The sequence below is a fragment of the Cytobacillus citreus genome, from assembly GCF_018343665.1.
Lineage (GTDB): Bacteria > Bacillota > Bacilli > Bacillales > Cytobacillaceae > Cytobacillus > Cytobacillus citreus.
On record NZ_JAGYPM010000005.1, the window covers coordinates 173,015 to 230,685 of the forward strand.

59 protein-coding genes (2 of these 59 running past the window's edge) are annotated in these 57,671 nt (G+C 35.9%); 15 read left to right on the forward strand and 44 right to left on the reverse strand.

Annotated elements, in window-relative coordinates:
* On the forward strand, positions 1-1,699 hold the 3' portion of the coding sequence (locus KHA94_RS21190) for an LTA synthase family protein (protein ID WP_213104113.1). It extends 155 nt beyond the left edge of the window; 1,699 of the gene's 1,854 nt are visible here — the last part of the coding sequence; its start codon lies beyond the left edge, outside the window; it ends in the stop codon at positions 1,697-1,699.
* 680 nt (positions 1,700-2,379) lie between these two features.
* Here KHA94_RS21190 and KHA94_RS21195 read toward each other — a convergent pair.
* On the reverse strand, positions 2,380-3,312 hold the full coding sequence (locus KHA94_RS21195) for a nuclease-related domain-containing protein (RefSeq protein WP_213104114.1): 933 nt from the start codon (positions 3,310-3,312) through the stop codon (positions 2,380-2,382).
* 303 nt (positions 3,313-3,615) lie between these two features.
* Here KHA94_RS21195 and KHA94_RS21200 point away from each other — a divergent pair, with 303 nt between their 5' ends.
* The gene (locus KHA94_RS21200) at positions 3,616-4,524 is read left to right on the forward strand and encodes a cation diffusion facilitator family transporter (protein WP_213104115.1); all 909 of its coding nucleotides are present in this window, start codon (positions 3,616-3,618) and stop codon (positions 4,522-4,524) included.
* On the opposite strand, the gene KHA94_RS21205 is transcribed toward KHA94_RS21200, so the two are convergent.
* The 7 genes from KHA94_RS21205 to KHA94_RS21235 all read right to left on the reverse strand — a co-directional run bounded on the left by KHA94_RS21205 (position 4,521) and on the right by KHA94_RS21235 (position 9,249).
* Positions 4,521-4,814: an ArsR/SmtB family transcription factor gene (locus KHA94_RS21205; RefSeq protein ID WP_213104193.1), complete on the reverse strand. Its 294-nt coding sequence runs from the start codon at positions 4,812-4,814 to the stop codon at positions 4,521-4,523. The two genes, KHA94_RS21200 and KHA94_RS21205, sit on opposite strands and share 4 nt — an antisense overlap.
* 105 nt (positions 4,815-4,919) lie before the next feature.
* A complete protein-coding gene (locus KHA94_RS21210; RefSeq protein ID WP_213104116.1) occupies positions 4,920-5,603 on the reverse strand; it encodes a hypothetical protein in 684 nt (227 codons plus the stop codon).
* On the reverse strand, positions 5,600-6,343 hold the full coding sequence (locus KHA94_RS21215) for a hypothetical protein (protein ID WP_213104117.1): 744 nt from the start codon (positions 6,341-6,343) through the stop codon (positions 5,600-5,602). Before KHA94_RS21215 ends, KHA94_RS21210 begins: the two co-directional genes overlap by 4 nt.
* Positions 6,321-7,223 (reverse strand): ATP-binding cassette domain-containing protein, encoded by a 903-nt coding sequence (locus KHA94_RS21220; protein WP_213104118.1) that lies wholly within the window; start codon positions 7,221-7,223, stop codon positions 6,321-6,323. Before KHA94_RS21220 ends, KHA94_RS21215 begins: the two co-directional genes overlap by 23 nt.
* The gene (locus KHA94_RS21225; protein WP_338030850.1) at positions 7,223-7,603 is read right to left on the reverse strand and encodes a GntR family transcriptional regulator; all 381 of its coding nucleotides are present in this window, start codon (positions 7,601-7,603) and stop codon (positions 7,223-7,225) included. The genes KHA94_RS21220 and KHA94_RS21225 overlap by 1 nt, the downstream gene beginning before the upstream one ends.
* Positions 7,604-8,097: 494 nt before the next feature.
* Positions 8,098-8,616, reverse strand: a complete 519-nt coding sequence (locus KHA94_RS21230) for a methylated-DNA--[protein]-cysteine S-methyltransferase (RefSeq protein WP_213104119.1) — start codon at positions 8,614-8,616, stop codon at positions 8,098-8,100.
* Positions 8,617-9,249: a bifunctional transcriptional activator/DNA repair enzyme AdaA gene (locus KHA94_RS21235; RefSeq protein WP_213104120.1), complete on the reverse strand. Its 633-nt coding sequence runs from the start codon at positions 9,247-9,249 to the stop codon at positions 8,617-8,619.
* Positions 9,250-9,506: 257 nt separating this feature from the next.
* Between KHA94_RS21235 and KHA94_RS21240 the strand changes: the two genes are divergently transcribed.
* The gene (locus tag KHA94_RS21240) at positions 9,507-10,418 is read left to right on the forward strand and encodes a DNA-3-methyladenine glycosylase 2 (RefSeq protein ID WP_213104121.1); all 912 of its coding nucleotides are present in this window, start codon (positions 9,507-9,509) and stop codon (positions 10,416-10,418) included.
* 153 nt (positions 10,419-10,571) lie between these two features.
* Positions 10,572-12,845 carry an RNA polymerase recycling motor HelD gene (gene helD, locus KHA94_RS21245; RefSeq protein WP_213104122.1) on the forward strand — a complete coding sequence of 758 codons (2,274 nt, stop codon included), beginning with the start codon at positions 10,572-10,574 and terminating at the stop codon, positions 12,843-12,845.
* 119 nt (positions 12,846-12,964) lie between these two features.
* Here helD and KHA94_RS21250 read toward each other — a convergent pair whose 3' ends face one another.
* The 13 genes from KHA94_RS21250 to KHA94_RS21310 all read right to left on the reverse strand — a co-directional run bounded on the left by KHA94_RS21250 (position 12,965) and on the right by KHA94_RS21310 (position 24,709).
* The gene (locus tag KHA94_RS21250) at positions 12,965-13,351 is read right to left on the reverse strand and encodes a VOC family protein (RefSeq protein WP_213104123.1); all 387 of its coding nucleotides are present in this window, start codon (positions 13,349-13,351) and stop codon (positions 12,965-12,967) included.
* Between the two features lie 29 nt (positions 13,352-13,380).
* Positions 13,381-13,827 carry an SRPBCC family protein gene (locus KHA94_RS21255; RefSeq protein WP_213104124.1) on the reverse strand — a complete coding sequence of 149 codons (447 nt, stop codon included), beginning with the start codon at positions 13,825-13,827 and terminating at the stop codon, positions 13,381-13,383.
* Positions 13,828-13,840: 13 nt separating this feature from the next.
* A complete protein-coding gene (locus tag KHA94_RS21260) occupies positions 13,841-14,197 on the reverse strand; it encodes a VOC family protein (protein WP_213104125.1) in 357 nt (118 codons plus the stop codon).
* Between the two features lie 66 nt (positions 14,198-14,263).
* On the reverse strand, positions 14,264-15,028 hold the full coding sequence (locus tag KHA94_RS21265; RefSeq protein ID WP_213104126.1) for a helix-turn-helix transcriptional regulator: 765 nt from the start codon (positions 15,026-15,028) through the stop codon (positions 14,264-14,266).
* 24 nt (positions 15,029-15,052) lie between these two features.
* Complete coding sequence (gene fosM, locus KHA94_RS21270; RefSeq protein ID WP_213104127.1) at positions 15,053-15,472, reverse strand: FosM family fosfomycin resistance protein; 420 nt, start codon at positions 15,470-15,472, stop codon at positions 15,053-15,055.
* A gap of 127 nt (positions 15,473-15,599) precedes the next feature.
* Entirely contained in the window at positions 15,600-16,337 is a 738-nt protein-coding gene (locus KHA94_RS21275; protein ID WP_213104128.1) for a vWA domain-containing protein, read from the reverse strand.
* An 82-nt stretch (positions 16,338-16,419) separates the two neighbouring features.
* A complete protein-coding gene (locus KHA94_RS21280; protein ID WP_213104129.1) occupies positions 16,420-17,157 on the reverse strand; it encodes a GNAT family N-acetyltransferase in 738 nt (245 codons plus the stop codon).
* 136 nt (positions 17,158-17,293) lie between these two features.
* Positions 17,294-18,394 (reverse strand): ABC transporter permease, encoded by a 1,101-nt coding sequence (locus tag KHA94_RS21285; RefSeq protein WP_213104130.1) that lies wholly within the window; start codon positions 18,392-18,394, stop codon positions 17,294-17,296.
* Complete coding sequence (locus KHA94_RS21290) at positions 18,394-19,668, reverse strand: ABC transporter permease (protein ID WP_213104131.1); 1,275 nt, start codon at positions 19,666-19,668, stop codon at positions 18,394-18,396. Before KHA94_RS21290 ends, KHA94_RS21285 begins: the two co-directional genes overlap by 1 nt.
* Before the next feature lie 12 nt (positions 19,669-19,680).
* Positions 19,681-20,613, reverse strand: coding sequence for an ABC transporter ATP-binding protein (locus tag KHA94_RS21295; RefSeq protein ID WP_213104132.1), 933 nt, complete (start codon positions 20,611-20,613; stop codon positions 19,681-19,683).
* Between the two features lie 762 nt (positions 20,614-21,375).
* Positions 21,376-22,011 carry a response regulator transcription factor gene (locus KHA94_RS21300; RefSeq protein WP_213104133.1) on the reverse strand — a complete coding sequence of 212 codons (636 nt, stop codon included), beginning with the start codon at positions 22,009-22,011 and terminating at the stop codon, positions 21,376-21,378.
* The gene (locus KHA94_RS21305) at positions 22,012-22,899 is read right to left on the reverse strand and encodes a sensor histidine kinase (protein WP_213104134.1); all 888 of its coding nucleotides are present in this window, start codon (positions 22,897-22,899) and stop codon (positions 22,012-22,014) included.
* Between the two features lie 400 nt (positions 22,900-23,299).
* Complete coding sequence (locus KHA94_RS21310) at positions 23,300-24,709, reverse strand: YfcC family protein (RefSeq protein ID WP_213104135.1); 1,410 nt, start codon at positions 24,707-24,709, stop codon at positions 23,300-23,302.
* 110 nt (positions 24,710-24,819) lie between these two features.
* On the opposite strand from KHA94_RS21310, the gene KHA94_RS21315 reads away from it, so the two are divergent.
* Genes KHA94_RS21315 through menC form a run of 3 tightly spaced genes read left to right on the forward strand, consistent with a single transcriptional unit; the run spans position 24,820 to position 27,907 of the window.
* Complete coding sequence (locus tag KHA94_RS21315; protein ID WP_213104136.1) at positions 24,820-25,617, forward strand: MurR/RpiR family transcriptional regulator; 798 nt, start codon at positions 24,820-24,822, stop codon at positions 25,615-25,617.
* 12 nt (positions 25,618-25,629) lie between these two features.
* Positions 25,630-26,760 (forward strand): M20 peptidase aminoacylase family protein, encoded by a 1,131-nt coding sequence (locus KHA94_RS21320; protein ID WP_213104137.1) that lies wholly within the window; start codon positions 25,630-25,632, stop codon positions 26,758-26,760.
* 1 nt (position 26,761) lies between these two features.
* Positions 26,762-27,907, forward strand: coding sequence for an o-succinylbenzoate synthase (gene menC / locus KHA94_RS21325; protein WP_213104138.1), 1,146 nt, complete (start codon positions 26,762-26,764; stop codon positions 27,905-27,907).
* 46 nt (positions 27,908-27,953) lie between these two features.
* On the opposite strand, the gene KHA94_RS21330 is transcribed toward menC, so the two are convergent.
* From KHA94_RS21330 to KHA94_RS21340, 3 genes are all read right to left on the reverse strand, one after another.
* Positions 27,954-28,268 (reverse strand): DMT family transporter, encoded by a 315-nt coding sequence (locus KHA94_RS21330; RefSeq protein WP_213104139.1) that lies wholly within the window; start codon positions 28,266-28,268, stop codon positions 27,954-27,956.
* A 1-nt stretch (position 28,269) separates the two neighbouring features.
* The gene (locus KHA94_RS21335; RefSeq protein WP_213104140.1) at positions 28,270-28,608 is read right to left on the reverse strand and encodes a DMT family transporter; all 339 of its coding nucleotides are present in this window, start codon (positions 28,606-28,608) and stop codon (positions 28,270-28,272) included.
* A 124-nt stretch (positions 28,609-28,732) separates the two neighbouring features.
* Positions 28,733-29,311 (reverse strand): TetR/AcrR family transcriptional regulator, encoded by a 579-nt coding sequence (locus KHA94_RS21340; protein ID WP_213104195.1) that lies wholly within the window; start codon positions 29,309-29,311, stop codon positions 28,733-28,735.
* A gap of 404 nt (positions 29,312-29,715) precedes the next feature.
* Between KHA94_RS21340 and KHA94_RS21345 the strand changes: the two genes are divergently transcribed.
* Both KHA94_RS21345 and KHA94_RS21350 read left to right on the forward strand, forming a co-directional pair.
* A complete protein-coding gene (locus KHA94_RS21345) occupies positions 29,716-31,098 on the forward strand; it encodes a sugar phosphate nucleotidyltransferase (protein WP_213104141.1) in 1,383 nt (460 codons plus the stop codon).
* A gap of 32 nt (positions 31,099-31,130) precedes the next feature.
* Positions 31,131-32,249: a glycosyltransferase gene (locus KHA94_RS21350; RefSeq protein WP_213104142.1), complete on the forward strand. Its 1,119-nt coding sequence runs from the start codon at positions 31,131-31,133 to the stop codon at positions 32,247-32,249.
* A gap of 42 nt (positions 32,250-32,291) precedes the next feature.
* Here the strand turns inward: KHA94_RS21350 and KHA94_RS21355 are convergent, their stop codons facing one another.
* Both KHA94_RS21355 and KHA94_RS21360 read right to left on the reverse strand, forming a co-directional pair.
* Positions 32,292-33,485 carry a glycosyltransferase family 4 protein gene (locus KHA94_RS21355; RefSeq protein ID WP_213104143.1) on the reverse strand — a complete coding sequence of 398 codons (1,194 nt, stop codon included), beginning with the start codon at positions 33,483-33,485 and terminating at the stop codon, positions 32,292-32,294.
* Positions 33,486-33,503: 18 nt separating this feature from the next.
* Positions 33,504-34,601, reverse strand: coding sequence for a glycosyltransferase family 4 protein (locus KHA94_RS21360; RefSeq protein WP_213104144.1), 1,098 nt, complete (start codon positions 34,599-34,601; stop codon positions 33,504-33,506).
* A 207-nt stretch (positions 34,602-34,808) separates the two neighbouring features.
* Here KHA94_RS21360 and KHA94_RS21365 point away from each other — a divergent pair, with 207 nt between their 5' ends.
* Positions 34,809-35,510, forward strand: a complete 702-nt coding sequence (locus KHA94_RS21365) for a glycosyltransferase family 2 protein (RefSeq protein ID WP_213104145.1) — start codon at positions 34,809-34,811, stop codon at positions 35,508-35,510.
* Positions 35,511-35,570: 60 nt separating this feature from the next.
* On the opposite strand, the gene KHA94_RS21370 is transcribed toward KHA94_RS21365, so the two are convergent.
* Complete coding sequence (locus KHA94_RS21370) at positions 35,571-36,248, reverse strand: hypothetical protein (RefSeq protein ID WP_213104146.1); 678 nt, start codon at positions 36,246-36,248, stop codon at positions 35,571-35,573.
* A gap of 217 nt (positions 36,249-36,465) precedes the next feature.
* Here KHA94_RS21370 and KHA94_RS21375 point away from each other — a divergent pair, with 217 nt between their 5' ends.
* A complete protein-coding gene (locus KHA94_RS21375) occupies positions 36,466-36,762 on the forward strand; it encodes a hypothetical protein (RefSeq protein ID WP_213104147.1) in 297 nt (98 codons plus the stop codon).
* Positions 36,763-36,936: 174 nt separating this feature from the next.
* Here KHA94_RS21375 and KHA94_RS21380 read toward each other — a convergent pair whose 3' ends face one another.
* Positions 36,937-37,311, reverse strand: a complete 375-nt coding sequence (locus KHA94_RS21380; protein WP_213104148.1) for a hypothetical protein — start codon at positions 37,309-37,311, stop codon at positions 36,937-36,939.
* A gap of 255 nt (positions 37,312-37,566) precedes the next feature.
* Here KHA94_RS21380 and KHA94_RS21385 point away from each other — a divergent pair, with 255 nt between their 5' ends.
* Entirely contained in the window at positions 37,567-38,838 is a 1,272-nt protein-coding gene (locus KHA94_RS21385) for a UDP-glucose dehydrogenase family protein (protein ID WP_213104149.1), read from the forward strand.
* Positions 38,839-39,673: 835 nt separating this feature from the next.
* Here the strand turns inward: KHA94_RS21385 and KHA94_RS21390 are convergent.
* The 14 genes from KHA94_RS21390 to rfbA form a co-directional block, all read right to left on the reverse strand.
* On the reverse strand, positions 39,674-40,465 hold the full coding sequence (locus KHA94_RS21390; protein ID WP_213104150.1) for a YheC/YheD family protein: 792 nt from the start codon (positions 40,463-40,465) through the stop codon (positions 39,674-39,676).
* 285 nt (positions 40,466-40,750) lie between these two features.
* Positions 40,751-41,212, reverse strand: coding sequence for a CotY/CotZ family spore coat protein (locus KHA94_RS21395; protein ID WP_213104151.1), 462 nt, complete (start codon positions 41,210-41,212; stop codon positions 40,751-40,753).
* Between the two features lie 87 nt (positions 41,213-41,299).
* The gene (locus tag KHA94_RS21400) at positions 41,300-42,316 is read right to left on the reverse strand and encodes a YheC/YheD family protein (RefSeq protein WP_213104152.1); all 1,017 of its coding nucleotides are present in this window, start codon (positions 42,314-42,316) and stop codon (positions 41,300-41,302) included.
* A gap of 12 nt (positions 42,317-42,328) precedes the next feature.
* Positions 42,329-43,552 (reverse strand): ATP-grasp domain-containing protein, encoded by a 1,224-nt coding sequence (locus KHA94_RS21405; protein WP_213104153.1) that lies wholly within the window; start codon positions 43,550-43,552, stop codon positions 42,329-42,331.
* A gap of 348 nt (positions 43,553-43,900) precedes the next feature.
* Complete coding sequence (locus KHA94_RS21410; protein ID WP_213104154.1) at positions 43,901-45,118, reverse strand: glycosyltransferase family 2 protein; 1,218 nt, start codon at positions 45,116-45,118, stop codon at positions 43,901-43,903.
* Positions 45,119-45,205: 87 nt separating this feature from the next.
* Positions 45,206-46,429: a glycosyltransferase family 2 protein gene (locus KHA94_RS21415; RefSeq protein WP_213104155.1), complete on the reverse strand. Its 1,224-nt coding sequence runs from the start codon at positions 46,427-46,429 to the stop codon at positions 45,206-45,208.
* 87 nt (positions 46,430-46,516) lie between these two features.
* Positions 46,517-47,734, reverse strand: coding sequence for a glycosyltransferase (locus KHA94_RS26570; protein ID WP_213104156.1), 1,218 nt, complete (start codon positions 47,732-47,734; stop codon positions 46,517-46,519).
* A gap of 21 nt (positions 47,735-47,755) precedes the next feature.
* Entirely contained in the window at positions 47,756-48,679 is a 924-nt protein-coding gene (locus KHA94_RS21425) for a UDP-3-O-(3-hydroxymyristoyl)glucosamine N-acyltransferase (RefSeq protein WP_213104157.1), read from the reverse strand.
* 49 nt (positions 48,680-48,728) lie between these two features.
* A complete protein-coding gene (locus KHA94_RS21430) occupies positions 48,729-49,544 on the reverse strand; it encodes a beta-keto acid cleavage family enzyme (protein ID WP_213104158.1) in 816 nt (271 codons plus the stop codon).
* A 49-nt stretch (positions 49,545-49,593) separates the two neighbouring features.
* Complete coding sequence (locus tag KHA94_RS21435; protein ID WP_213104159.1) at positions 49,594-50,250, reverse strand: PIG-L deacetylase family protein; 657 nt, start codon at positions 50,248-50,250, stop codon at positions 49,594-49,596.
* Positions 50,251-50,389: 139 nt separating this feature from the next.
* Positions 50,390-51,310, reverse strand: a complete 921-nt coding sequence (locus KHA94_RS21440) for a hypothetical protein (RefSeq protein ID WP_213104160.1) — start codon at positions 51,308-51,310, stop codon at positions 50,390-50,392.
* Positions 51,311-51,339: 29 nt separating this feature from the next.
* A complete protein-coding gene (locus KHA94_RS21445) occupies positions 51,340-52,596 on the reverse strand; it encodes an alginate lyase family protein (RefSeq protein ID WP_213104161.1) in 1,257 nt (418 codons plus the stop codon).
* A 98-nt stretch (positions 52,597-52,694) separates the two neighbouring features.
* On the reverse strand, positions 52,695-53,387 hold the full coding sequence (locus KHA94_RS21450; RefSeq protein WP_213104162.1) for a putative nucleotide-diphospho-sugar transferase: 693 nt from the start codon (positions 53,385-53,387) through the stop codon (positions 52,695-52,697).
* Positions 53,371-54,291, reverse strand: coding sequence for a glucose-1-phosphate thymidylyltransferase RfbA (rfbA, locus tag KHA94_RS21455; protein ID WP_213104163.1), 921 nt, complete (start codon positions 54,289-54,291; stop codon positions 53,371-53,373). Before rfbA ends, KHA94_RS21450 begins: the two co-directional genes overlap by 17 nt.
* 290 nt (positions 54,292-54,581) lie before the next feature.
* On the opposite strand from rfbA, the gene KHA94_RS21460 reads away from it, so the two are divergent.
* The 3 genes from KHA94_RS21460 (at position 54,582) to KHA94_RS21470 (ending at position 57,132) form a co-directional block, all read left to right on the forward strand.
* Entirely contained in the window at positions 54,582-55,490 is a 909-nt protein-coding gene (locus KHA94_RS21460; RefSeq protein WP_213104164.1) for an NAD-dependent epimerase/dehydratase family protein, read from the forward strand.
* A gap of 96 nt (positions 55,491-55,586) precedes the next feature.
* Positions 55,587-56,288 (forward strand): glycosyltransferase, encoded by a 702-nt coding sequence (locus KHA94_RS21465; protein ID WP_213104165.1) that lies wholly within the window; start codon positions 55,587-55,589, stop codon positions 56,286-56,288.
* Positions 56,289-56,478: 190 nt separating this feature from the next.
* Positions 56,479-57,132, forward strand: a complete 654-nt coding sequence (locus KHA94_RS21470; RefSeq protein ID WP_213104166.1) for a CotY/CotZ family spore coat protein — start codon at positions 56,479-56,481, stop codon at positions 57,130-57,132.
* Positions 57,133-57,241: 109 nt separating this feature from the next.
* Here KHA94_RS21470 and KHA94_RS21475 read toward each other — a convergent pair whose 3' ends face one another.
* Both KHA94_RS21475 and KHA94_RS21480 read right to left on the reverse strand, forming a co-directional pair.
* Positions 57,242-57,613 carry a hypothetical protein gene (locus tag KHA94_RS21475; RefSeq protein ID WP_213104167.1) on the reverse strand — a complete coding sequence of 124 codons (372 nt, stop codon included), beginning with the start codon at positions 57,611-57,613 and terminating at the stop codon, positions 57,242-57,244.
* Between the two features lie 12 nt (positions 57,614-57,625).
* Positions 57,626-57,671: the 3' portion of a ParM/StbA family protein gene (locus KHA94_RS21480; RefSeq protein WP_213104168.1), read on the reverse strand. The gene runs 1,145 nt beyond the window's last position; 46 of the gene's 1,191 nt are visible here — the last part of the coding sequence; its start codon lies beyond the right edge, outside the window — the gene reads right to left on this strand; the stop codon is at positions 57,626-57,628.

Genomic DNA, 57,671 nt, shown 5'->3' on the forward strand with positions numbered 1-57,671 from the left:
GGCCCTTTTCTTAACCATTTTTATTATTCTTTTTAAAAAACGAAAGTGGTTAGCCATTTGGCTCTATAACCTCGGCTTGTCTACTCTATTTATTGTAATTATCTATTATACACGATATTTTTCAACCGTTCCGTCCTATTACGATGTTAAACAAATATATCAGTCCAACTCAGTTGGCGGGACTGTCGCTCTTCTCGGAACTCCATATGACTATTTATTTTTCTTAGATGTTGCGGTGATTCTGCCTCTCATCTGGTATTTCAAGAAAGCAGACTCACATCGTTCATTTGCTAATGCGAAAAAATGGGCCATCGGCTTTAGCTGTGTAGGACTCATCACGACAATCATAGCCTTTTTTTATCCACTAGTAGATGTTTCTTATTTCGCAAAAAAGCATGGATATATTCAATCCCAGTTTGTCCAAATGTATGAACGCAGCATCGGCAAAGCATTTGCTGACAACGAATATTTATCAGACAAAGATTTAGCAAAATTAAAAGGAAATTCTTATGTTCCATTTACAGAACATCACACATATGGGCTCGCGAAAGATCGGCATGTTTTTGTTATTCAAGTGGAGTCCTTACAAGAATTTACGATTAATCAATCGATTGATGGACAGGAAATCACCCCGAATTTAAATGCTCTTTTAAAGGAAAGTGCATATTTCGATAATGTGTACCAGCAAATCGGAGCAGGTAATACGTCTGATGCAGAATGGCTTATGCATACATCCCTTTACCCTGAGGGAATGGACCCAACAGTGAATGTTATTGATGGCAGTGAGATCCCTTCACTAGTACGTACATTAAAAGACAATGGCTATGGTACAGCGACATACCATGCAGATGACATCACCTATTGGAGCCGGGATAAATTATACCCCGCTCTTGGCTTTGATTATATTTATACAAGTGAAGAAATTCCAAATGAGAAAGAAATCGGTTTCGGTCCAGCTGATGAGGTTCTATTTAATTTTGTTGAATCACAATTGCCAAAACATTTAAAAGAACATGACAAGATGTACTCAAACATCATTACACTTACAAATCACACACCATTTGAAATGCCTGAGGAATTTGAATATCTTGACCTGCCAGACGAGTATAAAGGAACATATGTCGGAAACTATTTGCAGTCAGTTCGATATACGGATGAACAAATTGGATTATTTATTCAACAGTTGAAAAAGCTTGGCATCTACGATGATTCTCTCGTGCTCATTTATGGGGATCATTCTGGATTACACGGAGCACCTGTTACAGAAAAGGACTATGAAATATTAAAGGAAATTTTAGGACACGATTACAATTTGCAAGATCGCTTTGTTGTGCCTGTTATTTTCACTGCTCCTGGTATTTTTCACGGAGAAACACACTCACAGCTTGGCGGTCAAATTGATTTAATGCCTACACTGCTGAACCTGCTGGGTATTGAGCACAATACCCAAATGATCGGCCACAATCTTTTTCAATACAAACATAACTTACTTGGCATGAGATACTATTTGCCTGGCGGATCTTTTATCAGTGACAATACGCTTTACACTGCGCCAAGCGCCAAGCACCCAGCTGTTTTATATAACCGAGAAACAATGAAGAAAACGAAAAACACAAAGAACATGCAAAAAAAAATCGATAACACCCTACAAATCATGCAGTATTCCGACTATATTCGGAAGGAAATGGAAAAGGAATAGAGATTTAGGTGGCCTCCAGCCGGGTTTTTAGTGGCTGGAGGTTTTTCGTATCTTGAGGTGGTCTTATGAACTCTTTATGAGACCGCTTTTTCTCTTTTTTCGACTTGAGGTGGTCTCATGAACTCTCCATGAGACCGCTTTTTCTATTTTTTCTGCTTGTGGTGGTCTCATGAGCACTCTATGAGACCGCTTTTTCTATTTTTTCTGCTTGTGGTGGTCTCATGAGCACTCTATGAGACCGCTTTTTCTATTTTTTCTGCTTGTGGTGGTCTCATGAGCACTCTATGAGACCTCTTTTTCTCTTTTTTCTGCTTGTGGTGGTCTCATGAACTCTCTATGAGACCGCTTTTTCTCTTTTTTCTGCTTGTGGTGGTCTCATGAGCACTCTATGAGACCGCTTTTTCTCTTTTCTCTGCTTGTGGTGGTCTCATGAACTCTCTATGAGACCGCTTTTTCTCTTTTTTCATCTTATGGTGGTCTCATGAACTCTCTATGAGACCGCTTTTTCTCTTTTCTCTGCTTGTCGTGGTCTCATGAACTCTCTATGAGACCTCTTTTTCTCTTTTTTCAGCTTGTGTGTGGTCTCATGAACTTCTATTTATTCCAGCTTTAGATATTCTCATAGACAACCATAAAAAACATAAATCTATCCATTTAATTTAAAAAAGCGTTCATATTCATTAGTTTATATCATTTTGATTATGAACAAAGAAAGAATATTTACCATGTCCTTTTAGTTCATACTTTTCCGAAAGAATCCTTCGAATCGATCTACTAGACTTAACGCCTCTACACCACTCAAAAATTTCGTTAGTGGTGATTTTCCTATCAGGAAAAAGCAATTTGTATTCCTCCGTGCTCCGTAAAATGGCAGAAAAAACATTTTCTTTTCCACCACACTCCTTACAAACAATAATTTCTTCGCCCTCTGTTAAACTATCCATCAATGAATAACAGTAAGCACAGGTTACTCCTCTTTCAAGCTGGTCATAGTTATATTTAGGTAAGCGAGTGTACGGAGATTCTTTTAAACAAATAGAGACTAATTGTTCTGCGAATTTTGAGTGTCTCTTTTTTAAAATGCCTTCGTTCATTATTAATTTGTTCTTAAAGCGATTAAGTTGTGATAGGAATACGATCGGAAGGTTAAATGGAGTTTGATAGAGGAAAAAATCGGGGTTAACGAAGATAAGATATGATTCGATCGGAGAACTAAATCCAAGCTCTTGAAGTAATCTTCGGAAAAGCATTTCGCTTCTTTCCAATTGAAGAATAGGATTCTTTATTTCTGACTTTGATATTGTATACCATTTATCACCTTGAATATAAAAATCACCTTCGTAATTTTTAATTTCAAACAGATACATCTTATCAGCAGTGATTAACAACGTATCAATTTGAAAAACAGAATTATTACTTTCTAGCAACAAGTCATTCAGCACAAACCATTCACTTGAGAAATTCTCTATCCAATTGTCAAACCACAGTTCCCCTTTAAGTCCCTTTTCTAAATTTAAATAAATATTCTTTTCTTTTCCTGACAATTCCATCCGTGCGTTTAAAAATCTCAAAAGCTTTAATTCTTCTGGCTCAGTACGTTGCTTAATAAGCATACTTTACATCTCCTTATTTAGTTTATGCTATAAAACTCCTCCTCCTCCTCCTTAAAAAAACCCTCCTTTTTCTTTGCAGACTCACTTTTATTATTTCAGTTTTTACAAAAAATAGTTCAAGGAAAAATGTAAATGAAGGAGTTGTGGGAAAAAAGGGGTTTTATTTCAAAAATTCCAACTACATTGTAAAGGAAAATTTATAATATCTCAATTAATTCCCCAAAAAATAGTTGAACAATTCACACGCTTATAACATAATATATATGAACATATATTCATATATTGAAATAGGAGGTTTATTTTATGGGACATCACCACCACGGTCATTCACATGGACATTCAGGGAATAAAAAAGCTTTATTATTATCCTTCATTTTAATAACCTCGTTTATGATCGTTGAGGTTATTGGAGGAATTATGACAAATAGCCTGGCACTGCTTTCAGATGCAGGCCATATGCTAAGCGATGCAGCGGCACTTGGATTAAGTTTTTTTGCTATTAAACTCGGAGAAAAAAAGGTTTCTGCTACAAAAACATACGGGTATAAGCGATTTGAAATTATTGCTGCTGCATTAAATGGGATTACGCTCATTTTGATCTCACTCTATATTTTCTATGAAGCATTCCATCGTTTTTTCAACCCGCCAGAAGTTCAAAGCGGAGGGATGCTTGTCATTTCCACAATTGGATTACTCGTAAATATCCTTGCTGCTTGGATTTTAATGAAAGGAGATAAGGATGAGAATTTAAATGTTCGCAGCGCCTTTCTTCATGTAATTGGAGACATGCTTGGTTCGGTTGGTGCTATCATCGCCGCTTTGCTTATGATCTTCTTCGGATGGGGAATTGCTGATCCAATTGCAAGTGTCATTGTAGCGATTCTGATCATTATTAGTGGATGGAGAGTAACGAAGGAATCCCTCCACATTTTAATGGAAGGTTCACCTGCTCATATTGAAATGGAAAACGTGAGAGCAGCACTAAAAAAAATACCGGGCATCCTAGAAATCCATGATATTCATGTTTGGTCCATCACATCTGGAATGCCGATGTTAAGCTGCCATATTGTGATTGGAGAAGAGAGTGTGCACGATACCATTCTCCATGATGCACAATCAATCCTCCATGATGATTTCGGCATTGACCATAGCACCATTCAAGCTGAAAAAGGAGCATTCGGCTGCCCGAATCATCATGGAAGCTGCAATTAATGATGATTCGCGTGCTCAATCGTTTGCTTTAAAATATCCATGACATGTTCGTCATCACAGGAATAAAATAGTGAAGTTCCTTCACGTCTAAACTTAACTAAACGCAAATTCTTTAAAAAGCGAAGCTGATGCGAAACAGTTGATTGAAGAAGAGATAGGCTCTCAGCAATCTCATTAACCGAATGCTCCCCATGAAATAATAAATGCAGTATACGAATTCGGGTCGGGTCTGATAGTGCTTTAAAAGTTTGCGACACAATAAAAAGGGTCTCTTCATCAAGCTCCTTCATATTATAGGGCTGTTGATCTTTTTCCAAAATGATCATCCTCCAAGGTACAGGGGGCAGATTTCTGCCCCCACTTTCATATTTAATTGGGACGAGGTTACAATAATTTTACTCCTTAACATATTGAAAATCCACATTAGTACCATTCAATTGGAGGGATTTCGGAACCTTTAAATATACTTCCATATTCCCAACCCTGCTAACATCATTAATAGCTTGTTGACCGGTAAATTGATTGATTGTAAATTCATTTCTCACAATGGAAAGATTAATAGATTGGTGCTCCGGATGTAATACACTAAACGTATCATTCTCCAGCCGGAAATTAATAGGCACAAGTTTATCTGAGAAATCATAACCGCTTACGATTAGACCGTTCGTATATACGAGAGCTTCAATTTTCCCGTCGTCACGATCTTTTCTTTCCACATAAACAGGACTAACAGGTCCAGTGATTTCTACTTTAAGAGACTGATTTGAGTAATCATAGCTTTTTTCATTAATAAGCTGCCAGCTCTTAAGCTGTTCTAGTTTCCCCTCTCCAAGAGCTGTGTAAAAACGAGTCCAATCCTGGTCTTCTTCCAAATCCCCCACTTTCTCTCGACTAGTCATAGAATCATTTGTTAGGAGCGAAGCAAAAGGAAAAGAAAGTAATAATACACCGACGTATATAATTAGTAGCCAATGGGTTATTTTTACTGTTACAAATTTTCTTTTCGAATTCAAACTTATGACAATGACCAGAATAATAAGTATGGCTGTTACCAGCAGTAAAGTCCCAAGAATAATCATCTTCTCACCTCTAACCGGTTTAGAATGCTAATGGAAGCGATGAAAAATAAAGCTGCTGTGGAGACCATTTTTACAAAAAATAGTCCAAATGAAGACTCCATTACATAAAATTCAAATACATATGCTATGAACGGGTCTCTATTCATTACCCCATCTATAAACAGCATTCCAATAAACAATACTGGAATCAATACAACAAATGCCTTGCTGATTTGTACAAGCGCTCCTATTAAATAACCAATTGCACTAACAGCGAACAAGTAGATTATGGTCGCACTAACACCAAGAAGTAAATCCTGAAATGTTAACGGAATTCCATAAATCTGTTCCTCGGAAAAAATATATTTAAAAACGAGAAGTAAATTTCTAGCCAGTATAGCCGTTATCCCGCCAATGATGCTTGCTGTCAATAAAAAAAGAATATTGGAAAGGCTGCTGCTGAGACGATTCGTCACAAACGAAAAATCATGATTTCGATATTGCCTCGTTGTAATCGTAATCGCAGTGACAAAAGCCCAAATCATCGTAAATCCAATAATTACATCTCCAGAGAAATAGCTGACTTCGAGCGCAACTTGATCATAAGAGGAATGAAATGAATTAGACCCACCCATTGAAAAGAGCATAGCCAACAGCTGAAGGAAAACAAGTGAACTCATTGCATCGATATTCGCTTTTAGCTTGAAAAAATATTGCCTTTTAACGACTTCGGTCAAATTAACGTTCTTTAAAGACATCATCGATTCCCCCTTTCGTTTGATTCGTTATATAGACACATAGATCACTAGGAGAAACAGCGGTAATCTCCAGCCCTGCTAATCTTGCACTCTGAAGTGCAGAATCTGCAAAATCATTCCTTACCACTACATAGCTCGTATTCGTGCCAATTTTATTTTCATAGACAATCTCTTTATCATTTACCCATTCTTGAATCTTCTCTGTCGGCCCTTTCAAGCCAATCGCCCACGCCTTCAACTCTTCCATGGGCAAATGCAAATGATTCCTTCCGTCCTTTAAGAGAAGAACATCCTCTAATAAATTCTCGATTTCATCTACATGATGGCTTGAAATAATAATTGTCCTTGGATGAGCAATATAGTCTTTAAGCAGTGCGCGGTAGAAGTCCTTTCTTACCGATGCATCCATTCCTGTTGTCGGTTCATCGAAAATCGTTATTGGTGAATGGGATGCTAGGCCGACAATTGCATTAAACGTACTTGTCTTCCCTTTTGAAAGTCGGTTGTGGTAACCTTTCGGATCAAAGGAAAAATAATCAAAAAGGCGCTTTGCCAATTCCATATCCCAATTTGGGTAGAAGCTGCTCGCTGCTTCTAATAATTCATAGAGCTGCAGTGCAGGTGGAAAACTCATTTGGTCATCGACAAAAATAGAATTGGCCGAGACGTTTAGACTATTAAATGGCCTCTCTGAAAATACCTTTATCTCACCTGAAGTCTCTTTAATAAATCCAGCTATTATCTTCAGTAACGTCGTTTTTCCAACTCCATTTCGACCAATTAATCCTGTGATTTTATTTTCTTCAATCGAAAACGAAAGATTATTTAAAACCTTTTTCCCAAAATACGATTTCGCTAAATCTGTGCATTCAATTACCTTCATCACTCACCCTCCTCAGATTGTGCTGATTTGATCATCTCAATTAATTCCGCTTCACTTATTTGCAATCGTTTTGCTTCTAACACTATTTCTTGGACAAGCCGCTTAAATGTATAATTTTTACGTTTATTCATAATGATTTCTTTTGCATCCGCTGTAACAAACATGCCAAGTCCCCTTTTTTTGTAGAGGATGTTTTCATCAACGAGAAGACTAAGACCTTTGGCTGCAGTTGCTGGATTGATTGTATACATCTCCGCTAATTGATATTGAGAATAAACCTTATCGTCACTGTTGAAGTGTCCATTCATGATTTCTGTTTCTATCCATTCTGCGATTTGTACATAAATAGGCTTCGTTCCTTCTGTATTAAGAATCGTCACCGCCCCCCTCTAACATAGTACATTACTGTTGTAATGTACTATACTATGAATTTCCTAAATTTTCAAGGGCTAAATGTTAAATCGTCATTGATTTATGAATATCCCTGTCTGCTCATAAGCTATACAATTGGCAACAATCACATAGTCATTGTGGAATAATGAAAGTGAATGAAAAAACACGTGGAAGTGCTGATCAAGTAAAAGAGAGAGGTTTAACTTAACAAGATTATGGGCTATTAATGATGGGAATCGATATGAATTAGCTGGGGGGTCGATTAGAATAGATAACTCCTGCGCCTTCGGTTATACACCAAGATGTTTGGCATCGAACTGTTTAAGGATATTTCTCAGTGCTGTGAATCAGATTACTTGATATTTTCTGCACCAGTAGACGTAATCTTCATCCCTTGTATTTCTTTCACGATGTTAGAAATCATAGAAAAAATCCAACATATACAAGATTAAAGGGACAAGGTTCATGTCCCCTTGTCCCTTTAATCTTCTCTTTCCAAATCCAACAGCCTTGTCTTCATTTCTAATCCACCTCGATAGCCGGTCAATGTTCCATTCTTACCTACTACACGATGACAAGGTACTGTGATTAATACTGGATTTGCTCCAATCGCTGACCCAACTGCACGAACAGCGGCTGGCTTATTTATATGGCTTGCAATCTCTGAATAGGACTTTGTCTGTCCGTAAGGTATTTCACAAAGTGCATTCCATACAGAAAGCTGGAATGCTGTCCCATGGAAATCAAATGGAATCGTAAAGGATTTCCGTTTACCCTTTAAATATTCAATGATTTCTTCTTTATAGAGTTCTACCTTCTCCCGATCTTCAATGAGAGGACTTCCCGGAAAGCGTTTCTTAGCCCATTCGGCTAGTTCTTCAAATGTTTTGCTTTGTGAGCCGACATAGCATAGCCCCTTCGATGTTGAAGCAATATAAAAATTCCAATCCCTAAACTCTAGCAAAGACCAATACAGGGCTGGCTTATTCTTTGATTCCATTTACAATCCCTCCGAATGATTCATTTTTTGATGCAACTGGCGATATCGTGCTGGTGTATATCCTGTTATCTTTTTAAACAAAGTTATAAAATAAGGCGTGTTAGACATCCCTACACAAACGGAGATATCGGTTATCGATTTTTCGGATTGAACCAAATATTCTTTGGCTGCGTTTATTCTAACCTGTTGAATATATTCAACAGGCGTAATGCCCTTAATCTTTTTAAATGTTCGATGTAAATGATAAGGGCTCCCATGAGCAATATCCGCTAATGTTTCTAGTGTTAATTTTTCAGTGAAATTCTTATCGATGTATTCGGTTATCAGCGCCACCCACTCACGATCAGGCAATCTCTCATTAGTAGGCTTACAGCGTTTACATGGGCGATAATGAGCATTGAGAGCTTGTTCTGCATTATGGAAAATTCGTACATTTTCTCTTTTTGGAACACGGGATTTGCATGATGGTTTACAAAAGATCCCTGTGGTCTTTACAGCATAAAAAAATTGATCATTATACGCAGCATTATTTTCGATAATTGCTTGCCACTTTTCATTTGTCATCAATTCTGCTTCATTCGAAACTCCATCATCATGACGATCTTGAAAGCTATCGCTGATTCGGTCTGGCATTGCCCCTCACCACCCCTTTTAAAGTACGATACTATGGATGATTTAGTAAGAAATAATATCCTCAAATGATGAAACAGTAGAGTATTTTTTCATCATACCTACACTATAACCCCGTAAATTAGAAAAAATAAGATTTTTAGAATATAAAAGCAAGATAACAAAATTTTTTATTATTATGTTGTGTTAAAGTGAAAATACACTTTTGGGGTGTTAGCATCTGCTTATTTTATAAATGCCAAAACAAGTGAGGAGATAAAATGGAGCTGCATGAAATCAATGATAAATTCATCATTCCACTGCCTGAAGCGTTCGATATGAATGCGAACTTAGGCTATTTAACAAGGGCAAAAGATGAATGTATGTATGAAATCGAGGACGGCATCATTACAAAAGTTATAGCCATTGGGGAAATTCGTTCATTAGTACGGATAAACATCATCGAAAATAAACAGATGCTTATCCAGTTTATCAATGATTCTCGACCTACCAAATCTCGGCAGCTAGAAGAGATTGTAAAATATATTAGAGAGTGGTTTGATCTAGATAACGATTTAACTTCATTTTATAACATGGCCAAAGCAGATCCATTACTTAAATTGCCTGCCCGAAAATTCTTTGGCTTGCGAATCATTGGCATTCCGGACTTATTTGAAGCTTTATGCTGGGGAGTTTTAGGGCAGCAAATCAATTTGCCGTTCGCCTACTCATTAAAGAAACAATTTGTAGAAAAATTTGGCGATTCCATCGAATGGAATGGGAAGAAATATTGGATTTTTCCAACCTGTGAACGAATTGCGCAATTAACTCCTGCAGATTTTGCGGATATTAAAATGACGGTTAAAAAGAGCGAATATCTCATTGGAATTGCTGGATTAATGGCAAGGGGAGAATTATCAAAAGAAAAATTAGCTAAAATGAACTTCAAAGATGCTGAAAAAAACTTAGTAAAGATACGCGGCATCGGCCCTTGGACAGCCAATTATGTTCTAATGCGGTGCCTTCGATTCAGTGAAGCCTTTCCAATTGATGATGTCGGTCTTATTAATGCCATTAAAACATTACGGAATATGGACCGAAAGCCAACAAAAGAGGAAATCTTAGCATTTTCGATCCCATGGAAGAATTGGGAATCCTATGCAACCTTTTATTTATGGCGAACATTGTACTAAATATGATTTAGAGGATGATATATCTAGACACATCCTCTTTTTGGTTATTTATTGCTTTTGAGAAACTTTTCTGATAATATAAATTCCTTATCACTCACGCTTCTATGTACTTCCCCATTGCGGCTGAAAAATGGAAATGGAAGGAAGATGGATGTGTCAACTCAACAACAGCACCCCGATTTTCAACAAGAAATTCAACGATTAGAATTTACGAAAAGATATTTAGATGTTGTGATTAAAACATCTGAATCAAGTAAAGATCAATTCCAAGAAAATATGCGCGAGGCATTCCATGACGTCGATTGGCTGGATTCCAGCACAAGCTATTCCGCTCTACTCACAAATGCAAGATTTTTTGAAATGTCTAAAGATGAATTAAAAAGCTTAAAAAATGCTAGAGTTAAACCTTACTTTGCCCGGATTGATTTTTTGCAGGAGAATCAAAAAGAGACGGAACAATTATACATAGGGAAAACTTCTCTATACTCGAGGGAAAATCAAGAACAAATAATTGTCGATTGGAGATCGCCGATTGCGAATCTCTATTATGAGGGCAGGCTTGGGGAGGTTCATTACGAATCCTACGAGGAAAGCTTTAACGGGTATTTAACTCTAAAAAGGCAATTTATGATCGAAAATGGTGAACTTGATGAAATTCGAGACATTGATTTAACGACAACAGATGAACTGCTCCAAGAGTCACTCTCAAAAAGCTCAAGTAATCGGCTTACAGAAATCATCTCAACCATTCAAGAAGAGCAAAATCGAATTATCCGGGCTGATTTAAACAAGCCCATCATTGTTCAAGGGGCTGCCGGAAGCGGAAAAACAACGATCGCCCTTCACAGAATTAGCTATTTCATTTATCAATACAAGGAAAACTTTGCCCCAGAACAGCTTATGATTCTAGCACCAAGCAGGCTCTTTATTGACTATATCTCCGAGGCACTGCCAGAGCTTGGGGTTGAGAGGGTCCGCCAAACAACTTATCAGGAATATGTTCAAGCATGTCTTGGCATAAAACTTAACCTCAAGCCTGATAATAAACTAGTTCGACTGCTGGAAGAGCCTGAAAGCAAGGATAGTCAGATTTCTGCTTGGATTTCATCGACTAAGGGTTCTCCCGTTTTTCATCTTATTTTATCGAACTATATTAGAAGCATTTATAAAACCTTCTATCCATCAGAAGACTTTATGGTAGATAAGTTCCGGCTATTCAGCTATAAGAAGTTTATTCATCTTTTTAAAAATGACTATAACTATCTTCCTCTTTTTAAAAGATTGGAAAAATTGAAAGCGATTCTTCAAAATGATGTGGCCAAAAAGAAACAAAACATCATCAAAAAAATTGAAACCTTTTATGATGAACGGATTGAACGTGCGCTCTATGGTGGAAAAGATCCAGAGAAACGAAGGCAATATGTTTCCGACGCACTTGATAAGAAGGCTCTGCGTCTAAACGAAATCAAAAAAGCAATTCGAACTGCGGTCCCTTCCTATATGAGACAATTTCCTAAGAAGACGCTTATCCAATATTATCATGAGCTTTTCAACGATCCCGCCATGCTTTGTCAATTTGCTGAAGGCAAGCTTACAGAGCAGGAAGCAGAGACTCTATGCCAGTATAGCCAAGCCCTTTTCTCGAAAAAGAAATATGAAAGAGAAGACCTCGCACTCATGCTCTATTTGCAGGTACACCTATTTGGCATTCCAAAAGAGATCAAAGCGAAGAATATTGTCATTGATGAAGCACAGGATTACAGCTTTATGGAGCTGATATCTCTTAAGAAAGCACTTGATACAGATATGTTTACACTTGTTGGCGACCTCGCCCAAGGGATCCATTCATATAGGGGATTAACATCTTGGAATGAAGTTTTGGAAGAAATTTTCCCGCGTGCTACCTATACCGAACTGCAAAAGAGCTATCGTACAACGGTTGAAATCATGGAAAAAGCAAATGAGCTATTGAAACTGCTTCCCTATTCTTTTCCAAAGGTAGAACCCGTTGTGAGACATGGGGAAAGACCAAGATTTATTATGAGGAAAAACGATCTTGAACTTGTTAGGCAAATCGAGGAGCAAGTTTCCCTTTTAAAACAGGAGAATTTCAAAACCTTCGCGGTTATCGGAAAAACAATGAAAGATTGCCAGCTTCTTTTTTCTCTATTTAAAGAACACTCCCAGATGCCAGTTAAGTTGCTTGAAGAACAAGAAAAGATCCCGAAGGATGAAATTGTCATCGTGCCTTCGTTTTTAGCAAAAGGGTTAGAATTCGATGCCGTTATGATCGTATCTCTGGAAGAAACATTTTCCCGCGACTCTGAACTGGATATTAAGCTTCTCTATGTAGCCATGACGAGACCATTGCACCGGCTGTACTTTTATGGGGAAAGTGAAGATGATTTTATTACTAATCAAGCTTAGATAAAAATAGCGTCTGCTCCTCTTAGCTTTTCTTAGGAGCAGGCGCTATTTTAAAGAATGTTTTTTGTTTATGCAGCTACATCCTTATTCCCAAAACAACTAATCAAATGCCTTACGAATTACCCAAGAATCGATTGAATCCTTTCAAGCTTTTCATTTTCATCCAAATACTCGAAAAAACCTACCTGGTTTCCCCACGGATCATGAAATGTCCCCCATTTTGCAGGAACACCATCTCTTTCGAATATGTTAAAGAACTCAACTTTTAATTCTTTCATTAATCTTTCTCTTTCTTTTTCGATACTATTTACACCGAGTCGGATCGGCCCGCTTCCCACTAAAGGAGTCCCTTCAGCCACTTGCAGCCAGCAACCAGGAATCAGCTCCCATTCTGCAAAGCCATCATGCGGAATGAAATCTGGCTCTCTATTTAACAGCTTTTGATACCATTTTTGACCCTTTTCAATATCACCTACTCGAATCTGGAATGTCACCTCATATACCATTTTGCTATGTCCTCCTTAAAGGATAACCATTAAAATCTATAATCGTCTTTACAGACAATTCCATATTCAAGATACATTTTCAACAAAGTCAACGCTTCTCCCCATCCTGCTGCACATCCTATACAAACAGATAAATCTTTATTGGAAGCTGTGTATCCTGTCTCTTCCAATAACAAAAGCGTTCCTTCCTTAACAGGCTTTAATTCAAATTTAACCGTGGTTTTGCCATCGCCTGGAGACCATTGAAAAACAAATAATTTATTTTGAATGGCCGTCAAAATATCTCCGCCGTCTTCGATATTCTCCTTCTTCGCACCATAATTAGACCAGCGAAAGGTTATTTTCCCTTCCCCATTTTCATTCAAGTATAAGACTGTATGATCTGTAAACCAAGCATTCCATCCTTCTGCGGTTGTGAGTGTTTGATAAACCTTTTCTGGATTGACCTTTATATATGTTTGATGATGAATTTGCATCAAAAACGACTCTCTAATTTGAGAATTCTACTATTTCAATCTGATTTCCAGCAGGGTCCTCAATAATATTGTAGCGGCCAGGCGGGCATGGTCTTGCCTCATCAAACAAAATTTTTACTCCTTTTGATTTTAAATGGCTAATATCCTTATCAAGGTCTTTTGATATTAAACCTAGCAACACATTCTGTTTCGGATTGTGATAAGCATCTTCACTTTCCTCTAACACAATTGGTATTTCATCATGCTCTAGACTGACAATTTTAGCACCATAATACTTTGAAACCTTGAAACCTAATACATTTGAATAAAAATCAACGGATTCCTGCAGCTTTGGAACACGTACGGTAAGCACACAAACTTTATTTAACATGACATCTCCTCCTTATTTAAGCTCTATTTTATCGTAGGGATTCACACATTATTTCTCTCAGATTGCTTACTTTTTGTCTCTATCAAAAAGAAGCATAGGTAAATTAATTAATATAGGCGGATCAAATGGTGTTGGATCTCTTAGGAATATATCAACTTCAGCATTTGTGTCGTCCCAAACCTCAATCGGCTGATCGAATATTCCACGTAATGATTTCTCGAGTATGAAATAATCCTTGGGATTTGCACTCCAATGTATTGCTGCAGCTAAAATGAAGTACGTACCTTTAGGAACATGATCAAATGTACATGCCCCCTCATTATGCAGTACTGTACCTATAACTGGCTTTTGGTCTGGGATAGGACGGGGAAACAGTCCTACAAATACCAAGCCTTTAAACGTTGGAGGCGTCTTAATATGACAAGTAATCAATGAAGATGAAGTCGTTATAGTTTGATAACTATTCTTATCTTTGTAGTGATTAATAAATTGATATAGAGTCTCGTATTCTAACTTGAATTTCGTTGGAGATTGCCCTACATATTGTTTAAATCTAGAGCTATAGGAGCCTATACTTTTATAACCAATACTTAACAAGGATTTAAGGATCGAGTTAGAGGGTTTTGTTAACATTTGCTTACTAGCTTCAATTCTTAATGCCGACAAAAAATGCCTAGGAGTTACGCCTGTCACTTCCTTAAAAGCTCTCAAGAAATGATAGGTACTGTAGCCATACTTAGCAGCTAGATCCTCAGATGTAATATCTGCTTCTAAATGATTTTTCATATATTCAATCGCTTCTTCGACAGCATTCAAAAGATCCTTGTCCATACACATCATCCTAAAGCGCTTTTTTTAGAAAAACTCCATATGACTCTTTTCATGTTTATAATAATCTAAGCGATCCTGCAAAGTACCCGTATGAAATTCAAATTTATGTCCATCAGGATCGGTAAAATAAATGGATTTCTTATCTTTTTCATCTCTTAGACGTCCTGAAAGAATATTAACGTTTAATTTTCTTAGTTTGTCATACATCTCATCGTAATCCTTTTCATCAATTGAAAAAGCAATATGTGTATAGGATTGAGTTATTTCGTTACGAGGAATGTCCTTTTCCACATTCAAGGCAAGCCATAAACCATTGAGATCAAAATAAGCCGTGCTCATTCCTTTAACTAACAGCCTTGCATCAAATACATTTGTATAAAATTTGATAGACTTTTCTAGATTGGAAACAGAAAATAAAAAATGATTGATACCTTTTACTGCCAAGAAAATATCCCTCTTTCCTTTTAAAATTAGATTTTGAAAAAAGCCAATGTTTATGAGTACAACCTATATCAACCAAGTTCTATGCTTTATCAGCCAAATGCTTATTTTTCGCGAATAAAGCCTGGAATTATCTATTTAACAACCTATTCCAAAAACCTTTCCTTTCCGGTTGAACAGATTGCTGTGCCACCTTTCTATCTACTAAAATCCCCTTCTCCTGCGCTTCCTTAAGCCAGCTCGGAAATTCATCTAACAGCGAATTATAAAGCTGATTGTCTGAAATTCTCTCAATGTCTTCTATATGCAGGAAGTTGGCATTGTCTACAATACGGCCTTCCATTGAATCTAGCGTCTTAAGAAAGTCAAAGTTTCCATTTCCAATTCCTACAAACTGCCAGAACACTGGATATTTTGCCGAGCTTTCAATAATGGGTTTAATCGTTTTCTTGCATCCTCCATCATTAATAAAAACGATATAGGCTGGATCTGAACTTGGGTCCTCCTCAATGTATTTTTTTAATAAGTCTTTCATAACAAGAGGTTCATCATTTCTCCCAAATTTATGAATTAAGTCATTGTTTAATATGATTCGATTTACATAACCATCGAAGTCTCTTTCCGTAACAGGCTTTAATCTTGAAAACTCATGATCATACACCCAGACATCCAGCATGCCATCATCATCAAACTGTGAAGCAATGGCCAGTATTCGTTCTACTACCTTCTGGACAGTCCCATTTTTATACAAAGTCCGCATAGATCCGGTAATATCTAGTACTAGGCCAACTCTAGCAGTCACCGTTGCAATATTCTTCTTTTCTAAAACAATTTTGACGCTTTTTTTCTGTAAATCGATTGTAGACAAAACAACCCCTCCGCATTTAACCTATTATTCTATCTTTACCTCATAATGGCTAAGTTCATGTTCCACAACAAAGCCTGCTGCTTTATATAGCTGAATTGCTCGTTCCTTGATTGCGATGTTCGTCTGCTACAGCGATAAATTCGATTGCACCTTCTTTATGCTCTGGCTCTGCTTCTACGTAAACATATCCTTTAATGCTTTGATCATCAGCTTTCATTAAAAGCAGTTTATTTTTTTCATTCAATCGATTGATTATATCTTGATCAGAATAATAGGTTTGAGGAAACGAGTCTTCATGGAGTTTCCTAAAGGAATTCCAATAGGATGAGCTAAAATGTTCAATTTCACTATTATCCTCGTGCTTCATTTGATAGCGGTATGCCTTTAGGATAAGATGCTTCCCCTTTTCATTTCCTCCAAGCCGTTTTACAAATTGTCTCCCTTTCTCATTTTTCTTGTTCAGAAAGAAGAAAAAACGAGTAACTTGATTTTCTAGTCTACTAATTAACTTATCCCAAAGTACCTTCTCTATCTCGACTCTAAGCTGATCTGCTATTATGAATGGCCCCCACACCTCAGCGCTTTTATCTTCTAAATCAATATCTAATCCTAGAGCGCCCACCATATCTTCTCCCAGACAGGCAACAGCAAAAGATTGATCAATTTCTATATCAGAAAAATCATTCATCAACGTATCGCAGATTTCATCCTTCTCCACTCCACAATAGCCAATATGACTTTCAGGTAAACGATTTATTCTTTCTAAAAAACTAGCAAGCTCTTGTATATTGGTTGGTGACTTTATATGAATCTGCATCATGATCTCCTTGTCTGGCGAATAATTCTATTATAGTTTGAAAATTGATAATTTACCAATAACGTATATTAATTTAGACAAGCAAAAAAAGTCCATTCCAGCAAATTATGCGGAACAGACTTTTCAACATGTTTAAGCTTCAGCGCCGCTCCATTCCGTTAATCCCCAATCCCATTAAAACCACACCGATTAGAAGCAGCATGCTTATTGGAAATAACAGCTCAGAAAATGGCAGCTGATAAATTGTAACACCCTTTAAAATTTCCATCCCATAGGAAATAGGCGAAATATTTGATAATGCAAGTAGGAAAGGTGAAGAGACAATTTCAAGTGGCCAGTAAGCTCCACCTAGCATGGCTAGACTAACCGAAATGAGCGGAATAAGCGCATTAAACTGGCGAATGCTTTTCACAAAACCAGTAATAAACATAGATAGAGCAACAATCGCAAACACATAAGGAATGAGAGCAACAAAGGTTTCTCCAAATCCTCCATAAAAATCAACCTTTGCTGCAAAACGGAATACAAGAAAAATGAGAGCAATTTGTAGATAACCTAGGACAAAGCTGTAAATTAAATTTGCACTATACATTTCCCATTTTCGAACTGGGGATAGAATAAGCCGGTCACGGATTCCCATTTGTCTTTCCTCAAATAATTCAGCAACCACGGTCGAAATCGTATAGATGACGAAAAATAGTGATAAGCCGAAAATCCCTTGTAATCGACTATCAATAACAACGGATTCCCCTCCATGGAAGGTTTCCATCCCAATTTGAAATAGTGGTTCTTCTTCCACTTGTATCAATAGTTGATCCACCTGTTTTTCCGATAATCCATTTTCCTCTCCAATACCAAGAAGATGTTGTCTTTCATTTTGTTCTGCTACTGTTTGGGTAAGCTTCTGTTCGATCAAAGAGACATTGGGTGATTCTACCGTATAAAGAATTCGATAACCATCGTTATTTAGGAGAATCCCTGCGTCCACTTCATTCCCTTGCACCTGCTTCAGCAGCTCCTCCTCAGTAACAGACTGAAAAACAAGTTCATCTGAAGTGTTTAATTGCTCTAGCAATGAAGACGAGAGTTCATTTTCACCTTCCGCAGCAATTGGAATGGTTTGTGTTCCATTGTTTCCACCCATAAAATATGCAAATACGAGCGTAAAGAGCACCATGACGATAAAGGTCCATGGTTTACGAAGAAACCTCTGCATTTTTGCTAGTAATAAACCACCCATTACTGTCTCACCTCTTTCGGGAAAATGGACACACCAATAACAGCTAACATCATTCCATAGATGCAGAGCGTCACTAGCTGAGGAATCACTGTTTCAATTCCATAGCCTTGATATATGTTTAAATATGCATTCATTGCTGCGCCATCCGGTGTTAATTTTCCAATTTCTGCAACTGTTTCAGACATACCTTTGACAGGGACGAAGGTTCCGCCCAATAAAGCAAAAATGGTTACGCCAATAGATGAAAAGAAATTTGAAAAGGTTTGAGAATGAAAACGATAATTTAATGTTGTGACAAGAGTTGCGAAGCCTCCAACCGCTATAGCAATACAAATCGTAATGGCCAAGAAACTGGATAAGTCATCCCATTTTACACCGTATGCAATAAATGAAAACCCAAATAGGATCAATAACTGGATAAAAGCAATGATAATAGCTGATATAAATGTACCCATTAAATAAGAGGTTCTAGATGCTCTTGAAAGGATAATTCGTGTATAAACATTTGATTCTTTCTCTGCAAATGCAAATGTTCCGGCCATAGATGCAACATAGAGAACGAACATCATACTAATACCAATTGTGTAATAAGCAATGGCTGAAACAGATTTAACAGCAGATATACTCTGAATGGATACCTCAGATTCAGCTGGTTGCTTCATTTCTGGATTCATCGGTATACCTATTTTGGCTAAAGCTGTTTGAAGTGTATATTGATGTTGGAAATCCTCTATTATATCGGCAACCAATTGGGAGGCAAGCTCTCGATCTTCATTTTGATAAAGCTTCAATTCAGGTTTTTCAGATGTCTGCTCAGATGGAAAAAAGACAGACATTAGAAAATGATAAGTGAACTTCTCCGGCACTTCAATGATCACTGCATAGTCTTTATTCTTCTTTAACTTAGTCAATTTTTCAGGTTCAACTTCCTTAACATGAACAAATTCTTTCAATTTATCATTTTCAAAAACGTCTTCTCTTAATATTTTTAATGGCAGCAACGTTTTAATTTGTCCTTCAATCGCTGCGATGGCTTCAGGATCTAGCCGACTTTTTTGCAGGAAGGTTTTAAATTCCTCTATGTCATCCTCTTCGTTTCCTTGAGAAACATAAGCTACCTTTGCTTCAATTGGAGACTTCTCTCCCTCAAACAATCCTCCTAATGCAAACCCCAAAATCGTAATAAGCACAATAGGCATGACGAGTTGAAGAATGATCACCTCAGGGTTTCGAATAAAAACGAGTAACTGCTTTTTTAAGAAAGCATTAAACACAACAATCCCCTCCTAATTCCTTAACGCCCGACCCGTAAGATGTAAAAATACATCTTCAAGCGTTGGGGTTTGTGCCTCAATGGACTGGATCGTCGTTTCCGTCCCTTCTGCTAATTGAAAAAGACGTGCAAACAAGTTTACTTCTTTAGGAATGACAATAGTAATCATATTTCCAGAGCTTTGTACTTCCTTCACGAGACCTTCCTGCCTGATACTTTGGATAAATTTTTCATTTGGCTGTTCTACTTTAATAGTTAGTGTTTTTTCCGCAGATAGAATGCTTTTGATTTCATCCTTTGTTCCTACTGCAATAATCCGACCTTGATCCATAATATAAATTCGATCACAAATGAATTCGACCTCTTCCATATAGTGACTTGTATACAGAATAGACATCCCCATCTCTTGATTTAAGCGCTTCACTGTTTCTAAAATATGATTACGAGACTGTGGGTCGATCCCTACCGTTGGTTCATCCATAATGATCATTTCAGGGTCATGCATTAAGCTCGCACCAATATTTAATCTGCGCTTCATTCCTCCAGAAAAATGCTTCGTTATCACCTTCTTTTGTTCAGAAAGACCAATTAACTCCAGCACTTCATCTACTTTTTTCTGAAGTTGTTTACCTGACATTTGATGAATTCGACCGAAAAAAAGCAAATTTTCTTTTGCGCTTAAATCATTGTATAAAGCAATTTCCTGTGGCACGACTCCAAGCACGCGGCGAAGCTCCTGGGGATTCTTCAAAATACTTTGCTTACGAAACCGCACATCACCAGAAGTTGGAGGTACGAGCGATGAAATCATCGAAATGGTCGTCGACTTTCCTGCCCCGTTCGGACCTAATAGCCCAACCGTCTCCCCACTCTCTATATACATGTTCAGCCCATCAACAACTTTCTTTTTCTTAAATTGTTTTGTTATATCAATCGCTTCAAGCATTGTTATTCCCCCTTTCATTAACTTCATATTATTCTACTGGCATTCCCCTTCCCACTCACCTCCGTCACAAAATGATTCTCCTAACCATGACCTCAGTCATCATTATTTAAGCGAGCTTTATGAGCAATATGTAAAAGAGAGTGAGTGGAGTGCTTTAGGAGACCACTTGATTCTGATTTCTCTATAAAAATGGTTTCATTATCCCTCTATGAGACCGCTTTTTCTCATTTTTTCAGCTTGTGGTGGTCTCATGAGCTCTCTATGAGACCGCTTTTTCTCTTTTTATAGCTTGTCGTGGTCTCATGAACTCTCTATGAGACCGTTTCTTCTCTTTTTATAGCTTGTCGTGGTCTCATGAACTCTCTATGAGACCGTTTTTTCTCTTTTTATAGCTTGTCGTAGTCTCATGAACTCTCTATGAGACCGCTTTTTCTCTTTTTATAGCTTGTCGTGGTCTCATGAGCTCTCTATGAGACCGTTTTTTCTCTTTTTATAGCTTGTCGTGGTCTCATGAACTCTCTATGAGACCGCTTTTTCTCTTTTTTAAGCTTATGGTGGTCTCATGAACTCTCTATGAGACCGCTTTTTCTCTTTTTTAAGCTTGAAGCGATCTCATGAACTGACTTTATGACCTTTTCCGATTCCACCCCTGACAAAAGGTTGTCATTGCCACTAAAAAAAGCCCTCCAAAGTAAAATACTTCAAAAGACTCTTCCTAAATAAACGATATACAAACTTCCATTTAATCATTCCGTCAGTATCTTATTCAGATAAATCATTCTTCACTGCAAAGATTGCCAGCTGTGTTCGGTCACGCAATTCAAGTTTTTGTAAAATGGCGGTAATATGATTTTTTACTGTTCCAATCGATAAATGCAATTCATCTGCAATTTCCTTATTCGTCATCCCATTACCGACACATCGGGCTATCGCTAACTCTCTAGGTGTTAAAGGAATATCCGTCGCTTCCTTCTTTTTTTGCAAAAGTAATCGCGGCATAACCTTTGCAGTTACCTCTCGATCTAGTGGCATACCTCCATCCATGCAGCTTAAAATGGCCTTAATCAATTCCTCACGCTCCGCCGTTTTTAACAAAAATCCATTGACTCCATCTTTTAATGACTGGAGGGCATACTCATCATCATTAAAGGTTGTCAGCATTAAAATTTTTACATGAGGCCATCTCTGTTTCATGATGCGTGCAGCTTCGATTCCATTCATAACCGGCATCCGTATATCCATCACAACACAGTCAATAGCATGAAGTTCCATTTTCGATATAGCTTCCATTCCATCTCCTGCTTCTGCCACTACCTGTAAACTTTTTTCTTGCTCAATCATCATTTTTATCCCTTGACGAACAATTACCTGATCTTCAACTAGCAGAATTCTTTTCATTTATAGGCCATCTCCCTTCAATGGAAAAGATGCATCAACAATAAAATACCCCTCCGTTTGATATGCCTGCACGCTACCCCCAATTCCCTCTAGCCGCTCTCGCATATTTTGCAAGCCAAACCCCGGCTGAAAAGGTTGAGCGTTATTAATGCGATTTTGAATATTTATATGAAAATGACCAACAGCTGTTCTTCCAAGAGTAACAATGACCTCACGTGAAGCAGCATAACGCATTGCATTCGTAAGTGCTTCTTGAAGCACACGGTATAAAACAATACTTTGAACATTTGATAGCTTTGCAGACAAAATGCCATGTTTCGTTGTGAAGTTAATAGAAATATGACTCTCTGTTTCAAGCTTTCGAACAAGCTGAAGGACGGAAGTAAGTCCTGCCGCTTCGTCTTGTTTCAATGTACGAACAGCTAGTCTAATTTCTTCTAAACTATCTCGTACCTCTTTCTTAATGGTTACCAACCGCGGATCATTAACTTCCATTGACATCATTTCAAGCTGCATTAGCACCGCTGTTAATTTATGACCAACAGAATCATGAATCTCACGCGATATCCGAGTCCGTTCTTCCAATCGAGCTATACTTTCATTTTCAAGAACCTTCCTCTTAAGCTGTCGATATTCTAAAACAACCTCATTATGTACAAAAAGTAATTCCGCGCGCTCTCCAATCTTTCTCCATAACAAATAAAGAAGGGCACTCATGAAGCCAACTGCCAGAACCGATGCAATTGTCAAGCTATCATGAATTAAGAGAGTGATAACTGAAAAAATCGTATATACACCTAGTATGATGTAAAAAGAATGTCGTTGAACAAAAAATGCCGCTTCTATAGCTATGTATAGATAGAGCAATTCTCCATAGTACAAACTCATTATGTCCACAAAAATAATAGAAAAAAATACAAGGGAGAGCATCGAAGAAAAGATAATAAAACTAGCTTTATAGATTGGAATTAGAAAAAAGAGAATAATCGAACTTGCACAAAGCAATAATAACAAGGATAATTCCTTATTAGCTAATTGTTCAGGAGATATAATCAATCCAACCCATAAACTTATATAAAGGAAAAATCGAATTAAAAAGGGAATAATAGTAGCTCCTCCTTACATTTGAACGAAATACATCTTAAAAGTCATTTTAGCTATATTTTACCATTATGTGATAATAGAAAAATAGTATCTTAACAAGATGTATTCTGTTCTAGTAGGAAAGGAATCCTATGGAAATCGTCACCTTAGGCGGGACATGGGACCTGTCCCCTTGTCCCAGAGTTTAAAATGGTCCCCAGTCCATTAAAACACCGATGATAAGGAATATTGCTCCTAGGATACTCCAAATCAATAGTAATGGGAAAACAAAGCGGATCCACTTTACCCAGGAAACACCTGCAATTGCTAGAGTTGCCATCAATATCCCTGAAGTAGGTGTTATTACATTTGTAAATCCATCTCCCATTTTGTATGCTTGTACGGCCACTTGTCTTGGAATCTCCATAATGTCTGCCAATGGAGTCATGATTGGCATTACAATTACAGCCTGACCACTTCCAGAAGATACTAAGATATTAAACAATAAATTAGCAACAAACATGACCAATGCACCCATCACACTTGTAAAAGGTGTCATAAGACCCACCATTCCCTGAACAATTGTATCCAAGATCTTTCCATCTTCTAAAACAACAACAATGGAACGCGCCATCCCAATAATTAATGCACCATATACTAATCCCTTAGCCCCATTAAAGAATTCTTGGACTAGTCGGTTGGGGGATAATTTTGCAATAATTGCTGTTCCCACTGCAATAATCAAGAATATTGCAGCCATTTCATTTAATGCCCACTTGTACTGGAAAACACCAAACACATATATTCCGATTCCAACTACCAACCAGAGCAGCACAAGTTTATGTACACTTGTGAGAACAACTTGATTATTTAACTGATTTTTCTCTTCAATTTTAGGGAATGGAGTATTGCCTAATACACTTTTTGAAGGATCATTTTTTATTTTATTTGCATAATAAGCAATGTAGGCAATCGTTGTAATTAAGATTGTGATATAAATTACAATTCGATACCCAATACCTGAAAATAAGGGCAACTGGGCAATTTGCTGTGCCGTACCTGTTGTAAGTGGATCAAGGAACGCGGTATTAAATCCTGCATATGCTCCAAGATATATAATTGATACACCCACTATTGCATCCATCTTCATGGACCGAGCTAAAATAATTCCAATTGGTATAAAGGCAATTACAGCATTAACAATAATCCCAAGTGCACCAAAGGCTGAAAAAAGTATACACACAACTGTTATCAAGAGTATTTCTTTATTTTTTGTTTTTTCTATCGTTTTTAAAATCATTGCATCGATAGCACCTGTCGATTCGATAACCGCAAACGATCCGCCGATGATTAATACAAGGAAAATCAACGGAGCCGAACTTATCATCCCTTCTTGTATAGCAAGAAATATATCTAAAAGACCGGCAGGCGATGAATCTATCTGCTGATAGCTATCTGGTACTACCATTGTAATACCGTCTACCTCTTCTCTTGTGAATTCACCTGCTGGTATAAGATAAGTCAGAATCGCCATCAGGACCAAAATAGCAAATAAAATAACATAGGCATCAGGAATCCCCCATTTTACCCTCTTCTTTTCATTTGCTTTTTCCATTTTATGCACCTCCGTTAGAATTTTCTTAATATTCATTGACTTTATCCATAATAAATCATAAACTTTATTTTAACAACAATAAATTAAAAACTTTATTTTGGAGTTGAGACATGTCTTATATCGAAAAAACAAAAAACCGATATGATAGTTTAACGAAAGGATTAAAAAAAGTAGGTGAATCATTACTTTCCAATCCAGTGTTATTTGCTACACATCCAGCGAAAAAAGTAGCTTCTCTTATTGATGTAAGCGAGACCATGGTTATCCGCTTTTGTAAAGCTATTGGATACAACGGTTTTTCTGAATTACAAAAAGATGTTCAATACCGATTGTTAACTATCCAGCCGGCAGGTAAGGAGTATTCTCCCCTTACATCTGATTCATTTGAAAATGTCATGAGCATTGATGAAGGCACGATCAATCATGTCGCTAAAAACATTGATTGGGATATAGCCAGAAAAATTGTTGATCAGATTGTTGCTGCTCGTTCGGTAAAAATAGTGGGATACTACCAATCTTTCGCTTACGCACATTGGTTTGCATACCTTCTAAATAATCTTCTAGATAACACAGCTTTGTACCGCCCTGAAACAGATGTTGGAATTACTAAAAAGGGGTATGAGCATTCAGTCGTAATTTTTTCGTATTATCGATATGCCTTAGAATCAATTAGATTAGCAAAAGAGGCAAAATTGAATGAGAATAATGTTATTGTCATAACGGATTCACAGATCTCACCTATTGTGGAGTATGGAGATCTTGTTTTAACAATAAATACGTCTCAAAAATCTTTATTGGAAAAAGGGCCAGTAACCTTTTCTGTTCTAAACGCTCTTCTGCTCCATATAGCCCAAAAAGTAGAAAAATTAGATTTTGTCAATCCTACTAACAAGTACTATATCCAATGAAAGGTGATAAAAATGGTAACGGATCTGAGAGAGAAAATTTTTGAAGCATTTGATTATTTGCATTCCCATCCAGAACTAAGCTGGAAAGAGACTAATACAACAGAATATATTAAAAGACACCTAGAACAAGCCGGATGCTTAGTAAGAACATTTGAAGATTGCACAGGAGTTATAGGGGATTATGGAAATTTTTCCGGGGATGTACCCATCATTGCGATTCGGGGAGACATGGATGCACTCTGGCAAGAAGTAAACGGTGAATTGCAGGCTAACCACTCATGCGGACACGATGCACATATGACGATGGTTTTAGGAGTTCTTTGGAGTATTCAAGAGGATAAGAGCCTTAAAGACAAAATAGGTGTAAGGTTTATCTTCCAGCCGGCAGAAGAAGTTGGAGCAGGAGCATTGAAGTTGGTAGATAAAGGGATTGTTGATAATGTCGATTATCTATATGGTATTCATTTAAGACCTATCCAAGAAGCTCCAGATGGCTATGCAACTCCTGCTATTATGCATGGTGCAACAGGCTCAATGGAATTTGAAATCAGAGGTGAAGATGCACATGGTGCTCGTCCTCATTTAACTCATAATGCAATTGAAATCGGAAACTCCATCCTTAATTCTTTCAATACCATTCATCTAGATCCTAACGTGGCACACACAATCAAAGCAACTAGATTCTTATCAGGGGGAAAAAATACAAATATCATACCTGGCAGTGCTTCATTGGCTATTGACTTACGTGCCCAGACAAATGCAATTATGGAAAAGCTAAGACATCGAGTAATCGAAATTTTACAATCTTCTAACGAACTCTTTAATACTGAGATCGTAATAACGAATGATTATGGAATTGCTGCAGCTGAGGTCAGGGAAGAAGCTTTAGAAATCGCCAAACAGGCAATCATCAATCGTTTAGGTGAAGAAAAATTGGCACCGCCCCTTATTACACCAGGTGGGGATGATTTCCATTTCTACACCATTAAAAAGCCTCATTTAAAAGCAACCATGGTGGGGCTAGGATGCGATCTAAAACCCGGACTCCATCATCCGAACATGACATTTAATAAGGATTCTTTGTTAAACGGAGTAAAAATATTAACTGAAATTGTGATTTTACATAGTAAAAAGGAGCGTTAATATGAAAACCATTTATATAAAAGAAGTTGTGCTGCACAATATTAGGGTATCTTTGAAGGCACCTTTTACTACAAGTTTTGGCACAATGCAAACGAAAGATGTTTGTATAGTTGAAGTTATTGATGAATCTGGTATCTCAGGCTGGGGAGAAACTGTTTCAAGTAACGAACCCTATTATAATGAAGAAACAACCTATACAGCCGTTTATATGTTAAAAGATTTCTTGATACCGAGAATTATCCAAAGAGAAATCTCCCACCCAAAAGAAATACATGAAATGCTCTCTTTTGTTCGGAGAAATCAGATAGCAAAAGCAGCCCTGGAAACTGCTGTGTGGGATGCTTTTGCTAAAAAAAATGAAAAGTCATTATCGGAGGTTCTTGGAGGAGAAAAGAAAGAGATTGCCGTAGGAAAAAGTATTGGTATTCAGGAATCACCCAGCCAATTAGTTGAAAAAGTCAGGAAATATGTGGATGAAGGTTTTAAAAAAATTAAAGTAAAAATTGCCCCGGGGGCTGATATAGAATATATCGATGCTGTTCGCAAAGAATTTTCCAATATTCCCCTTATGGCGGATGCTAACTCCGCCTATACGTTAGAGCATATGGAACACCTCAAAAAGTTAGATAAATACAACCTTATGATGATCGAACAGCCTTTGGCTTATGATGATATTATTGATCATGCTATTCTACAAAAAAATATGTCTACACCCATTTGTCTTGATGAAAGCATTCATAGTTACGAAGATGCTCTAAAGGCAATCGAGCTTGGGAGCTGTCGAATTATAAACATTAAAATTGGTCGGGTTGGAGGCCTGCAAGAATCCATTAGAATTCATAATTTATGTAAAGAGCATAATATTCCAGTATGGTGTGGAGGGATGCTTGAAACTGGCATAGCCCGTGCTCATAATATTCATATGACAACTCTAGCTAATTTCACTCTACCTGGTGATACAGCCCCTTCTTCTCATTATTGGGAAGAAGATATAGTTAAACCTGAAATCACAATGAATAATGGTTACATACAGGTTCCATCTGGATTAGGCATAGGTTATGAAATCGATAATGAAAAATTAAAAGAAATATCATTTCAAACCGTGAAGATCAATTCAAATCAATCCACCCATCCCATTCCAGGATAAGAGTAGCGGGACAGAGGGACAGGAAGCTTGTCCCTCCCCTTATCCCTTATGACAAAGCCTTCAAACCTACTACACCAATAATAATTAATGCTACACTGACAATTCGACCCCTGCTTTTGGATTCACCCAAAAGAAGCATGTTTAATATAACCGCACCTGCTGTACCGATTCCAATCCAAACTGCATAGGCGATACTGACCTGCAAATAATTGAAGGATGCATATAAAAAAACAAACGATGCACCAAATCCACCTAAATATAGAAGGCCATTTTTTAGTGTTTTTTGCTGACTGTACAATTTCAAACCAATCGCACCAGCAATTTCACTAGCAGCAGCAATAAAAACAAATAACCAGCCCATATTAAACGGCCTCCTTTTCTTCTTTGTTATCTGCAATATTTAACCCAATTACGCCAACAATTAAAATGACTATAAACAAAACTTTCCCCATGCTAAAGCTTTCACCGAATAGGAATACATCCATTAGCACTGTTCCGATCGTACCCACTCCAGCAAAAACAGCATATACCGTTCCAGTAGGAAGGTTTTCACATGCTTTAGGAAGAAAGTGAAAATCAATAAGGATAAATCCGATAATAATCACCCAATGCCACCAGCTATTCGCTACATTAAATCCATACAGCCAAACTAACTCAAAAAAACATGTAAGAAATACATAAAACCACGCATTATTTTTCATTTATATCCTCCTCTAAGATGACTGACTTTCATTCATTTTTTAATGAAAATAAGTCGACCTACTTAAAGAAGCCTTTCTAAGCAGGTCGAATCATAATTTTCATTTTTCTCCTTAATAAAGGCTCTTATTCTCGAATCCCAAGTCCATGCTTTAAAAAATCCAACACTTCTAATTTTTGAGTATTCGCATTCCCATCTTGCTTGGAATCATATAAATATATTTGCTCTGCCGCTGATTCAACGAGACCTATGAATAGCTTAGAAGTGCGTTCAACATTAATGGAATGACGAATAACTCCTGAAGTCTTTGCTTCTTGTAAAAACTGGCTGATCCACGAATAAAAAGGTTGATAAACGGTTTCCCATTCTTTTATATGCTCAGTTGAAGCAAGTCCTGCATATACAAGAGCCTGAATTTCCCGATAATCACTAGTAAAAGAAAAAATGGCGTCAACAACCTGTGAAAGCTGTGTTGAAAAAGATGCATCTTCATCTACTTGGGCTTTTACAGATGCCATTGCTTTTTCAACCATTACTTCTGCTATTGCCGGCATAACAGACAATTTAGACGGAAAATATAAATAGAAGGTTCCTTGCGCAATTCCAGCCAATTTCACAATATCCGAAATCTTCGCCTTTTCAATGCCTTTTTCCTTAAAAACCTCAATGGCTGCATGAACGATTTTTTCTTTTTTATTCATGATCCACTTCCTCTCGAAAACAATGACTGACTTTCATTCATTTTATCCAAATCTTTATAGCATGTCAAATTAATCAAACGTTTGACTAATACCTTTGTTCGCCTTTTCCTCTTAATCAAACGTTTGATTAATACCTCTGTTCGCCTTTTCCTCTTAATCAATCGTTTGATTAATACCTTTGTTCGCTTTTTCCTCTTAATTGATACTTCTATTCGCTTTTTGCCCTTATGCTAAGGGGGGCATCTCTAAGTCGAAATCTCGGCTAGTGATGCCCCCTTCACCTGTCAATGGTTTAGTTTCAACTAAACTTGTACTTTAACAGAAGAAGCATACACTTCATAAAATAAGTTACAGGCAGGAACAGCGATGGTTTATGGAACAATGAGAAACAAGGAGCTTAACCGATTATGAAATTAATTCTTTTATCAGGAGGATCAGGCAAGCGACTGTGGCCGTTATCGAATGATTCTCGGTCTAAGCAGTTTTTAAAGGTATTGAAAAATGAAAAAGGCGAACGAGTATCGATGGTCCAGCGTGTATGGGAACAATTGCAAATGGCAGACTTAGGTAAAGACTCGATTGTAGCAACGAGTAAGGCACAAATAGATGTGATTCAAAGCCAGTTAGGTGAGGATGTACCGTTTATTATTGAGCCTGAGCGCAGAGATACATTTCCTGCAATTGCATTAGCTTCAGCTTATCTTTATTCGGTTCGGAAAGTTTCTCTAAATGAAGTGGTTGTCGTTTGCCCAGTAGATCCATTTGTAGAAATTCACTTTTTTGAACATATTAAAGAGCTTAAGAAGGTTGTAGAGGAAAGTCATGCGGACTTGTCATTAATTGGTGTAAAGCCAACTTATCATTCTGCAAAATATGGTTATATTATCCCAGAATCAATCCATTCTAATCAAAGATTTTACAAGGTAAAAAGGTTTAAAGAAAAACCTACAGAGCAGGAAGCAGCTCAGTTAATTACAGAAGATGCTTTATGGAATTGCGGTGTTTTTGCATTTAAATTGGGTTATTTAATTAATTTATTAGAAAAAAAAGGGTTGCCTATTCACTTTGAACAGCTTCAACAGGAATACAAATTGCTCCCCAAAATAAGTTTCGATTATGAGGTAGTAGAAAAAGCGAATAACATTGTTGTTTTTCCGTATGGTGGATATTGGAAAGATCTTGGGACATGGAATACGTTAACAGAAGAAATGTCAACTAACTTAATAGGCAAAGGGACTTTGAGTAAAGATTCAACTAATACACACCTAATTAATGAACTGGACATTCCAGTTGCTGTACTAGGGGTTCCTAATGCTGTTGTGGCTGTCAGTGCAGATGGCATTCTAGTAACGGATAAAGCTGCCAGCCCTCGAATTAAGGAATTAATCACAGACCTAGATCAAAGACCAATGTATGAAGAACGGCGCTGGGGCTGGTATCGTGTTTTAGATTTTAATAAAAACGAAGATGGCACTGAGATATTAACAAAACGGATCTGTGTAAAAATGGGGAAGAATTTAAGCTACCAGATGCACCATAAAAGAAATGAAGTATGGACCATCATCAAGGGTGAAGGTGAATTTGTTTTAGATGGTGGCATTCAGCCTGTAAAACCTGGGGACGTTCTAATCATTCCTATAGGAGCAAAACATGCCATTAAAGCACATTCTGATCTTGAATTTATTGAAGTACAACAAGGTGTGGAATTGAATGAAGATGATATCATTCGCTTATTAATGACATGGGATGAAGTTGAGGAGCACTGTGAAAGAAAGGGGGATTCTTCCTGAGTGATTATCAAGTTGTTTGGAGAGGTCCTGTAATGGATGCCACGGGATATGGCACTGCGAGCAGAGGATATGCTTTAGCATTAGATCAATTAGGTGTTGATGTGAAAATTGAGACATATTCATGGAACTTTCCTTTTATTGAGAATGATTGCTTCGAAAAGGAAAAATTACATCAGTTAATCAAGAAAGGGTATGACGAAAAAAAAAGAAAAATATTAATCTATCACACTCCACCGGGAAATGTTCAATCAGGTAAAAAATATATAAGGTTTGACCGCCGTATATTAAATACTGTGTGGGAAACACCCAAGTTACCGAAGTGCTGGCCAACCATTATCAATAAGTTCGATGCAGTATGTGTCCCTTGCTCTCAAAATATTCATGCTATAAAAACTAGTGATGTAAAGATTCCAGCTTACTTAGCTCCACATGGGGTAGATACGATCAAATACAAGCCAGAAAATAAGAAGTTTTTATTAAAAGAAGCTCAGGGACGATTTGTATTTGTTTCTGTGTTTGATTTTCAGCATCGAAAGAATCCCGAATCTTTATTAGAAGCCTATTGGAAAGAATTTACCGCAAGAGACAATGTCATTTTAGCGATAAAAACTTATGGAGACAGCAGGGACCAGATAATGAGAAAGATAAAAAAGTATAAACAAAAGCTTGGATTTGCGAGTGAAACCGCTCCGCTAATTTTTTTAACAGGTATATTGGATGATATTCAGTTTAGGGGTTTTTACACAATGGGAAATGTGTTTGTTTTGCCTACTAGAGGTGAGGGGGTGGGTATCCCATTTATGGAGGCTCTTTCAAGTGGAATACCAGTCATCACAACTGGTTGGGGAGGTCAAATGGATTTTATTAACGAAAATAATTCATTTTTAGTTGATTATGAGCTAAGTTATCCAGGAATCAGTATGAATAGTGAAAACACGATTTCAAAGATTTATCGAAATCTATATGAAGAGGAAGGGCAAATTTGGGCTGAAGCAAAGGTAGATGACTTAAGAATAAAAATGAGAGAAGCCTATGAAAATCAGAATCTTTGCAGCCAAAAGGGACATCAAGGAAGAATGGATATGCTGAAGCTATCATGGAATAATGTCGTCTTATCATTAAAGCACGCAATCGATAAAACTATACAATGAAAGCATTATCCTTTTTAGCAAATAGAAAAACCGTTAGGGAGTTCATCCATGACGGTTTTTCTGATTGATCATATGTTCAATTTCTTCCTGCATGTTTTGCGCAATCTTCCCCCATGAATAATGATCATTAATATATTTTTGCCCATTGAGCGATATTTTTTTAAGAAGTTCTTTCTTACAGGAAAATTCAATAAGCCTCTCAGCGAAATTTTCTTTTTCTGCATGAATATAATGCTGTTTATCAATTAGGTTTAATCCTCTCACACCACACTGAGTAGAAAATAAGGGGATCCCAGCTGATAGAAATTCCAGTGTTTTTAAGTTAACGCCTGACCCTTTAAACATTGGATTTATTGCGATATCTGCATTAGCAAACAGAGTTAATTTCTCCGTGTTATCAACTGTTCCTAATAGTTTCAAATTAGACTTTTTTATAGATTGAAAAGGAATGGAGCACCCTCCTGCTATCAAAAAATCAATATTCAGGCAGTTATCTGCAAGCTGCTCAATGATAAAATGAACCGCTTCAATGTTAGGGGGATAATTTGCTCCAATGAAAAATACTTTAAGCTTAGCATCAGGTTTCTCTTCTTTTTTTACCCATTCTGCTGGATTAATGCCGTTAGGTGCTAATTTTATTTTATTTAAATTGATATCATACATGGCAGCAAAGCTTTCTCTTTCTTGCTCGGAAGTAGCAAATACTAAATCCGCTAAATGGACAAGCTTTTTTTCTAGTTCATAAATTAATGGAAGAAATCCCCTTGCTTTGCTGTTCTTCCAAATCAAATTTGCTAATGCAAATTCGTGATTATGACTGCTATAAATTCTTAGCTTATCATCGTGGCCTAAATATTGATCATATCCTATTAAATAGGGAGATTCATGAATGATGATATCACTGTTTTTATACAAGGTTTTAAAATATTTATTAAATAATGTTGGATACTTAGACAGGATAACAGATTTAATTAAGGATAATTCGTAACCGCCAGCACTCTGCAGCCTTTTATTAATTAGCCTATGATACTTAGATTCTATTCCAATTTGGTATTCTCTAAATGTTGGAGAGTAATCTATTCTTTTCTTTTCTCGATGAGGTCGATAAAGTTGGGATAAGAGCGTAATATCATAATAATTGCTAAGTTTATGATAAAGATGAAAATATCTTAATGTCCCTCCGCTAACTGGCGGATAATCAATAGGAAAAATATTCAGGATCAAAATTTTCCTCATTTCATTGCCCCCTAAGCACTAAGACAAGACACCGCGAAAAACACTTAGAGTTTCTTTAGCACATTTTTCCCATGAGAATGCATTTGCTCTTTCGTTGCCTTTCTGGATTAATTCTATTCTTGTCATTGGATTTAAAGCATTCATCATTTTCATAGCAATATCTTCAGCAGACTCTGGGTTAAAAAGCAATGCAGCATCATCTACAACCTCGGGAATACTCCCTCTATTAGAACAAACGATTGGTGTTTGTGTTTTCATTGCCTCTACTAAGGGCAGGCCAAACCCTTCAAAAAGAGAAGGAAAAATCAAAAAGTCCGCGTTTCGGTATATATATGGCAAATCTTGCTCTGGGATATATCCAAGAATCTTTACCTGTTCTGTTAAATGGTGCTCATTTAAAAAGTTAATTATTGTCGGTAATAGCTGATTTCCTTTATAAAAATACCCAGTAAGAACAAGTGGGATTGTTTTTTTATAACGATCTCGAAGTGTAACTAAAGCCTTTAAAAGATTAAGGTGGTTTTTATGTTGGTTATAGCTTGCTGGATATAGTGCGTATGCATCTGGAAGTTTGTACTTGGCTTTAATCAGTTCCTTCGTTCTCAAATTTGTGGCGTTATTGAATCTTTCTGCTACATCAAGATGAATGGCATGAATTTTCTCTTTAGGAATGTGCAATCTCTCGCTAATGGACTTCTTTGAGAATTCGGAAACAGTAATGACAGCATCGAAGGATTGGGCAAACTTTTTGTAATATTCGTTATTCCCCTCTAAGCCCCCTGGTACGAACTCTGGATAAAAAGTGTGCAAACAATCGTGAATGGTTACTACTGTGGGAACCGGGATAGCAGAAAGATAGGATTTATGCAAAGGGCAGAACCATAAATCTAATTGCAGCATCTGTATAGCACTATAAATTTGAAATTGCCTGACAGGTTGCTTAAAAACAAACTTTTTAATTTGATTTGGTAGAATATCTATATTTTCCTTCAGAAATAAGAATAGCTCAATGTCTTCATCTTGGTTAGCTAAATTCAGAATCAAGTTTTTTATATATTGTTCTGCTCCTCCGAATTTATCTTGCGAAAGCCCCAATAAGTTAACACCGACCCTCATGTTGTGCCTCCTCGTACAATATTGAAGATTACCCCATTGTATGGACAAAAACGACTTTATGACACGACACAATCTAGGAAATCAAATGATATGTAAAATAAAAAACAAAATAATAAGACTTTGACACATTATTCAGCACAAATAAAGAATTTGAAAATACTTTAAATAATAAATGAATAAGCCACTAGCAATGAAGGGAGGATAACGATGGTCTCAATCATATGCTGTACGATGCGGCAGCATTGTATGGACAATGTTTTTCAAAACTATGAAAACCAGATTGTAAAGGAAAAAGAGCTCATCATTATTTTAAATCACGATGATATGGATATAAATAGTTGGAAAGAGAGAGCAAGACAGTCTCAAAACGTAACGGTTTTTCATTTGCCAGAAAAAGTGACATTAGGTGAGTGTCTTAATTATGGAATTGGAAAAACGAAATACTCAGTTATTGCAAAATTCGATGATGACGACTACTATGCCCCTAGTTATCTTGAACAATCGCTGAATGTATTAAACAGAGCAAATGTACACATAGTAGGAAAAAAATCAGTCTTCATGTACTTTATTGATGAAAAAATCCTCGCCATTCACAGACGACGGTATGAAAATATGTTTGTCAAAGGCGGCATTAAGGGTGCCACATTAGTTTTTAAAAAATATATCACCGAGAAGGTTAAATTTCCGAATATGAATAACGGGGAAGACACCTTTTTTTTGAAAGAATGCATTGACCACAATTATAGAATTTTCTCTACTGATAAATACAATTATGCATGTTTAAGAGCTTCAAATTCGGGTCAGCATACATGGAACCCCAATAAAAACATCCTTTCTAGAGATTTATCTTTACCTTATAAAACGGATGATTTTAAGCCCTTCATCGTGAATCCCAAGCATAATGATTAATTAATGAATCAAACGAATGAAAGGCTATCTTCAGTAGATAGCCTTTCTTAAATAATGATTTTATGCTCTTTGAAAATTACATTCTCTCTGAAGAAACGCAGTATCAATTGTGAATTTTCCTGTAAATCTTACAAATCGATCTGTACATTTTCCTGCAGTTGATCGAGTGATTATTGCAAAATTGTTACAGTTAACTAATTGAAGTGGATTTCTTGTAACAACAATTAAGCTACAAGCATCCATTGGGTCTGATAACAATGCATTAATACAAGCACATAAATCTTCCATATCTTCTTGACAGCCAAAATCTACAGCATTGTCAAAGCATACTGTACCTTGGCAACAAATTCTTGCATTATCGGTTGTTCGACAAACAGTAGGTTGATTAAAAACCCCATTTGCAAAGAACGGCATACAGCCTTTAATGACAGCTGCAAATATAGTTGCAGGTGTTGTGGCATTAGGATTTGCAGCAGTTGGGCATGGAATTTGAACGGTACATTCTTCAACTGTGCAGCATAGGCATGTTGGATCATAAAAAATTTGTTGACTGTTAGGATCCAGATTATTATTAAAGAAACCCGGAACGTTTTCTACACAACAATAGTCAACGTCAAAATCACATTGACATGGCCCCACTGCTGGTTGTGGTTGAAGTGCTAAGTCAATACAATTGTCCTCTATTAAGGTTTCTGAATCTCCTTCATTTATCACATTATCTAAACTTTCTTCGTTCATTTTATTTTCATCCTTTCGAATTAAATTAATAATGAATTCCATTATCTATTGCAATATATTCGGCAATACAAAATTGGTTTGGGTGTTTTACTTGGCTTTTAAAGAAATGCACAGCTACCAACAACAAAAATCATGGACATGTATCTACTCCTCCATTGAAAATTTTCATATATTATGTTAGATAACTTAAGAAAATAGATTGGAGGGTAATACATGTATGGTGCCTAAAAATCAACTTCATTCAAATATAGAAAAAGATACATTTAAAAAAGAAGGATGCTCACGCTGTGAAAGGAAAATAAAAAGACGTGAAAATGGGATGCCAATTAAAAGGGGCTATAAAAGGCGTTATAAAAAAAGAAAACTCGACTTTGCTCATACATCAGTAGAAAAAAATGAATTATCCAAACTAAATGCAAAAAAAGATGAATTATTAATGAAGGATCCTAAGAAAAAAGCGAAAATGTCTTTGACGTCAAAAATCAAGAAAGTAATGAATGGATTTTTTAATTAATAACTGAATATGCATCAGTTCTAAAGTGCAAAAATCTATAGAAGGATTAAACCAAACATGAAAAGACCCTTTTCACTGACGAGGGTCTTTTCTCTTTATTCAAACTAAATGGAGTTATATTGAAAGAATACGAAAAATTGACATATTGGAATTAATTTTATGACACTTTTAAACTCAATTGCGCTTTCTATAATTCGATTTACAATTTCTATAAGCAGAATGCTTCTGTTTTAATTGTTCTTTCACTAAGGAAAATTCGTTATACATTGTTATCATTAATTGATTTTGCTTTATGATCAGATCGTCATTTTCTTTTCTTTTAGCAGTCTCAGCTTTTAGAAAATCAAGCATATCTTGTATTTTCTTTTCAAACATAGTTTGCAAGCGTTTTAACTGATTTTCACTTAAAGTTGAGTGATTTAATGTATTGTTATCATGCCGCGCTGTCGTTACCGCTGCGCTTTCTGTTGTTTGGCTCAAGACCTCTTTCTGGATTAATGAGTTATGATTTTTCTCGATTTGTAAAACAAATGATGATTTTCTTTTCATTTATACGCTCCCTCCTATTTTTTGATTCCTTTTACTCGAGATTAGTTCAACTTCTTGAATGGTCAAACCAACAAGGACTTATACATCTTATTCGATTATGAAAGAAGTGGTGTCCTTTAGGATTTTTGAAAAGACTGCATTTTATAATAAACACCTATTTATTGCTCTCTTTGATAATTGTCCATACCTCTGAAAGGCTGTCTGAATAAATTGTACTAATTGGAATACAGCTGCATTATCAGGGGGAGAACATCTATGAACATATTAATAGTAGGTACTGGCTATGTTGGTACAACCACAGGTCTTGTCTTTTGTGAAATGGGTCACCAAGTTACTGGACTTGATATTGATGAACAAAAGCTTAAATCCTTACAATCTGGAAAGCTTTATTTCTACGAACCAGGGTTAGATGAATTGCTGTCAAAACATCTTCAAGAAAGAAATATTACATTTACATCGGATATTGAAAATGCCATAAAAGAAAATGATATTATCTTTATTTGTGTTGGGACTCCTCAAGGAGAAGATGGGAGTGCCGACCTAAAATATGTGAAAACTGTCACTGAATCAATTGGAAAATATATGGATAAATACAAAGTTATCGTAAATAAAAGTACAGTACCAGTTGGAACAGCCGAATTAGTGACGAATTGGATTAAAGAAAAACAAGAAACTTTTATTCCATTCGACGTTGTATCAAATCCCGAATTCTTGCGAGAAGGTTCAGCATTACATGACGCTTTAAATCCAGATAGAATTGTGATTGGCTCTGTAAGTAAAAAAGCAAGAAATATAATGAAAGAATTATATAAGAATTTCCACTGCCCCATTGTAGAAACGGATTCTAAATCCTCCGAGTTAATCAAGTATGCAGCCAATGCTTTCCTTGCATTAAAGATCTCTTATATAAATGAACTGGCCCGATTATGCAAAACATTGGATATTCATATAGATGGTATATCTGAAGGGATTGGGTATGACAAAAGAATTGGACATAGTTTTTTAAAGGCAGGGATTGGATTTGGGGGATCTTGTTTTCCGAAAGATGTAAGTGCCCTTTTATACACGGCAAAAAAATCAAACCACCGTTTGACCATTTTAGAAGCTGCAAAAGAGGTAAATGAAACACAGCCCATTCACTTTATTCAAATGGTAAAAAGCAGGCTTGGTGAATTAAAGGGGAAAAGTATTGCTATTTTAGGTATCTCTTTTAAAGCGAATACAGACGATACAAGGGAATCTCCAGCATTTCGAATTATCGACGGGCTATTAGCTGAGCAAGCATATGTTACCTGCTATGATCCTAAAGCGAAAATAGGAAATCAGAAGGTCATACAACAAAATAATATTGAAGATACTTTAAGAAATTGTGATGCTGTGATTATTTGTACCGAATGGGAAGAATTTCAGCTGACAGAGTGGGAAAAACATAAATCCTTAATGAAGTCATCTGTCATTTTCGACGGTAGAAACATTTTGGAAAAATCCAAAATGAATGAAATAGGATATGAGTATTACAATATATAATGGAGTAGAATCGTTAATCTATTCATTTTAGAGAAATTTATCTGCTTATAAAGCAACTACAAAAGCCGGGGGAAAGCCCCGGCTTTTGTAGTTAGTTGTTAATTTTCCCTGTTGATTTCCGCTGCAGGCACTTAGCAATCGTTGGCGATCATTGAACCCGCTTTTCTTGTTAAAGTTAGAAACCCGTAACAATGAAACGATCATTGAACCCGTTTTTCTTATTAAAGTTAGAAACCGGTAACAATGAGGCGATCATTGAACCCGTTTTTCTTGATAAAGTTAGAAACCCGTAACAATGAGGCGATCATTGAACCCGTTTTTCTTGTTAAAGTTAGAAACCGGTAACAATGAGGCGATCATTGAACCCGTTTTTCTTGTTAAAGTTAGAAATCGGTAACAATGAGGCGATCATTGAACCCGTTTTTCTTATTAAAGTTAGAAACCCGTAACAATGAAACGATCATTGAACCCGTTTTTCTTATTAAAGTTAGAAACCGGTAACAATGAGGCGATCATTGAACCCGTTTTTCTTGTTAAAGTTAGAAACCGGTAACAATGAGGCGATCATTGAACCCGTTTTTCTTATTAAAGTTAGAAACCGGTAACAATGAGGCGGGTAAGGAAGCCTCCTCGTCGAAGAGCGCTCCTGCGGGGTCTCCCTCTGACTCGCTTCTCCCGAAGGACGATGAATAATCTCCCCCGAATAAACACCTCACGAAGGAAATGCAAATGCATTTGAGGATCTCGCGCCTGCAGCGAAAATCAACAACAAAATAGCATTATCAACACTGAGCTTTAACACAGCCTTAATTTAAAAAACAAATATGGTTAGGGCTTATTTATCTCTTTTTTTAGAGTTTTTTTCTTTTTTCCAATAGAATCGATATTGCATGATTTTATTGATCATCTTTTCATCATCAATTTCTTTAAACACAAAAGGATCTGGCTTCAAATTTATTTCGATAATCCAGATATCCATATTTTCATCTATGCCGATATCTAATCCGATAGCCTTTCGATTAAATAAAAGAGCAATTTCCTCACCTAGAGTGTACAACTTTTTTTTCAATTCTTTTATATCCTTTTTTTTCATATGGGGTTTTAGCAAAAATTCAACTGGATAGACTGTTCCTTTACTATGAAAATTAGTTACAATATATTTCGGATCTGCTAATCTGCCTAATATACCGGTAGATTCATATTTATTTTTCGGAGATAGCTGTACCATTAAACGAAAATCAAATATGGCTTCATTGTATTTTAATAAGTGAATGCCTCTTTGGATAATGTAGGTATGATTATTCCGTTTCTTCATTTTTTTGTTGATTGATCTTTCAATAGCATCGAATAATTCTGTGTAGGAAAGAAAGGTAAAGGATTTTTTTTTGCTTTGGTACCGAAATTTGCATTTACCTCTTTTCGTTATTATTTTCTCTACTTTCATAACACCCCTTCCCCATGACCAATTATCAGGCTTTATATAAACCATCTTATACATTTCAAGCATCTCAGCTAAATCATGGCTGTTAAATAACCGTGTTTCAGGGATATATTGACGAAACTGATCATGCTCTTCTAAAATATTTTTTAATACCCATTTACTCCTTTTCATCCTTGGATTTTCCATATTTCACAGCACTCCTTTAGATTCGTAATAAAGACCATCAACCAGATTTTTTTATTTAGATCGTATTAATAACCGTGAATTGTTTTTTTATATATTTATAGAAATTACGGCACAAAAAAATAAACAAACCACCAACTTTTCGGTAGCTTCTACAATACTTACTATGTCTCCATTTCAGGCTTCATTTTAAAAGCAATTGTATCCTATCCTATGTATTTTTTAGTTCCTTGCCTGTGTTTAAATCTATCTTATAAAGTAAAAAGCACCCATTATCTGGATGCTTTATTACCATTTTGGCTCAATTATTATTTTTCTCATTAACAGATCTGTATCTAAACATTGTAATCCACAAATACAAGATAGATCTATTTCGGTGCAAAAGGGTGTTTTTTCTAATCGATAAACTTCACATAAATCTGTTACAGGCCTATTATTTATGTCAAAAGGGCGGAGTAAAGTGATATTGGCACAGCGAGTTCCTTTTTCAAACGAATTCACTCGAAAAAAACTGGTTGTGAAACACTCTTGTCCTATTGAATCATTATTAATAAAATGGCTGCTAACATTGTATATTCCCTTTTTTGTAAATAACATGAATGGAATTGTGTCCACTTTAAATAGCCTGCCAAGTAAACTACCAAGATAAGGAGTTGAGATGTTCGATAATAGATTCTGTAATTTTATTATTTCAAGTAACGCATCACCAATACAATTTTCCATATTTACTGAAATTCCATTTCTCTCCATAAGCCGCTCCCTCCATCTGTCTAATTATCTACAATCATGATATAAAAATGAGGAAGCTTTTGTGTAGGCAGTTGATTAAATTAGACTTTAGCCCTTATCTTTTGCCATATAATGCGCGTAATTTACAAGTCTTCTTGCAACATCAAATTCTCTATGCTTGGATCCCGGTCTCCAGTTTACTTCAAATATCCATATTTTCCCCTTATTATCCATTCCTATATCTATCCCAAGTTCATCAAAGGAATGAGTATACAAGGATTCAAAATGACTGGCAAAGGCAATTGCGAATTTTTCAAGCAGCCTTTTCATATTGAAATATTCATTTCCAAACTCATCTTTAAGAAAACGGTCAAGATCTCCTCGGTATCCGCCGCTGCTTATATTGCTTATTAGTTTGGCACTTCCGCTTATTCGTGGATAGATAAGATTAATATCCCAATTCCCCGATCCATCTTTTTGGACATGAAGCCTGAAATCATAAGTTAGTCCAGTTTTTGTTTTACACTTAATAAATGGCTGAATTAAATATTTTTGTTCCTCTTTTAACTCTTCAATTAATAAATCAAATGATTTACTATCCAACAAATCTTTATGATTACCATTTATTATGCTAAAGCCTTTTAAAGCATTCCCTTGAATAAAAATGACTTTTTTCCCATGATTACCAGAATAAGGCTTAATGACGATTGTCTTTGCATTTTCTAATAATTCAATAGTCTTATTTGTACTTTCCAAAGGGAAGGTCGGGATTAAATAATCTGCAAACTCCCCATCCCGTAAAATCTTTTTATAAGCCTTCATTTTGTTTCCTACTGTGTGACTCGTAAATGGAATCATCTTTTTTAAACGACTATAGATTTCTTTTTGCTTAGCGGTTTTAGGACCGCTACTATTAATAATTACTTTTGGAAAATCCATTTCTTTTTGAATCCAATTTCCTTTTTCGTATATCCAGCCATTAATCTTTTTGCTATCAAATTGAACGCCCTTGTAAGAAAAATAAAAGAAATGTAAGCCTTCCATTTTTGCTACAGCAGCACATGCATATGCAATTTTTACATCATCCGGCCTCTTCTTATAATGCAACATTCCGATTAATTCCATAGCCAAAATTCCTTAAAGAGGTTCCATATAAAATTTTATTTCCTTAGCAGCTTTCGTTGCAATCCGTTTTGCTTCCTCTTTAGAATTAGAGGAGGCAAGCACATAGGCATAGCGATCTCCCATCGAATACGGGGCAGTTAAGATTTGGCCTTTACGTGGTTTTATATAAACTTCCTTAACGCCATCATAAGATAGAGCACGGTTCTTTCCTGTAACTTTTATCAGCTTCCCTCTGGAACTTACCGTTAAAAAATGTGTAAAGACATAATTTGATAAAACGCCCTTCAAATTAGGTTCCTCCCCTAAGTTCATTTTGATAATTTCTTGAACTATATTCACTCCAGTTCCTTCAAGAATAATTCTATTCATCGCTCCTCCTGACATTCTTGGATTGATCTCAACTAATTTCCATTCCCCTTTTACAATTCTCATCTCCAAATGACAAGACCCATGATACATTCCTAATTTTTTAATAATCGATTTGACCGTCATTTCTAGTTTATTGTGAAGGAACTCATCCATTTCAGCGGGAAAGCTATATCCAGTCACAATAAAGTTATCCTTTTGTGAGAATTCTTGCTCTACAACTCCAATGAGATGAATATCCCCTTGGCAAACAATTACCTCGATTAAATATTGGGGACCGTCTAAGTATTCTTCGATTAAAATAGGTAAATGAGGAAATTTGGTTTTTAAAAATTCAATCCCTTTTGGAAGAGCTTCCTTTGATTTCACGAATATTACATCCTTTGAACCATTGGAGAGAGGATATTTCAAGATGAGTGGCAAAGAGTTTTCAAGCTGTTTTATCATTTCATGAACAGAATCATTTTGATTAATAACCGAATAGAATGGATTTACATCAAGTTTCTGCAGTGCCTGTCTGAATCGAGTCTTGTCTTCCATTTTATATAATGCTTCTGTTGATAAATGAACAAACCCCATCTCTCTTGATAGGATTGAGGCAAGATGTACATATGGATCTATAAGACTTATGCAAGCCTTTATATTCTTCCCTTGATCCTGTAATAATTGAAAGCTTTCTTTTAGTTTTTCTATGTCGTGAATTTCTTTCATAAATATCATTTGATGGACATCTTGAAATTCTTCTCTTTGATCAATAAATTTCCTATTATTTGTAATTAAAACTGTAAAATAGCCCATTTGATCAGCAATTTGTACTGCTTCTCGACTTGTACCTGACTTGTGGCTTCCTATAAAAACAATTGTCTTCATGTTTTTTCGTCCCTTGCTCTTTCTTTTTAAGCCCTTTTTAATTTATTCATCCAGCAGGAAATAGGTGAATTGGAACACTGCCTGAGAATAATAAAAGATGAGCACTTTAAAATGATCACCTTTTTTACTTAACTAGGGATTTTTAGCTTTATTTTTATCAATCTATCAAATAACCTAATAAAATTATTAAATTTACCGTAATCCTTTATCCCTTTTCGCTGAAACAACATGCGCTCTTTCAGACTTTTGTCAGATTCAATTCCATCTAAAAAAGTTCTCCTTTCTCAATTAAAAGCGTAGTAGTATAAAGCAACTTTTTATTTTTGAAAATTACGTGAGAGGTTTGTATTATATTCTCGTAAGGAGATCAAATAGTTCAACTAAATTCGTATATTTCCCATAGGACTCTATTTCATCTCGTTCTTCAAAGATGAGTTGTTTCGTCATAGCATCTGATTCAATTCCAGAGCTTTGCATTAAATGACTGATTGGCTTATTTTGTGACTTTAAAATTCGGATTTCTTTAAGAAACATGATTAAAGAGTGTTCGAATTTTTCGTATTTACCATCATATTCTTCTTTGAGCGTTAAGCTCTCTCTCAAGATGTTGTCCATAAATGTATAATCCATTTTCATAATGATGAAGGATAAATCTCGAATGCAAACACTGAGATCAGGATGTTTTTCCATAAAGAGAAGCCAATTCCTATCATCTTCTTCAGATAAAGTCTTATGTTTTTCATGTTCCTGATGATATCGAATGAGAGCTGGTTCAGACACAAACTTGGCACCAGCTTTATAAAGCCTATAAGCAAATTCAGCATCTTCTGGGCCCCAGCCCCTAAAGGCCTCCTCATAGCCTTCCAAACTGTCAAAAAAAGATCTGTTCATTGACAGATTCCCTAAACAGGCCCACCATGCAAGGGGACTTGTTTCCAAATCGCCACCTAAAAAGGCTAATAAATCATCATCTTTTTTCACAGTAAATAAATCTAGTTGTTGAAAGTTGTTGATATCTTCTTGATTAAGCAACTGAATGGGGTGCTTTAACTTTTTTATGATTGCCCGTACCTTTTTACTATTTACCTTTTTATTTATACTTTTTGCTATTCGTTTCTTTACAGCAGATTTCATTTTTACTAAATAGGCTAAATCATTAATTTGTTTCTTCCCATACTTAGGAAAAAGATAAGTATAAAGCTTTCCGCTGCGTTTCCCTCCGATTACTACAACATTCTCTTTATCCAAATGATGACGGTAGCGATTAAGAATATAATTTGGATCAACAATCATTTCAGCGTCTAAAAAAACAATCACTTTCCCATTTGACATTTTTACTCCTAGATTTCTTGCCGCGGCAAGCCCTATGTTTTGCGTTGTTTTTAAATATATAAATTGGAAAGGGGCTTGATATTCTTTCAAGACTTCAGTTTGATCAGTTGATGCATCATCTATCAAAATGACTTCCATTTCAGATAAATCAAATGTCTGATTTTCTAACGCATAAAGGCTCAAAAGATTAAGAGGATACCGGTTATACGATGGTAAAATGATACTTACTTCCATTAAAAAATACTCCTTTCCTTATTGAAAAAAGCATACGATAGGTAATTGAAAAGTTAGGAGTTTCCAAAAACATCCTAGTGGTTCGTATCATTTATTAGTAAGGAGATCAAATAATTTAATCAAATTCTTATACTTTCCATACGACTCAATTTCATTTCGTTCTTTAAAAATCTGTTTTTTCTTTATGGTATCTGCTGCAATTCCAGAACTTTGCATGAGATGACAGATTGGTTTTTTTCTTGACTTTAAAATTCGAATTTCCTTTAACAGCAAAATTAATGAGTCATTAAATTTTTTATATTGATCATGATATTCCTTTTTAAGAGATAGGGATTCTTCTATTATGTTTTCCATAAATTTATAATCCTTCTTCTCAATCAAACCAATAGCTCGAACGCAAACCTCGAGATATGGATGTTTTTCTTGAAAGAGGAGCCAATTTCTGTCACCTTCAGCAGATAATATCTTATGTTTTGGATGTTCTTGATGATATCGAATTAAGGAAGGTTCTACGACAAAATTTGCATCAGCTTTATAAAGCCTATAAGCAAATTCAGCATCCTCTGGGCCCCAGCCCTTAAAGGCCTCTTCATAACCTCTGACCCTGTCAAAAAAAGATCTCCTTATCGACAGGTTCCCTAAACAAGCCAGCCATACAAGAGGACTATTTTCCAAATTATGATCTAAATATGTTAATAAATCATACTCGTTATCCCTTCTTTTTACAGTAAATGGCTTTAATTTTCGGAAGCTGTAGATATCCTCTTTACTAAGCAATTGAATCGGACGCATGAACGTTTTTATTATTGACCCTATCTTTTCACTTACTACCTTATTGTTAATACCTTTTTCGATCCTTTCCTTTACCACAGGTCTCTTTCTTATTAAACGGTCAATATCCTTAATTTGTTTCTTCCCAAACTCAGGAAAAAGACAAGTGTAAAGTTTCCCGGTAGGTTTTCCTCCTATTACCACAGCATTCTCGTTTTTCAAATGATGGCGGTAGCGATTATGAATATAATTCGGATCAACAATCATTTCAGCGTCTAAAAAAACAATCACTTTTCCTTCTGACATTTTTACTCCTAGATTTCTTGCCGCCGCAATCCCTATGTTTTGCCTTGTTTTAATATAAATAAACGGGTAAGGAGCTCGATAATTTTTTAAATCTTTAGTTTGATCTGTCGATGCATCATCTATTAAAATGACTTCCATTTTGGATAAATCAAATGTCTGATTTTCTAACGCATAAAGGCTCAAAAGATTAAGGGGATATCGGTTATACGACGGCATGATAACACTAATTTCCATAATCACACTCCTTCCTTTATTCATATCCATCAGGATAGATGGAAAGAAGCTTGCTTTTTATTCCATAATTTTATAGAGAATCTAACATTATTTATTGGTAAGGATGTCAAACAATTTAATTAAATTTGGATATTTACCTAATGATTCAACTTGATCTCGTTCCTTAAATATTTGCTCTCTTTTCAGGGGATTATTTTTAATCCCTGAATGTTTCAATACATTTTCAACCTTCTTATTTTCCGATTTTAGAATGTAAATTTGTCGAAGCATTAAGACAATTGCACATTTAAACTCTTCAAACTGACCAGGAAAATCACTGTAAAGACTATGATCTTCCTGGACAATTTTATTTAAAAAGGCGTAATCTGTTTTTTGAATAAAATTTAATGCTCTAATTGAAACATTTAAATCAGGATGCTTTTTTTGTAAAAGGAGCTTATTTGTTTTGCCTTCCTTTTTTTTATTTGCCGATTCTAGATGTTCTTGGTGATATCTTATTAAACCTTGATCAACGATAAATGTAGCCCCTTCTTTATACAGACGATACGCAAAATCCCTATCCTCTTCTCCCCATTTTTTAAAGTCAGCATCAAACCCTCCTACTTTTTTCACTAGACTCTTTCTTAGAGAAAGATTTCCAAAACAGGCCATCCATGCAATTGGACTTTTTTCAAAATCAGGTCCTAATTGGGATAATATCTTTGTCAAATTTTTTTTGGGGGTAGAAAACGCTCTTAAGCTTGAAAAATGTTGAATATCTCTTTTGTCCAATATTTTAAGAGGGTGTTTTAAATGATTCACAACGGAACTGATATCCTTTATTTTTGTGCTTTTATCCACCATAGTGGATAGACGTCTTTTAACAATAGCTCTCTTGTTTAGAAGGCTATTAACCTCTTTTATTTGTCTCTCGTTAAACCTGGGACAAATAAAAGTATATAGCCTTCTAACTTTATCCCCTATGACAACAGAATTTTTACTTTTCAGATGATGGCGATAATTATTTCTTACATAATTAGGATCTACAATCATTTCTGCATCTAAGAAAATGATGACTCTCCCCTTCGCGTTTTCAAGGCCTCTATTTCGTGTTGCAGCTATACCTGCATTTTTTTTATTTCGTATATATTTAAATGCGTAAGGGGGTTTGTAATATTTTAAGAGTCGGGTTTGGTCTGAAGATGCATCATCGACTAAAATAACTTCCATTTTGGATAAATCAAAATTCTGATTCTCCAGAGCATAAAGGCTATAAAGAATAAAGGGATATCGGTTATATGATGCTAGAATAATACTAACAAGCACGTGAATTCACCTTTCTTTTCGTTAAGCGTTTGGGCTTTTTCTGGTGATCGGTTTTGCTGGTACTCCAGCTGCGGTTTCATTTGGATTGACATCCCTAATAACAACTGCTCCCATACCAACAAGGGCATTCTCGCCAATTGATACCCCCTGCTTTAGAACGACTCCTGGAGCGATCCAGCTATGGCTATTAATTTTTGTATTTCCTCCAATATGTGTTAAATGTGTAATCATTGCATTTTCATCAATAATTACATCATGAGAAATATGCGATAAATTACCTATCTTTACGTTACTTTTTATCACTGTATCTATTAATTTCCCTTTAACAATGCAGGAATTAGTGCCTACTTCTACATAATCTTCAATGATTACTCTAGCAATATGTGGCAATTTAAAGATGGAACCATCCGTATCGTTGTGATAGCCGAATCCGTCTTCACCAATAACCACTCCGCTATGAATAATACAATTAGATCCAATAGAAGTAGAATCATGAATCGTCGCATTGTGATGTATTTGCGTATTGTCTCCTATTTTCACATTATTTCCGATGACAACATGGTGACCTATATAAATATTATTTCCTAATTCACAATTCTCCCCGATCACTGCTGTTTCAGAAATTCCTAAAAGTGAATTTTGTGGATAAAATTTATTCATGACAATAGCAAATGTATCCCTCGGGTTCTCTACTGGAATAAATATGATGCCGGTATTTTCAGGTAAAACAGCATTTCTTGCACAAATAACGACAGAAGATTGAATGGTTGACCAATCGAACGATTGGTCTTTCATCCAGGATAGGGTAAAAGGTTTCGAATGAAATATAGACGAAAAGCCTTTTATTACGGTTTCTTTAGCAGTTTTATCAATGATATCCGGATGATAAAGCTTTTTTTCTATTAAAAAGTCCAGAAGTTCATCGAGTTTAAAATGGATATTCATTTACTCACTCCCCTAGGTTTTTTTATATAATAATGATTCAGAACTCCCCTTATTTCAGTCCTAATATTTTTCTAGCATCTGTTGGCGTTGCTATTTCCCTATTTAATTCAGAGGCATAGGCAGCCAGCCTTTTTACTAATTGTGCATTGCTTTTCGCCAGCTCCCGATATCTATAATAAACATTGTCTTCTAGCCCTGTTCGAATATGACCTCCCAATATAATCCCAAGCAGATTCATAGACAATTGATCTTTACCGACTGCTGCAATAGACCATGTACTGCCTTGAGGAATACTTTCTGTTAGATGCAGAAAATTTTTCGAATTAGCAGGAATTCCACCAGGCACGCCTAAAACAAACTGAAAGTGTAATGGTGGTTTTAAAAATCCTTGCTTTGCTAACTTCACAGCTTGATCAATCATCCCAAAGTCAAAAATTTCAATTTCCGGCTTTATCCCGTTTTCATTTGTCTTTTCGGCAAGCTTACGGACAAATGAAGGGTGATTAATCATGACGCTGTCTTTGCGGTTCATAGAGCCTGGTGTAAAGGTAGACATTTCTGGTTTACATACGAGATGATTCCAACGGTCTTCTTCTTTCCCGCTCTGCCCCCATCCCGTTGTTGTTAAATTGATGATAATATCGCAACGTTCACGAATTTTAGAGACAATCTCCTGATAAAGTTCTACTCTCTGACTCGGGCTCCCATCATTTTCCCGTGCATGAATATGAGCAATCGATGCACCTGCTTTCCAACAATCGTATACCTCCTGAGCAATCTCGTCTGGAGTAATTGGCAGATTGGGGTTGTCTTTCCTTGATGTAATTCCTCCTGTGACGGCGGCAGTAATGATAAGCTTTTCCAATTTTTTTGCACCTCAACTTCCTATTAATAAGTTCTTTTTCTAAAGCGGTTTATTTCCACACTCTTCTGATGATTTCAAAGGCTTCGCCATACTCGAAACCAACAGTCATTCCCCTTACCCTTGCTAAAAATTCCACTCCTTCGTATGAACGCGGATGCGGAAACATCCTCATTTCGACATCATATGCAAGGAGTGCATGTTGTTTTTGATCGATCGTATCGCTAATATCCACAAAATAATTAGGTTTAAATGTTTTATCATTCGTATGCTGTGTCCATTCGCTTGAAGACAAGGTTTCAAAACAAATCAATTCAATTGGTTTTTTTCCCGCAATTGGCCGAATCGCTGTCAAAACGGCCTGATAAGTGATTTGATGATCTCGATTTAAATCTCCATAGTGATGAGTAAAAACCATTTCGGGTTTATATTTTTCTATTAATCTTTCAATTTCTTTCGTAATTTTATGAAGTGGAATTGTTTCCATTTCTAGATTAGGATATTGTAGAAAAATTACTTCCTTTACCCCTAACAGTTGATTAGCCTTTAGAATATTCTTTTGCATATTTTGTTCTTCTTCCTTACGACCCTTAGCAGTAATGACAGTTATAACTTGATGTCCATTTTCTATTAGTTTTTTAATCGTGCCTCCACATCCCAAAATTTCATCATCAGGATGGGAGGCGATAATTAATACATTTTTACTCATAATTTCACCTCATTTGATAGCCTTCAAATATTTATATGAGCGTCATTAATTAATGGAAACGGACAGAAGTGGATTTTGGTAGAATTCGTTTATAGATTTAGAGGAATTAAGAAGCTTTGAATTAGAATGATTTTTTCCATTAGGAGTTCCTATAATTTTTTGCATCAACTCGGAAGTATTGATAAATCCATTTTTTAAGATTTTCTCCTTTGGCATTATATTTTTTTGCGGAAACGAGATTGCTTTTTTTTCCCTTTAATACGCTTGTATTGTCGCCGTGGCCCAGGACATAGGTGACCAATGGATAGTGAATGGTTTTATAATTCATATTAATCTTTGCTAAGTTTTGCGGAACCTTCTGGTGATTCATGATAGACAAACCAAAGAGCTTCTTTTCTGTATCTGCCATCTTAGAAGTTTTCGGAAAATCTTTGTTTGAAAAATAATACAATGCACTGCTTCCGCATCCGATGTAAAATCGGTTTCTTAGCCAAATCTCTTCTAGACCTTGATTAATCATGATCCCTTTCTTAATAAGAAAAGCATTGGAGATTGGATGTGAGCGAATAAACTCTACGAATCTATAGTGTATCCAGTCATCGGCATCGAGAGGCATAAAGTACCCAGAAAACCCAATCTTCCTTAAATATGAGCCTATCACTCTGCGCTTGTGCTTTTTATCTTCCGTAAATTCCGGACCGCTTCCAGGGGGAGGCGGTGGTGGGAAATCGACAGATAACCAGGTAACAAGGCAATGCTGGAGTTCATCTATATCAGGTTTTTCATGGCCGGCAATAATAATACGAAAGTTTTGATCCGTATTTCTCAGAATTGATTTCAGTGTATAGGATAAATTAGCCTGAACCTGTTCCCAATCACGAGAGAGAGTTCTGCTTTTAAGCGAAATGGCAAATGCTATTTCTTTTTTATCTTTCTCTTCATATGTTTTTTCTGAGACATTCGATTCTAACTCTTTAAAATATTTATCAATCCTTTTCAACTCTTTTCTGACAGGGGAAGAAGGGCCAGTTTTTTTCTTTTTTTTCTTGTTCTTTTGCAAATAAATTTCCTCCTTTTCATCCATTTTCCTTACCTCTTCTTATATTCACCTAGTCCTAAATTCCAATAAGGACGCACACCATCATACGGGAAAAATCTTGGTTTTACACTGTATTTTGAGTTCGGAAATTGATCAGTCATTCCTTTCATGAATGAGCGTCGAGGGATAGAAAACCAAATCGGGAAATACCGTTCTAAATCAAACTCATCGGCCTGCTTATATGGCCACTCCTTTCCTGAATGAGACAGCAGCCATTTTGCTCCATTCATCAAACTGGACCCATTAGATGCTTTATAAGACCATAGATCCATTCCAAAGCGATAAGCAATTTCACAGAGATAAATCCACCCCTGAAAATTAAAAAAACAATAGTGGGCAGTTGTATTTCGTTTCAGTTCTTTTGGCTGTGAACCATCCTTTGCAAACTGCTCCCGAATTCTATCCTTTGAACGAGCTAATGTTTTATATAATAGTGAACGATTATTTAGAAATTCTGCTATGGCTGCAACTTGAAGATCATAAAATGTGCCGTGATTATTGCTTGACTTTTGTTCCTTCTTTCCTTGAGCCGAATGGACAAGCCATTCTAAATAGCTAGATAACCACTTTTTAAAATCGATTAATGTTTCCTCATCCATAAAGCCCGCAGCACGAAAAAGCCGGACAGCATCAAGATAGTAATACATATCCTTCATTTCAATGATTCCGGAATTAGAACCTTTGTTATTGTTTCTTCCTAGCCTAACTTGCGCATATTTTAAGTGCGGTGTCATTCGAGTCTCGGGATTTACAAAGAATCTTTCCAGAATTCGTACACCATGCTTTGCGTATTTCTTTTCTTTTGTGAAATACCATGCTAATGCAAGAGTAATAGAGTCATCAAATACATATTGAAGACGGGTTCGATCATACTTCTCACTCTTCGGTTCATACATACGTGTTCCGGGAACCCGTTTGCCATCTCGACGAATATAAGGCATTCCATCCTTCGTCTTTGGGTTGGGCCACCAATATGGAGCTGGATGCCAATAATCGTTAGCATTATTACTAGGCGGTAGCGTTGTTTTATCAATAACTGAATAGGGGCCTCGTGTTAATGCCTCTTCAGCATCAGCTATGAGTTGATCAATAGGAGCTATTTTTTTTCCTGATTCATATTGGTCTAACTCCTCTTTAAGAACATCTGTCCTAAAAAATGATAGCATGATATCTGATCCGCTATCCTTCAGGTCCATTTTTTGATCAGCATTTAATTCCTTTTGCAATGATTTTTTCTTTCTTTCCATTAGATACGTATCACCAACCTTTATTCTATGAACTGACTTTATCAATAGGTATGAAGCAATTGAAATGCTGGTCTATGTTTTGTATATTACTAATTTTTTTATTTTGTATTTTTCAAAAATTGTTTATAGCTTTTTTTCATTCTCTCTAATCTTTTTGGCCACTTAAGACCACAATGGTGCATGATCACCGGATTTTCAGCAACATCTTTACGATTAGGTCTGCTATTCCATTTGAGATCTAATTGACCAATTAGGGGCGTATATTGGGTTGGACCATCATAGGCTTTTATTCTGACATTATGGTTATGGAAGCCTAAAAGATTCAAGAATGCTTGCTGATCCCACCATCCCCCCTTCTGTTTCCTTTTAAATTTCCACACCTTTTCTAGAATTTCTAATGATTTTGGATCCCGCTTTACAACAATTACACCTGAATTTGGAAAAAGTGGATCCCTTCCAAAATAACTCGTCATATACATAACATGGTCTGAATTTAGTTCATCACGAATATCTTCCTGGGGATTAACAATGATGGTATCTGAATCCATCCACATCACAATCTCGTAATATTTTAATAGATTAGTAAGCAAAAAAACCTTATTTCTCTTAGCTAGCTTGTTCGGCAAAAAACTTTCGGTAAAAAACAAAGTATCAATATTATGAAGCTTCCCGTAATATGTAACGGTAGGTTTCATAATATTCAGGGCAGCCTCATGGCTCTCACCAGTTCCTAAACTACAAATAACCATATTACTTTTGGGCGTGATTAAAAAATCATGAGAGGGAATCAAATCCTTGCTCCTTTCTATTTTTTAATGGAAAGCATTCTTTTGTTTTTGCTATTTTTAATAAATGCTGTCCATAATCCGTTTTAAGTAATGGCTCTGCTAAGGATATCAATTGTTCTTTTGTAATCAATCCTTTATTGAAAGCAACCTCTTCAATACATCCAATTTTTATTTTTTTTTGTTTTTCCATTTCTTCAATAAAGTTAGCTGCTTCGATTAAAGATAAATGGGTACCTGTATCCATCCAGGAAAATCCATTATCTAATTGCTCTACAAATAATTCACCTTTATTTAGGTATACCTTGTTAATGTCAGTGATTTCCAATTCCCCTCGTTCAGATCGTTCAAGATTTTTTGCTATTTCTATCACTTGATGATCATAGAAATATAATCCAGTTACTGCATGATTTGACTTTGGAATCGAAGGCTTCTCTTCAAGAGAAATAGCCCTCCCATCATGGCTAATACTCACAACTCCAAACTGTTCTGGGGCATCAACTTCATAACTAAAGATTGTAGCACCTACTTTCCTTTCAGATACTCTATATAAAAGGGAAGCTAGTCCCTCTCCATAAAAAATATTGTCACCAAGTATTAAGGCTACAGGACCACCTCTGATAAACTTTTCACCGATGATAAACGCTTGGCCAATTCCTCTCGGTTCTGGCTCCACTTCGTAGCTCAACGATATCCCTATTTGTGACCCATCTCCTAATAGTTTGACAAACCGCCCCTTATCTTGAGGGGTGGTAATGATTAGTATTTCATTAATTCCAGCTTGCATCAAAATGGAAAGCGGGTAATAAATCATGGGCTTATCATAAGCCGGCAACAAAGATTTTGATATCATCTTCGTTAATGGTCTAAGTCTCGTACCTTTTCCGCCCGCGATAATAATTCCTTTCACTTTGTCCCTCCTCTTTCTTAGAAGTTAATCTCTCCGCTCTTTGATAACTTTCATGTACAAATCCTTTTAGCTTTTTCTAGGACCCTTATACACAAGATTTGAAGAGGCTATTTGTCCTATACTATTCTGAATGCTAAATATTGCTTAGGTTTTTACCAGCATTTTTTCATAGATAATAGACCATTTTTATCGAAACAAATTAGCCGCAATTAGAGAACTTACACTAATGCACACTCATGTATTGGAATTTCCCATAGGATAAAGAAAATATAAAAAAGGATGTGATAAATATGAAGGTAATAGTCACTGGCGGAGCAGGCTTTATCGGTTCCTTTGTTGCAAAAATTTTAGTGCAGACAGGCTATGACGTTGTCATTATTGATACACGAAAAATCATAAAAGAACACGAAGAAAAAAAGTTGAAATATTACCCTATTAATATTTTGTCTCCAGAGATTGAAGATGTGTTTATTAAAGAAAAACCAGATATCGTCATTCATCTTGCTGCCCAAGTTGATGTAAATGAGTCGATTAAATCACCGGTAAAGGATGCAGAAATAAATATTATGGGGACACTTAATCTTCTAAATTACTCAAATAAATATAAGGTAAAAAAATTTATTTTCTCTTCGTCTTCTGCAGTCTATTCCGATACAGAAAAAACAGAAGAAATTACAGAAGAGCATACCATAAACCCTAGTTCATTCTATGGTCTTTCGAAATACATTTCTGAATTACACATTCGTATGTTTAATGAAATGTTTGGATTGCCTTTTACTATTTTTCGTTATGGAAATGTTTTTGGCCCTCGTTCCTCCGGAGGAGATGTAATATCCATTTTTTTAAATCAATTTAAGCTGGGAAATGAGATCACGATTTATGGGGACGGGGAGCAAACGAGAGATTTTGTATATGTAAAAGATATAGCAAGAGCAAATTTATTAGCAATCACGAAAGGGGATAATGAAATCCTTAATTTAGGCACTAATTCTAGCATCAGTATTACTAGCTTATGTACCATCTTAAAAAGTGTCTATCAAAAGGATATTCCCATTATTTATAAACCAAATCGTCAAGGTGAGATAAGGAATAGTAAATTGAATGCAGAAAAAGCAAAATCTATTTTAAATTGGACCCCAGAATATGAGCTTCAAGCGGCCTTAAAAGAAATAGTTTCAGTTCTGCCTAATTCTAATTAACAGTACCTATCCATCATTCAATAAAGTGAAACTTCCATCAGTGGGGGTCTTACTGCCCGTTAATCTGCGATAAAACATTTTTAGTGGGGTGAAAAAGTGGTTTCAATTATAGCTTGTACGATTAGAGACGACATGATGGACAATGTGTTTAATAATTACTCAAGGCAATTATGGCCGGATAAAGAGCTAATTATTATATTAAATAATGACAATATGAAAATAAAAAAATGGCAAAAAAAAGCAGAGCAGTATGAAAATGTTTCCGTTTACCAGCTCTCTGAAGATAAAACATTAGGAGAGTGCTTAAACTTCGGAATTGAAAAGGCAAAATATGATATCGTAGCAAAATTTGATGATGATGATTACTATTCACCTTATTATTTTTCAGAAGCAATGGAGATTTTTCAAACAACTGATGCACAGTTAGTCGGTAAAGGTGTTTCTTTTATGTATTTTGAAAAAAATAAGCTATTAACATTAAGGAAGATTGGAAGTGAAAATCAAGCAGGAAAAAGTGGTCTTAAAGGAGGAACACTCATTTTTAGAAAGGAAATTTATCCAACAATAAAATTTCCTTCGCATAAAGGTTCAGGAACTGATTCTAAATTTGTTAGAAAATGCAGAAAAAAAAATATTAAAATATACTCTACTAGCAGATACAATTATGTTTATATTCGAAGAGTAGATAAAAATTCTCACACATATAAGCAATCCAATGCAAAGCTAAAAAAGAAAAGTGAATTTAAAAAGAAAGTGGAAAATTTCGAATCATATGTAACGAAAGAGTTTGGAAGCTAATATATTCCTTGTTGAACATAAAGCTGCACTAAATTCGTTAACCGATATTTTACTTTAACACGTTAATAAATCTATACATCCCTACTACCTAAACTTAATTAAATTCACTCCTTCTAGGCAGGAAACTCACTCAAAAAACAGTGCTCGACCATATGCTGATTCTGACTATATATTTTAAGGAGTGAAAAGCATGGGTATGTGCAGTAAGCGTAAAAAGAAAGATCATCACAAGAAACATAATCACCATAGTGATGATCGCTGGGAACATAACGATGATCACGGCAAGGACGATCATCATGAAGACCATCATAAGAAGCATAAAAAGCATAAAAAGAAGAATTGCAAAGATCATCACAAAGAAAATTGTGTGGAAGAAGTTTTAGAAGCCATATTAAAAGCACAAAAAAAAGTCAAAGTCAAAAGAGAAAAGGTTTGCAAAGTTTCATGCAAGGAATCCATTAAAGAGCTATTAGAAGAAGAAAAAAAGCCAAAGAAGAACACAGTACCTTTCATTCTTTATTGTGATTGTGAACCTTTCAAAGGCACTGGAGTGACGACATTTACTAGCCATTCGAAAAAGAAAAAGTTCGCTTGTATATCTACTTTCATTTTTAGAATCAAGGACCTTGACGATAATTGTGCCGTTCTTGAACTTTTAACATTTAAACCTAAAAAGTGCTGTCATGAAGATTCAGGTAAGAAATGTGACCATAAAGAGCCTTCGTCACCTTGCCGTCAAATCGATCATAAGGATGTAGATGATTTAATAAGAACCGGAATTTGTATCACTGTTGATCTCTCTTGCTTCTGTGCAATCTCCTGCTTGCCTGCCATAAAATTATAGATTCGGTACAACCATTCCTAGCCTAGCAACAAAGGCTAGGACTATCAAAATTGTATTCTAAATTAAAGGTGAACCCGATTTTTGAGTTCACCACAAATACATAATATAGCTATCCGCCAAAGACTTCTAGGACGTCCTCTAGGTCTTTCATATCCAAAATGTTTGATGATCCTTGTTTATTATTCAATGGAGCTAATCCTTGGAAATTGTTGATTGGAGGGTAACCATGCTGCATCATTTTTTTAATTTCTGCTAATTGAAATAATATTTCTTCAGTACCTCCATTAACCCCCTTGGGATGAAAGTAACTATTAAGGGCTGATAACAATAGGTGTATAAGTGTATTGTTATTGGCATGATATTCTATTTGTTCTTGGATTTTTGATGAAACCAAAAGTGAATCACCCGTTTTTACATCAATGAAACGATCAGGAAGAGTTAAGGCAATATTATTGATGTAATCTGTATATATTCTAGACATTTCCATCATCCTTTAACTTTTTGCACTTATGAGATCATTTGTTTTTTCTTGATCTTTT

What these genes read in the sequence shown, in the direction of transcription:
- KHA94_RS21195 (WP_213104114.1), bottom strand. Translation starts at nt 3,312, where the DNA reads ATGCTTATTAAGCAACGTACTGAGCCAGAAGAATTAAAGCTTTTGAGA.
- KHA94_RS21200 (WP_213104115.1), top strand. Translation starts at nt 3,616, where the DNA reads ATGGGACATCACCACCACGGTCATTCACATGGACATTCAGGGAATAAA.
- KHA94_RS21205 (WP_213104193.1), bottom strand. Translation starts at nt 4,814, where the DNA reads ATGAAGGAGCTTGATGAAGAGACCCTTTTTATTGTGTCGCAAACTTTT.
- KHA94_RS21210 (WP_213104116.1), bottom strand. Translation starts at nt 5,603, where the DNA reads ATGATTATTCTTGGGACTTTACTGCTGGTAACAGCCATACTTATTATT.
- KHA94_RS21215 (WP_213104117.1), bottom strand. Translation starts at nt 6,343, where the DNA reads ATGATGTCTTTAAAGAACGTTAATTTGACCGAAGTCGTTAAAAGGCAA.
- KHA94_RS21220 (WP_213104118.1), bottom strand. Translation starts at nt 7,223, where the DNA reads ATGAAGGTAATTGAATGCACAGATTTAGCGAAATCGTATTTTGGGAAA.
- KHA94_RS21230 (WP_213104119.1), bottom strand. Translation starts at nt 8,616, where the DNA reads ATGGAATCAAAGAATAAGCCAGCCCTGTATTGGTCTTTGCTAGAGTTT.
- KHA94_RS21235 (WP_213104120.1), bottom strand. Translation starts at nt 9,249, where the DNA reads ATGCCAGACCGAATCAGCGATAGCTTTCAAGATCGTCATGATGATGGA.
- KHA94_RS21240 (WP_213104121.1), top strand. Translation starts at nt 9,507, where the DNA reads ATGGAGCTGCATGAAATCAATGATAAATTCATCATTCCACTGCCTGAA.
- KHA94_RS21250 (WP_213104123.1), bottom strand. Translation starts at nt 13,351, where the DNA reads ATGGTATATGAGGTGACATTCCAGATTCGAGTAGGTGATATTGAAAAG.
- KHA94_RS21255 (WP_213104124.1), bottom strand. Translation starts at nt 13,827, where the DNA reads ATGCAAATTCATCATCAAACATATATAAAGGTCAATCCAGAAAAGGTT.
- KHA94_RS21260 (WP_213104125.1), bottom strand. Translation starts at nt 14,197, where the DNA reads ATGTTAAATAAAGTTTGTGTGCTTACCGTACGTGTTCCAAAGCTGCAG.
- KHA94_RS21265 (WP_213104126.1), bottom strand. Translation starts at nt 15,028, where the DNA reads ATGGACAAGGATCTTTTGAATGCTGTCGAAGAAGCGATTGAATATATG.
- KHA94_RS21280 (WP_213104129.1), bottom strand. Translation starts at nt 17,157, where the DNA reads ATGATGCAGATTCATATAAAGTCACCAACCAATATACAAGAGCTTGCT.
- KHA94_RS21285 (WP_213104130.1), bottom strand. Translation starts at nt 18,394, where the DNA reads ATGGGTGGTTTATTACTAGCAAAAATGCAGAGGTTTCTTCGTAAACCA.
- KHA94_RS21295 (WP_213104132.1), bottom strand. Translation starts at nt 20,613, where the DNA reads ATGCTTGAAGCGATTGATATAACAAAACAATTTAAGAAAAAGAAAGTT.
- KHA94_RS21300 (WP_213104133.1), bottom strand. Translation starts at nt 22,011, where the DNA reads ATGAAAAGAATTCTGCTAGTTGAAGATCAGGTAATTGTTCGTCAAGGG.
- KHA94_RS21305 (WP_213104134.1), bottom strand. Translation starts at nt 22,899, where the DNA reads ATGAGTTTGTACTATGGAGAATTGCTCTATCTATACATAGCTATAGAA.
- KHA94_RS21310 (WP_213104135.1), bottom strand. Translation starts at nt 24,709, where the DNA reads ATGGAAAAAGCAAATGAAAAGAAGAGGGTAAAATGGGGGATTCCTGAT.
- KHA94_RS21315 (WP_213104136.1), top strand. Translation starts at nt 24,820, where the DNA reads ATGTCTTATATCGAAAAAACAAAAAACCGATATGATAGTTTAACGAAA.
- KHA94_RS21320 (WP_213104137.1), top strand. Translation starts at nt 25,630, where the DNA reads ATGGTAACGGATCTGAGAGAGAAAATTTTTGAAGCATTTGATTATTTG.
- menC (WP_213104138.1), top strand. Translation starts at nt 26,762, where the DNA reads ATGAAAACCATTTATATAAAAGAAGTTGTGCTGCACAATATTAGGGTA.
- KHA94_RS21330 (WP_213104139.1), bottom strand. Translation starts at nt 28,268, where the DNA reads ATGGGCTGGTTATTTGTTTTTATTGCTGCTGCTAGTGAAATTGCTGGT.
- KHA94_RS21335 (WP_213104140.1), bottom strand. Translation starts at nt 28,608, where the DNA reads ATGAAAAATAATGCGTGGTTTTATGTATTTCTTACATGTTTTTTTGAG.
- KHA94_RS21345 (WP_213104141.1), top strand. Translation starts at nt 29,716, where the DNA reads ATGAAATTAATTCTTTTATCAGGAGGATCAGGCAAGCGACTGTGGCCG.
- KHA94_RS21350 (WP_213104142.1), top strand. Translation starts at nt 31,131, where the DNA reads ATGGATGCCACGGGATATGGCACTGCGAGCAGAGGATATGCTTTAGCA.
- KHA94_RS21355 (WP_213104143.1), bottom strand. Translation starts at nt 33,485, where the DNA reads ATGAGGAAAATTTTGATCCTGAATATTTTTCCTATTGATTATCCGCCA.
- KHA94_RS21360 (WP_213104144.1), bottom strand. Translation starts at nt 34,601, where the DNA reads ATGAGGGTCGGTGTTAACTTATTGGGGCTTTCGCAAGATAAATTCGGA.
- KHA94_RS21365 (WP_213104145.1), top strand. Translation starts at nt 34,809, where the DNA reads ATGGTCTCAATCATATGCTGTACGATGCGGCAGCATTGTATGGACAAT.
- KHA94_RS21370 (WP_213104146.1), bottom strand. Translation starts at nt 36,248, where the DNA reads ATGAACGAAGAAAGTTTAGATAATGTGATAAATGAAGGAGATTCAGAA.
- KHA94_RS21375 (WP_213104147.1), top strand. Translation starts at nt 36,466, where the DNA reads ATGGTGCCTAAAAATCAACTTCATTCAAATATAGAAAAAGATACATTT.
- KHA94_RS21380 (WP_213104148.1), bottom strand. Translation starts at nt 37,311, where the DNA reads ATGAAAAGAAAATCATCATTTGTTTTACAAATCGAGAAAAATCATAAC.
- KHA94_RS21385 (WP_213104149.1), top strand. Translation starts at nt 37,567, where the DNA reads ATGAACATATTAATAGTAGGTACTGGCTATGTTGGTACAACCACAGGT.
- KHA94_RS21390 (WP_213104150.1), bottom strand. Translation starts at nt 40,465, where the DNA reads ATGGAAAATCCAAGGATGAAAAGGAGTAAATGGGTATTAAAAAATATT.
- KHA94_RS21395 (WP_213104151.1), bottom strand. Translation starts at nt 41,212, where the DNA reads ATGGAGAGAAATGGAATTTCAGTAAATATGGAAAATTGTATTGGTGAT.
- KHA94_RS21400 (WP_213104152.1), bottom strand. Translation starts at nt 42,316, where the DNA reads ATGGAATTAATCGGAATGTTGCATTATAAGAAGAGGCCGGATGATGTA.
- KHA94_RS21405 (WP_213104153.1), bottom strand. Translation starts at nt 43,552, where the DNA reads ATGAAGACAATTGTTTTTATAGGAAGCCACAAGTCAGGTACAAGTCGA.
- KHA94_RS21410 (WP_213104154.1), bottom strand. Translation starts at nt 45,118, where the DNA reads ATGGAAGTAAGTATCATTTTACCATCGTATAACCGGTATCCTCTTAAT.
- KHA94_RS21415 (WP_213104155.1), bottom strand. Translation starts at nt 46,429, where the DNA reads ATGGAAATTAGTGTTATCATGCCGTCGTATAACCGATATCCCCTTAAT.
- KHA94_RS21425 (WP_213104157.1), bottom strand. Translation starts at nt 48,679, where the DNA reads ATGAATATCCATTTTAAACTCGATGAACTTCTGGACTTTTTAATAGAA.
- KHA94_RS21435 (WP_213104159.1), bottom strand. Translation starts at nt 50,250, where the DNA reads ATGAGTAAAAATGTATTAATTATCGCCTCCCATCCTGATGATGAAATT.
- KHA94_RS21445 (WP_213104161.1), bottom strand. Translation starts at nt 52,596, where the DNA reads ATGGAAAGAAAGAAAAAATCATTGCAAAAGGAATTAAATGCTGATCAA.
- KHA94_RS21460 (WP_213104164.1), top strand. Translation starts at nt 54,582, where the DNA reads ATGAAGGTAATAGTCACTGGCGGAGCAGGCTTTATCGGTTCCTTTGTT.
- KHA94_RS21470 (WP_213104166.1), top strand. Translation starts at nt 56,479, where the DNA reads ATGGGTATGTGCAGTAAGCGTAAAAAGAAAGATCATCACAAGAAACAT.
- KHA94_RS21475 (WP_213104167.1), bottom strand. Translation starts at nt 57,613, where the DNA reads ATGTCTAGAATATATACAGATTACATCAATAATATTGCCTTAACTCTT.